Source organism: Aminobacter sp. P4_D5 (assembly GCF_056401815.1).
On the sequence record NZ_JBFUIP010000018.1, the window covers coordinates 1 to 53488 of the forward strand.

Below are 53488 nucleotides of genomic sequence, written 5' to 3' on the forward strand. Positions count from 1 at the left end.
GCTCTACGGTATCAGCCTTGTTTACGGCTACACCGGCCACACCTCGTTCGAGGCGATTGCCGCAGTTCTTGGCGATGGCGAACGTCAGCTCGGTCTCGTCTTCGGCCTTGTTTTCGTGCTTGCCGGCCTGTGCTTCAAGATCTCGGCGGTTCCGTTCCATATGTGGACGCCCGACGTCTACGAAGGCGCACCGACGCCGGTGACGGCGTTCTTCGCTGCTGCCCCCAAGATGGCGGCGATGGCATTGATCGTGCGCGTCACCATGGGGGCGTTCGAGCCGATCGGCAGCGACTGGCAGCAGATCATCGTCTTCATCTCCATCGCCTCGATGCTGCTCGGCTCGTTTGCCGCAATCGGCCAGAGAAACATCAAGCGCCTGATGGCCTATTCGTCGATCGGCCACATGGGTTACGCACTGGTTGGCCTCGCTGCCAACAGCGAAGCTGGCGTGCGCGGCGTTGTCATCTACATGCTGATCTACTTGGTGATGACGCTCGGCACCTTCGCTTTCATCCTCGCCATGCGCCGCAAGGACGGCAATGTCGAACAGATCAGCGATCTCGCCGGCCTGTCCTCGACCAATCCAATGATGGCGACGATCCTGACCATCCTGATGTTCTCGCTGGCCGGCATCCCGCCGCTCGCGGGCTTCTGGGGGAAGTGGTACGTGTTCCTCGCAGCGATGGACGCAAAGCTCTACGCGCTGGCGGTGATCGGCATGCTGGCCTCGGTTGTGGGCGCCTATTATTACCTGCGCATCATCAAGATCATGTGGTTCGATGAGCCGGTCGGCGGCTTCCAGCCGATGGCGGGCGAGCTTCGCCTCGTGCTCGGCTTGTCCGGTGCGTTCGTGCTTTTCTACGTGCTGATTGGCGGTCCGGTCGGGCAGATGGCGGAAGCTGCTGCCAAGACATTCTTCTGACGGTATGGGGTTCCAACTCGCACCGACCGCAAGTGGCAACGGCTTTCGCCTGGAAGCCCACGACGCGGTAGGGTCGACCAATGCACTGGCGCTGGAGCGGGCTCTGGCAGGCGACCCGGGCAAGCTCTGGGTCGTTTCCAAGAAGCAGGAAAGCGGGCGAGGTCGGCGTGGCCGCGTCTGGGCGACGCCGGAAGGCAATCTGGCTGCGACCTTGCTCAAGGTTCTCGACCACGATCTGCAGTATGCCGCGACGCTTGGTTTCGTTGCCGGCCTCGCACTTGCCGATGCGCTCGATGCGGTGGCGCCCAACGCCCGATTTTCGGTCGGCGTGGACGGCGGCAGCGGGCAGGGCGTCAAGCGCTTCGAGCTGAAATGGCCAAACGATGTTCTGGCATCCGGCGCCAAGCTTGCCGGTATCCTGCTTGAATCGACCTTGCTCGGGCAAGGGAGGTTGGCGATTGCGATTGGCATCGGCGTCAATGTCGTGGCCCATCCGACGGACGTGCCATATCCGGCGACCTCGCTTACCAGCCTTGGTGCCGGCGTCGATGCCGAGACGTTGTTCCTGGCGCTCTCCGATGCCTGGAGCGAAAACGAACGCATCTGGGCCGAAGGCCGGGGATTGGCTGGAATCCGCAAGCGCTGGCTGGCGCGTGCGGCAGGCCTGGGCAGCGAAGTCGCCGTGCGGATTGAGGGAAATGTGGTGCGCGGCGTCTTCGAGACCATCGACGAGGATTGCCGCTTCGTGATCCGTGACGCTAAAGGTGAAACGGTAAAGATCGCCGCTGGCGATGTACATTTCGGCGCGGTCGCTTCGGCCGGCGCGGCCTGACAGGCCTGAAAGGATTTCTAGGATGGCGAAAGCGGAAAACGCTGAGCTCGTATTCGTGCCGCTAGGCGGCGTCGGCGAGATCGGCATGAACTTCGCTCTCTACGGCTTCGGGCCGGCGAATGCGCGCGAGTGGATCATCATCGACGTTGGCGTGACTTTCCCCGATGCGACGCTGCCGGGCGTCGACCTTGTGCTGCCCGATACCCGCTTCATCGAGGAAGAGCTGAAGAACCTCCGCGGCATCATCATCACGCATGCGCACGAGGATCACTACGGTGCGCTGCACGACACATGGCCGAAGCTGAAGGCACCTGTCTGGATGACGCCTTTCGCGGCTGGGCTGCTTGAAGCCAAGCGGCAGTCGGAACAGGGCGCGCCGAAAATTCCGGTGACCATCTATCGTGCCGGCGAAAAATTCACCGTCGGGCCTTTCGAGATCGAGGCGATCGCGGTCAGCCACTCGATCCCCGAGCCGGTTTCGCTCGCGATCACCACCCCTGCCGGCACCGTGATCCACACCGGCGACTGGAAGATCGACCCTGCCCCGGAGATCGGGCCCATGATCGATGAGGCACGCTTCCGCGCCTATGGCGACAAGGGCGTGCTCGCACTGATCTGCGATTCCACCAACGCGCTGCGCGAGGGCGACTCGCCATCCGAGCAGCAGGTCGGCCAGGGCCTGCGCAAGGTCATCGAAGAAGCCAAGGGCCGCGTTGCCGTTACCACCTTCTCGTCCAATGTCGGCCGTATCCGTTCGATCGCGGAAGCCGCGCGCGACGCTGGCCGTCAGGTTCTGGTCATGGGCCGTTCGCTCAAGCGCGTCATCGATGTGTCGACCGAGCTTGGCTACATGGACGGGCTTCCGGAATTCGTCTCCGAAGATGACTATGGCTACATCCCGCGCGAAAACCTTGTCGTGATCTGCACCGGCAGCCAGGGCGAGCCGCGTGCGGCACTGGCCAAGCTGGCGCGCGACGAGATGAAGTCGGTGGCACTGTCGCCTGGCGACACTGTCGTGTTTTCCTCGCGAACGATTCCGGGCAATGAGAAGGCGATCCTCGAGATCAAGAACCAGCTCATCGACCAGGGCATCAAGATCATCGAGGACGGCGATGCGTTGGTCCACGTCTCTGGACACCCGCGCCGCAGCGAACTCAAGCGCATGTATGAATGGGTTCGTCCGCGCATCGGCGTGCCGGTGCATGGCGAAGCTGCCCATCTTGTCGGCCAGGGTTCCTTGATGTCGATGTCGGGCATTCCCGAAGTGGCGCAGATTCGCGACGGTGACATGCTCAGGCTCTGGCCGGGTGCCGCCGAGATCATCGACCAGGTGCCCTTCGGCCGCGTCTACAAGGACGGCAAGCTGATCGGCTCCGACGAGGCGATGGGCATCCGCCACCGGCGCAAGCTGTCTTTTGCCGGCCATGTTGCCGTCAATGTCGTGCTCGACGATAAGTACGAACTGTCAGGCGATCCGGATCTGGTGGCGATCGGTGTCGCCGAAGCAGATGCTGGCGGCGAGGCGCTCGAGGAATTGATGCTCGATGCGGCAATAGGCGCCGTGGACTCCATACCCCGTGCCCGCCGAAAAGACCTCGACTTGGTTCAGGAGGCCGTGCGTCGCGCAGTGCGCGGCGCGGCCAACGAAGCCTGGGGTAAGAAACCGCTGGTGACGGTGTTCGTCACCCGCTGAGGGCAGGACCTGATATGCTCGGACGTCTCAATCACGTCGCCATTGCCGTGCCGGACCTGGCGGCGGCGAGCGCTGTCTATCGCGACACGCTCGGCGCTGAGGTGACCGAGCCGCAGGCACTGCCCGAACACGGCGTGACTGTCGTCTTCATCGATGTCGGCAACACCAAGATCGAACTGCTCGAGCCACTCGGTGAGGGTTCGCCGATTGCGGCGTTCCTGGCAAAGAGCCCGTCGGGCGGCATGCATCATGTCTGCTACGAGGTCGACGACATCCTGGCGGCGCGTGACCACCTCAAGGCGTCGGGCGCGCGCGTGCTCGGCGACGGCAACCCGAAGATCGGGGCACATGGCAAGCCCGTGTTGTTTCTTCACCCCAAGGATTTCCAGGGAACACTGGTCGAATTGGAGCAGGCATGACCTGGATTTCACTCGCCGYGATGTATTTCGTCTTCTGGTGGCTAACTTTGTTCGCCATCCTGCCCTTCGGCGTCAAGACTCAGGACGAAGCTCATGATGTGGCGCCAGGGACCGAGGCGAGCGCGCCGCGTGGGCCGCATATGCTACGCGCCATGCTGTGGACGACCCTGGTAACAGCTCTCTTGATTGGCGCGTTTTATGCCGTCACCAAAGGGTTGGGCTACAGTTTCGACGATTTTCCGCAGTTCATCCCCGAGATCAAATGACGCATTCCAGAGCTTAGGGAACGCGGCTAAGGTCGTTTCTTAGGGGCGTGCGGCAAGCTGTTGTTCGGCCAAAAAAAATGCAAGGCACAAGGCCTTGCAATTAAACGCGTCCGACCTGCTTTCCGGTAACCGGCGGCAGCGAGTTATCGCGCCTAGATCGCATCCTCCCAAGACTTTGACCGCGTAGGAGAGCGGATTTATTCTCCGCCCTCTCGGTTATCAAGGCACATTAGACTAACCGGAAATGGAATGTCACGCGGAATTTTGCTTCCGAGCGGGCATTCCTGTGCTGCAATGCACAATTGACGTGCATATGCTGCCCATCAACCAGTCAGGGTATTGTGACGCTGCGTCGAAACGGACTGCGCGGGTTTCCATTCGGCCTTGAAATGGCTATGAAGCGCGTTCAAGCAAGCCTCTTTCTCGTGCCGATTCCGGCATCATCGTTTTCATGGAACATTCGATGCGTCTGTCGCGCTATTTCCTGCCCATTCTGAAAGAAAATCCCCGCGAGGCGGACATCATTTCCCACCGGCTGATGCTGCGTGCCGGCATGATCCGACAGCAGGGCGCCGGCAGTTTCTCGTGGCTGCCGCTGGGCAAGCGGGTGCTCGACAAGATCTGCCGGATCGTGCGCGAAGAGCAGGACCGGGCCGGTGCGCTCGAAATCCTGATGCCGACCATCCAATCGGCAGACCTGTGGCGCGAAAGCGGTCGCTACGACGACTACGGCAAGGAGATGCTGCGCATCAAGGATCGCCACGAGCGCGACATGCTGTTTGGCCCGACCAACGAAGAAATGGTCACGGAAATCTTCCGGTCCTACGTCAAGTCGTACAAGGATCTGCCGCTCAACCTCTACCACATCCAATGGAAATTCCGCGACGAGGTCCGTCCGCGCTTCGGCGTCATGCGCTCCCGCGAATTCCTGATGAAGGATGCCTATTCCTTCGACCTCGACTTCGACGGCGCCAAGGCCGCCTACAACAGGATGTTCGTCTCTTATCTCCGCACCTTCACGCGGATGGGCCTGCAGGCGATCCCGATGCGCGCSGACACCGGCCCGATCGGCGGCRAKCTSAGCCACGARTTCATCATCCTAGCCGAAACCGGCGAAAGCCAGGTGTTCTGCCACCGCGACTATCTTGGCCTGCCGGTGCCTGGCGCTGCGACTGACTTCGCCAATGACGGCGAGATCGACGGCATCGTCAAGCAATGGACGACGCCTTACGCAGCGACCGAAGAAATGCACGACGAAGCCGCTTGGGCCGCAGTGCCCGAAGCCGACAAGGTTTCGGCGCGTGGCATCGAGGTTGGCCATATCTTCCACTTCGGCGAGAAATATTCCAAGCCGATGGGCGCCAAGGTCATGGGTCCCGACGGCAAGGAGCATTTCGTTTCGATGGGCTCTTACGGCATCGGGCCGAGCCGCCTGATCGCTGCGATCATCGAGGCAAGCCATGACGAAAACGGCATCATCTGGCCTGAGGCGGTGGCACCCTTCGACATCGGCCTGATCAACATGAAGGTCGGCGACAGCGAATGCGACCGCATCTGCGACGAGCTCTACAAGGCGTTCGGAGCGGCGGGCAAGGACGTGCTCTATGACGACACCGACCAGCGCGCCGGCGGCAAATTTGCCACCGCCGATCTGATCGGCCTGCCATGGCAGGTGATCGTTGGCCCGCGTGGCGCGGCAGCCGGCGAGGTCGAGCTTAAGAATCGCAAGACCGGCGAACGCGAGACGATGCCGGTGGCGCAGGCACTGGCCAAACTGGGCGTCAAGGCATGAACCAAGTGGTGGCGGCGAAACCGGCGGGCGCAGGGCCTTTCTCGGTGTTCGAGCGCATGGTGGCGTGGCGCTACCTGCGTTCGAAGCGCAAGGAGACGGTGATTTCCGTCATCGCTTCGATTTCCTTCCTCGGCATCATGCTGGGTGTTGCCACGCTGATCGTGGTGATGGCGGTAATGAATGGGTTTCGCGCCGAGCTACTGACCCGCATTCTCGGCGTCAACGGCCATCTGATCGTGACGCCGATCGACACGCCGCTTGAGGATTACGCGGCGGTTGCCGACCGTATCAATGGTGTTTCCGGCGTCAAATACGCGATCCCCCTGGTCGAAGGCCAGGTACTTGCCCAAGGCAATGTCGGTGCGGGTGCCGGCGCGCTGGTGCGTGGTATCAGAGGCAGTGACCTCGGCAAGGTGACGCTGGTCGCCAACAACATTAAGCAAGGCTCGATCGTCGGTTTCGACAATGGCGAGGGCGTGGTCATCGGCAAGCGCATGGCCGAGAATATGGGCCTGGTGCTGGGCGATTCCATCCGGCTTGTCTCGCCCGACGGCGACGTGACGCCGATGGGCACGACACCGCGCGTCAAAGCCTATCCGATCGTTGGCATCTTCGAAGTTGGCATGTCCGAATACGATACGTCGATCCTGTTCATGCCGCTCAACGAGGCGCAGCTCTATTTCAATTCCGAAGGCAAGGTCGGGTCGATCGAGATCTATGTCGACAATCCCGACGATGTCGACGCGCTGAAGACCAAGGTCGAGGAGGCCGCACAACGGCCGATCTTCCTGACCGACTGGCGACAACGCAACCAGACTTTCTTCTCGGCTCTGCAGGTCGAGCGCAATGTCATGTTCATGATCCTGACGCTGATCGTGCTGGTCGCGGCCCTCAACATCATTTCGGGCCTGATCATGCTGGTGAAGGACAAGAGCCACGATATCGCCATCTTGCGTACGATGGGCGCGACGCGTGGCGCGGTGATGCGCATCTTCCTGATGACCGGGGCTGCCATCGGCATGACCGGCACCATCGCGGGTGTGCTGCTAGGTGTCGTGATCTGCCTTAATGTCGAGCGCATCAGGCAGTTCTTCTCCTGGCTGTCCGGCACCGTCCTGTTCAATCCGGAGCTCTATTTCTTGTCCCAGTTGCCGGCCAAGATGAATGTCAGCGAAACCGTCTCGGTGGTGCTGATGGCCCTTGTACTGTCGTTCCTCGCGACACTGTTTCCAGCATGGCGGGCGGCTACGCTCGATCCGGTCGACGCACTGAGGTACGAATAATGGGCATCGAGCATGTTATCGAGCTCAAGGGCGTCGAGCGCCATTATGAGCAGGGCTCGCGCAAGCTGACGATCCTCAACAACGCCAATTTTTCGCTGAAGCCTGGTGAGATGGTGGCGCTCGTGGCGCCATCCGGCGCTGGCAAGTCGACGCTGCTGCATACGGCTGGCCTGCTCGAGCGCCCTGACGCCGGCGATGTTTTCTTGAACGGCCGCGCCTGTGGGCGTCTGTCGGACGACGAGCGTACTGCGATCCGCCGCAACGACGTCGGGTTCGTTTATCAGTTCCATCACCTGCTGCCTGAATTCTCGGCGCTCGAGAATGTGATGATGCCGCAACTGGTGAAGGGCCTGAGCCCTGCCCAGGCGAGCGAGCGGGCAGAACAGCTGCTCGACTATATGAAGATCGGCAAGCGCGCCTTGCATCGCCCCTCGGAACTTTCCGGCGGCGAACAGCAGCGGGTGGCGATTGCGCGCGCGGTCGCCAATGCTCCGCTCGTCCTGCTGGCCGATGAGCCGACCGGCAACCTCGATCCGGTGACGGCGGGTTATGTCTTTGACGCGTTGTCAGCACTTGTCCGCCAGTCGGGCCTGGCGGCACTGATCGCTACGCATAACCACGAGCTTGCATCGCGCATGGACCGCCGCGTCACGCTCTCCGAAGGCAAGATTGTCGCGCTGCGCTAGCGGCGGCGCGACAGGGCTGAACCATGCCTGCCTGGCATGGTGGCCAGGCGAACCGTTGCTCCAAGCTCAATCGATAGCAACCACCGCTGAAGTGCGTTTGTTAACGCGCTGGGGCCGGCGGTCGCGCGCATAAACGCTTCATTTACTGTCGAATCGCTTGTGGCGGGCGCCTGCGCCCGAATGCAATGGCGTGCGTTGACATCTGAACAGAAATAGAACAAATTGAGAACATATCAAAAACAGGAGCAACAAATGACCGAGCTGGTACAGGATGTCATTTCGATGGTCTGCATGAGCACCTTCCTCGTCACCATGGCGATGTGGATCGGCGCACTCTGATTTGAGCGCTTGTTGGGGGCCATTCCTTTTTTGATGGAATTCTCAACCAATGAACAACGAGGCACCGGGTCTATCCCGATGCCGGACAAGATTAGGTGCCGTGGGCACCGCAGCCATTAGCCGTGACCTCAGGCTGTTTGCCGGATCGACTCAGGGACTGCGTCGGCGGGTCCGAAAATCTCTTCAAAGGCGGCTTTGAGCGCCACGTCGAGGTCGCTCATCGTTACCGGCAGGCCGAGATCGACCAGGCTGGTCACGCCGTGGTCGGTGACACCGCAAGGCACGATGCCGGAGAAATGGCCGAGCTCCGGTTCGACATTGATGGCGATGCCGTGGAAGCTCACCCAACGGCGCAAGCGGATGCCGATGGCGGCGATCTTGTCTTCCGCCGCCGAGCCGTCCGGCAGGGCTGGGCGGTCGGGACGGACCACCCAGACACCGACGCGGTCCTCGCGGCGCTCGCCCTTCACATTGAAGGCGGCAAGCGCCGAGATGATCCAGGCTTCGAGTGCGGCGACGAAGGCGCGGACGTCCTCGCGGCGCCGCTTGAGGTCGAGCATGACATAGGCCACGCGCTGGCCAGGGCCGTGATAGGTGTATTCGCCGCCGCGGCCGGTCTTGAACACCGGGAAGCGGTCGGGCTCGACCAGATCCTGTTCCTGGGCGCTGGTGCCGGCGGTGTAGATCGGCGGGTGTTCGACCAACCAGACCATCTCGCCTGCGGTCCCCTGACGAATCGCATCGGCGCGCGATTCCATGAAGGCGAGCGCCTGATCATAGGGCGTTAGGCCGGGTTCGATTCGCCATTCGACGGGTGCTGAGCCCGGAATGGCGAGAAACGACGTGGCTATCTGGCTGCGGTCGGTCATTTTGGGGGTCCGTTCGTCGACCTGATATGGCGGCTCGGCGCAGAAAGGTCCAGTCCCTGGGCTTTGAAAGCCGGCTATTGCTGCCCGAAGCCTATAGTTCCCCTGGGGCATGCAAGAATGATGGACGAATATCGCTTAGGGCGCTTGTTTCCCCGGAAACGATTTGCTACATGCCGCGAGCCGGTTCGGACCGGCCCTCTGTGACAGTGCGGTCGTGGCGGAATTGGTAGACGCGCAGCGTTGAGGTCGCTGTGGGGCAACCCGTGGAAGTTCGAGTCTTCTCGACCGCACCATCACTTTTCAGGTGACAACCAATCACCTGAACAAGCTGTTCCATACAGGACTAAACAGCTTGAACCTCGCCGGGCTGGTCGGCTTTTTCCAAGACGTTACAAGAGATTGTGCAGATTTGCTGCAGTTGATCGCTATGCTTGCGATACGGGGCAGTTACGGCGCCGCGTGTCCTGTCGGGTACGCAAAAGGGCGTTAGAGCCGCCGTGAAACTCCGCACAGTCTCTTTTTGAAGATTGGCTCTGGTTTTCGGTGCGAGGTTTTTGATTCCGGGTACTTACGCCGGCGGCCTTGGCGGCCTGCCATTGAATGCGCGATTGCCCGGAGCCGTCGAACGGCCCCGGGCAATCCTTGGGAGGACTTTTCTCAGCGGCCGCGCCACGCGAGCAGGCGCATGGCGTTGGCCGTGACCAGCACGGTGGCGCCGGTGTCGGCCAGGATTGCCGGCCACAGACCGGTCAGGCCGATGATAGTCGTCACCAGGAACACGGCCTTGAGGCCGAGTGCGATGGTGATGTTCAGGGTGATGTTGTTCATCACCGCTTTTGACAGCGCGATCATGTCAGGGATGTCGGTGACACGACCGTGCAGGATCGCAGCGTCGGCGGTTTCCAGCGCAACGTCGGTGCCGCCGCCCATGGCGATGCCGAAATCGGCCGCGGCAAGGGCAGGGGCGTCGTTGATGCCGTCGCCCACCTTGGCGACAACTTGGCCCTCCTTCTGCAACTCGCGCACGATCCGCTGCTTGTCGTCGGGCATCAGGCCGGCGCGAACTGCAATGCCCAGGCCCTTGCCTATGGCTTTGGCGGTGGCTTCGTTGTCGCCGGTCAGCATGACGGTGGCGATGCCGTCGGCCTTGAGGATCGCAAGGGCCTCGATGGCATCGGCGCGCGGCTCGTCGCGCATGGCGAGGATGCCCGCGACCTTGTTGTCGACAAGCAGCACCGAAACGGTCTTGCCGTCGGCGTTGAAGGCGGCGATCTGCTCCTTCAGGTTGGCCGACAGCCCGGCCATTTGTTCGGCAGCGCTAGGGGAGGCCAGGAACACGTCCTCGCCGCCGACATTGCCTGCGACACCCTTGCCGGCGACTGCCTTGGCTAGACTTGCCGAGGGGATTGCCACGCCGTCCGCCTTGGCACGACGGAGGATGGCGAGCGCCAGGGGATGGCTGGAGCCGGTTTCAAGTGCTGCTGCCAGCGACAGGACTCTAGCTTCAGGCCGGCCAACGCCAACAATGTCGGTGACCTTGGGCTTGCCCTCGGTCAGCGTGCCGGTTTTGTCGAGCGCAACCGTGGTCACCCGGCGCATGCCCTCGAGCACGGCACCGCCCTTGAGCAACAGGCCGCGGCGGGCACCGGCGGAAAGGCCAGCGGCAATAGCGGCAGGCGTGGAGATGACCAGCGCGCAGGGGCAGCCGATCAACAGGATGGCGAGGCCCTTGTAGATCCACTCCTCCCACGAACCGCCGGCAACGAGCGGCGGCATGATGGCGACGAGTGCGCCGACGACCAGCACCATCGGCGTATAATAACGTGAAAAGCTGTCGATGAAGCGTTCGGTGGGCGCCTTGCTCTCCTGCGCCTCCTCGACCAGCTTGATGACGCGTGCAATCGTATTGTCGGCGGCGGCCGCAGTGACGCGGACCTTGAGCACCGCATCGGTGTTGATCGTGCCGGCAAAGACGGAATCGCCTGTGGTTTTCAACTTCGGCACGCTCTCGCCGGTCACCGGCGCTTCGTCGAGCGTGCTTGAGCCCTCGACGATGGTGCCATCGGCGGCAACCCGGTCGCCCGGCCTGACCAGTATGATCGCACCGACCTGAACCGCATCGGCCGGCATTTCGCGGGTCGCCCCGCCTTCTACGACCAGGGCTGTCTTGGGCACCAGATCGGCCAAGCCGCGTATGCTGGCGCGCGCGCGGCGCGCGGCGACACCTTCCAGCAATTCGCCAATGAGGAACAGCAGCACCACCATTGCCGCTTCTTCGGTGGCGCCGATGAATACGGCGCCGATGGCAGCGATGGTCATCAGCGTTTCGATCGAGAACGGCGTGCCAGTTATGGCTGCGGCGTAGGCGCGCCGCGACACTGGTACGAGACCGACCCCGAGTGCAGCGAGAAATGCCCAATGGCCGAGCTGCGGCAGAAATTGGCCGATGGCATAGGCCGCAATGAGGGCCGATCCGCAGGCGATGGTCAGCTTGGCCTTACGCGAAGTCCACCATGGCCCGTCGTCGAGGTCGAAATGGGCGTGGCCGGCGTCTGCAGCGTTCGCGGCCGGGGCGCCATGGTTGTGTCCGGAGTGATCGCCGTGATCGTGCCCGGCGTGGTCACCATGGCTGTGATCGTGGCCGCTGTGGTCGTGATCATGGCTGCAGGAAGGGCCGTGCTTGTGGTCGTGGACCTCTGCCGTGCGCGCCGCACCGAGCATGGCGACGGAATAGCCGAGCGCCTTCATCTGCTTTGAAATTTCTGCGGAGGGGGCTTTTCCCTGATGAGAAACCGTCATGGTGCCGGCTGAGACCGAAATGCCAACCTCGGTGATGCCGGGCAGGCGGATGACTGCGTTTTCGATCTTGGTCGCGCAAGACGCGCAATCCATGCCGCCAACGCGGAATCGTGTTTTGCCGTGGCTGGCATCGTTCATTTCAGGTCCTTTCAATCTTATATGAAGCCATGCTAGAACCTCTAGCCACTAGAGGATCAAGAGGGTTTTTCGATGAATCTGCCGATTGGAGAACTGGCGCGGCGAACGGGCGTGAAAGTGCCGACGATCCGCTTTTATGAACAGATCGGGCTGATTGCCGCGCCGCCGCGCACCGAAGGCAACCAGCGTCGCTATGGCAAGACCGAGATCGACCGGCTCAACTTCATCCGCCACGCCCGGGAGCTTGGCTTCGAAGTCGATCATATCCGCGAGTTGCTGGTCATGTCGCAGGAGCCGCAGGCCTCGTGCCATCAGGCCGACAGCATCGCCAAGTCGCACTTGCGCGAAGTCGACCGGCGCATCGAGCGGCTTCAGGCCCTGCGAGGGGAGCTGTCGCGCATGATCGATGAATGCGGTCATGGCCGTATTTGCGACTGCCGTATCATCGAGGTGCTGGCGGACCACAAGCAATGCGTGAGCGAGCATGTGGCCTGATTGAAACAGGCCAAAACTGGCTGTGCCGCGCCGGCCTTTCGAGCCGTATTTCGTTTGATATTCCGGCCCTTTGCGGGCTAGGGATAGCCCACCTCGAATCCCGAAATCCGCAAGCGGGAGGCGCCGATGGAAGCCCGACACAACCATACGCACGGCGCCGACGCCGCTGACGCTGTCCGCGCCGAAATCTATGGCGAGGACGGGGTCATCCTTGCCTCGTTCCTGGCCCATATCGGCGCGGCGATCGCAGACCGCGATACGCTGACGCTGAAGCGCGACGTCTCCGTCCTGCACCAGTCCGAACTTGGCCATCTGCTGGAAGCCTTGCTACCCGAGCAGCGGCTGGCGCTGGTCGAACTGATGGGCTCGGATTTCGACTTTTCGGCGCTGACCGAGGTCGACGAGGCGATTCGCCTCGACATCGTCGACAACCTGCCCAATGCGCAGATCGCGCAAGCCGTCCAGGAACTCGATTCCGACGATGCGGTCTACATTCTGGAAGACCTCGACACCGAGGACCAGAACGAGATCCTGGCGCAGCTGCCGTTCACCGAGCGCATCAGGCTGCGGCGTTCGCTCGATTATCCCGAGGAATCGGCCGGTCGGCGCATGCAGACGGAGTTTGTGGCGGTGCCGCCGTTCTGGACCGTTGGCCAGACCATCGACTATCTGCGCGACGACAAGGATTTGCCCGACCGTTTCAGCCAGGTCTTTGTCATTGATCCGAGCTTCAAGCTGCTGGGTGCTGTCGACCTCGACCAGATCCTGCGCACCAAGCGCGCGGTCAAGATCGAAGAGGTGATGCACGAGACGCGCCACGCCATCCCGGCCACGATGGACCAGGAAGAGGCAGCGCGCGAATTCGAGCAATATGATCTGCTCTCCGCAGCCGTCGTCGACGAGAACGAGCGCCTCGTCGGCGTGCTGACCATCGATGATGTGGTCGACGTCATCCAGCAGGAAGCCGAGGAAGACCTTTTGCGCATGGGCGGCGTCGGTGACGAGGAGCTGTCCGATACCGTGCGCGCGACCTCGCGCTCGCGCGTGCCATGGCTTCTGGTCAATCTTGGTACGGCCTTCATCTCGGCATCGGTCATCAGCCAGTTTGGCGCCACCATCGAGGAGATGGTGGCTTTGGCGGCACTGATGCCGATCGTCGCTTCGCTCGGGGGCAATGCCGGCACACAGACGATGACGGTAACCGTGCGCGCGCTCGCCACCCGCGACCTCGACATCTACAATGCCGGTCGCGTCATTCGCCGCGAGGTGATGGTGGGCCTGCTCAATGGCGCAATCATCGCAACCATCCTCGGCCTGGTCGCAGGCCTATGGTTTCACAACCCGGATCTGGGCTTCGTCATCGCCGCCGCCATGGTGCTCAACATGCTGGCTGCGGCACTCGGTGGCATCCTGATCCCGCTGTTGCTCGACAAATTTGGCGCGGACCCGGCGATCTCGTCCTCGATCTTCACGACCATGATCACCGACGTCATCGGCTTCCTTGCCTTCCTCAGCCTTGCCACCTGGTGGCTGCATCTTGGCGCTGCTGCGAGGTAAGGTTGTTCAATTGACTTTTACGTAAGTCGCGTGCGAGACTCCTTGAGGACCAAAAAGGGTCCTTTTGGCTGCGCGGCGTATACTGTCGCATGGCATGATCGCCTCGGCTAGCGCGGCATGATTTGAAAGCGGCGCGGCGACGCTGGCTGGGTGGAGAGACGATGCGGGAATATTACTCGATCACCGAATTGACCCGCGAATTCGACATTTCGACGCGGACGCTGCGTTTTTATGAGGATGAGGGGCTGGTGCAGCCTGTCCGCCGTGGCCGCACTCGCCTGTTCCGCCCGTCTGACCGGCAGCTCATTCGCCAGATCATGCGCGGCAAGCGGCTTGGATTCTCGATCAACGAGATTCGCGAGATCATCCAGATGTATCGCGCCCCCCCCGGCGAGGTCGGTCAACTCAAGCTGATGATCAAGCGCATCGAAGAAAAGCGTGAGGATCTGCGCCAGAAGCGCCGCGACCTCGAGGAGACGCTGGCCGAACTCGATCAGGCCGAAGAATCCTGTGTCGAACGGCTGGTCGAACTCGGCGTCAACACCTGAGCGCTGATCAGATCCAGCGCCGGACCTTCTTTTTGTAATCGATGTATTTCTTGCCGAAGCGGGCTTGCAGGTGCTTTTCCTCTGGCACAATGGCGAGCTTCTGCGTGCCGAAGGCCGCGATCACCGCAAGGACGATGAACCAGACACTGGCCGTGATCAGGCCGATGGCGATCATCAAGAGCGTGTTGGCGAAGTAGATCGGGTTGCGGGTGAAGGAAAAAGCGCCCGAGGTGACCAGATGCTCCGACGGCCTGTCGGGACGGATCGTGGTCTTGGCGCGCTTCAGCGTCTGCATGGCTGAGTAATAGATCGCAACCACGCCGGCCACAGCCAACCAGCCGGCCGCGTAGAGCAGGTCCGACAGCGGCTCGGTGAGCCAAGGCAAGGGGTAGAGCAGTCCGAGGGCTACAGCCACCGCGATAGCCAGGAGGTAGACGATCGGCGGCCATGGAACCCTGCTGGGGGCGGCGGCTTTGAGATCGGTCATTGCGCTCCTCCTGGTATCGTCTGGTTGTCGGTGTTGGTCGAGCACATGGCCGCGGTTTGCCCGACACGGTCTTTAAGCTCCGGGCTCTGGTCGGCGGCATAGAGGCGGACGAACGAATCATCCCTTTGCAACTCGTCGAGCATGCACACACAGTAGCGCGAGCAGAAATCCGTGTCGCGGCTTTGCTCGCACGAGCGCTGGCAAGATTTGAGGAAGGTAATTTCGCGCGTTTCGACCGGGGCGGGGAATATCTGGGCAAAGGCCCAGACCAGCGAAATCATCACCGGTTGGTGGATGAGGTAGAAAGCCAGGCTGTGGCGGCCGAAGAAGCTGAGCGGCCGTGACCAGGCGCCGGGTTGAAGGCGCGCCAGCCTTTCGAAAAGACCGGCCTTGAGCGCGAGACCGGCAACACCAATGCCGGTCAATACGGCGCCAAACCATGGAAACAGCGGCACAAAATCGTTGGAACGCGGATTGAAGGTGGACAGGCCGATCCACAAAAGCGCCGGGTGGTTGAAGGCGTCAGAGCGCAGATAATTGGGCGCTGCGATGACCAGGGCGGCGATGACCAGCGTCAGCAGGGCCGGCAGGCGCAGGAAGGCGAGGCCGAGTACGCTGGCCAGTGCTATCTGGTGCAGGATGCCGAAGAAGATGAACTTGTCGGGCATGGCGAACCAGGTCGCGACCGTGATTGCCAATGCCGCCGCCGACACCATGGCCAACCGCCTGAAGTAGCCAGGCCAGCGAATGCCCTTGGCATGCGCCAGCACAAGGCTGACGCCAACGAGAAACAGGAAGCTTGAGGCGATGCAGCGGGCGAAGAGCTTCCAGTTGCCATAGGCGGTCATGCCCGGATCGGCGTAACCGAAGAATTCGAGGTCCCAGGCGAAGTGGTAGATCGCCATGGCGACGAGGGCTGTGCCACGGGCGATGTCGATGACCGACACGCGCCGCGAGGGGGCTTGAACTTGTTCAGTGCTCGGATGCATCGTCATGGCCATTCGCTTCGGCGTTTTCAGGTGTTGCAGCGCCCCTGCAGCACTATCATGGTTGAAGCGGGGCGGTAGAGAGCAGTGTGGCCAGTCATGCACAAGGTTAAGAATTGAAGTGGCGCAAATGACCGGACGCATGATGTCGCTGACCGAAGAGCTGGTGGCGCGATGCTATCGCGACGTGGCCGATGCCGGCCCGGACCCCGATGCAGTGCACCTCGACGACGCCGACTATGAGGCGATGATCGATGAAACGCTCGCCGAGCATCCCGGCAATGGCCCGCTATGGCTGTTTGCCTATGGTTCGCTGATCTGGAAGCCCGAGGTCGAACACACCGAAGAGAAGGTGGCGCTGGCGCGCGGCTGGCATCGTTCGTTTTGCGTCAGCATGAACCGCTGGCGGGCAACGAAAGAGCAGCCCGGACTGATGATGGGCATGGATCGCGGCGGCCAGTGCAAGGGCGTGGCGCTCAGGCTCATGGACGGCGACAGGCGCGAACAGCTCGACAAGCTCTACCGCCGCGAGATGACGCTGAAGCCCTCGACCTACAAGCCGCGCTGGCTGAACCTTGTCACCGACGACGGCCCGCTGACCGCCCTTGCTTTCGTCGTCAATCGCGGCGGCCGGGCCTATGCCGGCGCACTTGGCGAGGACGAGGTTGTCGAACGGCTGGCCACAACCTGCGGCCATTGGGGCTCGGCGGCGGACTATCTCTACAATGTGGTGAAGAACCTCGAGCAGCGCGCCATCCACGACCGGCATCTGTGGCGGCTGCAGCATCTGGTGGCCGAACGAATCGCGGCCCGGAGCTGATCGCCAAAACGCCGCATTCGCACCGCCCGGCGTCGGAATTTGGTTTGCCGCCCAAGGCATTTGTTTCTATAGTCGTGGCGTCGTCGGTTCCGTTACGGAATCAAGAGGGAATGCGGTAAGGGCCTTTTGAAGGTCCGAAGCCGTGGCTGCCCCCGCAACTGTATGCGGTTAGCTCTCCCCAAATGCCACTGAAGCTTGCTTCGGGAAGGCGGGGAAGGGTGTCGATCCGCAAGCCAGGAGACCTGCCGGCGACAGGGACACTTCTCGAGGCCCTCGGGTGGAGGGCGAAAGGACTTTAAGATGACTACTGTTTCTGCAATCGGCGCCGACGTTTCCTCGCAGTCGCGCACAATGCAGCTCGCGCTTGCGGCGCTGCTTGGCCTTTTCGTTGTTGGCTTCCTCGGGTTCTCGCATATGGACGTGGTGCACAACGCTGCCCACGACTATCGCCACTCGATGGCTTTCCCCTGCCACTAACGAAGGCACCCCAACCATGTCTGTATTTCGCAACGTCGTGTTCATCGCGGCGATCAGCGGCCTATTGGCCGGCGTGATCCTTGCCGCGCTCCAAACCTATGCAACCGTTCCGCTGATCCTCAAGGCCGAAACTTACGAAAATGCCGGCGGCGGCCATGAGCATGCCGCGGCCCCAGCCGCTGGCACTGAAGCGACCACGTCAGCACCTGCGGCGCAAGCCATGGCTCCCACTGAAGAGGAAGCTGAAGCCTGGGCACCCGCCGACGGCTTTGAGCGTTTCGCCTATTCGGCACTGGCCAATATCGTCAGCGGCGTCGCATTCGCGCTGATCCTGGTCGCGGTTTCCGAATTTGCCGGCGGCATCGCCAACTGGCGCCAGGGCGTGTTCTGGGGCTTTGCCGGCTTTGCTGTCTTCACACTCGCGCCGGGCCTAGGGCTGCCACCTGAGTTGCCCGCCATGCCGGCGGCCGACCTTGGCGCGCGCCAGATCTGGTGGACTATGACGGTGGTGGCAACCGCTGCCGGCTTGGCACTGATCGCTTTCAAGCAGTCGCTGCCGCTCGCCATCCTCGGCGTCGCGCTGATCGTTGCTCCGCACATCATCGGTGCGCCGCAGCCAGAAAGCCATGATTCGCCGATACCGGCCGACCTGCACCACAGCTTCGTCGTCGCCGTGACCATCACCAACCTGGTTTTCTGGGTGGTGCTCGGAGCTGTCGCGGGGGCTGTGCGGCAGCGTTTCATGGGTACGCAGGGCGCATTGCGCGGCAGCTTTGCCTAAGAAGCTGACATTTTTGCTAGGCGGTGCGCGCTCTGGAAAGAGTGCGCACGCCGAGCGGCTGATCACCGCATTCCCTGCGCCATGGAGTTACATCGCCACCGCGCAGGCCTATGACGACGAGATGCGCGAGCGCATCGATATCCACCGCTCCAGGCGCGGCGAAGGCTGGCGAACAATGGATGCGCCGCTTGATTTGATAGCAACGCTCGACAGTGTCGCCGATGGCGAACCGGTACTCATCGATTGCCTGACGCTGTGGCTGACCAATCACATGCTGGCCGATCATGACGTGGAAGCGGAAAGTGCCCGGCTCGCCGAGGTGCTGTCGCGGCCGCGCGGCCCATGGTTCGTCGTTGCCAACGAGGTCGGGCTCGGCATCGTGCCCGACAACGCGCTTGCCCGCCGCTTCCGCGATGCAGCCGGCAGGCTCAATCAAATGGTGGCAGCCGGTGCCGACGAGGTGCTGTTCATGGTCGCTGGCCTGCCGATAAAGGTGAAATGAGATGAAGGAAATCAACGAGACCGAAGCCGAGCGCCATCGCGCCAAGATGGCCAAGCGCAAGGCGGTTCAGGACGCCGAGGTGGCGGAAAAGACCATTGTGGAAAAGGGTCTGCTGATCGTCAATACCGGTCCCGGCAAGGGCAAGTCGACCGCGGCCTTTGGGCTTGCGCTGCGCATGCTCGGCTACGGCCATCGTGTTGGCGTCGTGCAATTCATCAAGGGCGCGTGGCATTCGGGCGAGCAGGATGCATTTGCCACATTTGGCGACCGCGTCGTCTGGCACACCATGGGCGAAGGCTTTACCTGGGAAACACAGGACATCAAGCGCGATATCGCCGCCGCTGAAGCCGCCTGGGCCAAGGCTCAGGAGTTGATGGCCGATCCCAGCATCGCGCTTGTGGTCCTCGATGAGCTTAACATCGCGTTGCGCTACGACTATCTCGATCTCGACGCCGTCGTGGCTGCGCTCAAGGGCCGGCGCGAAGGCCTGCATGTCGTCGTCACCGGCCGCAATGCCAAGCCTGCACTGGTCGAAGCCGCCGATCTCGTCACCGAGATGGGCGCGACCAAGCACCATTTTGCGGCTGGGGTTAAGGCACAGAAAGGCATCGAGTTCTAAGGGATCTGCGGCCTAAAGCCAGAAGATGACGGCGATCAATCCCATTGCGCCGACCATCAGCGCGTCGGCCGTCCAGTAAAGTCGGAGTGCGGCACGGATATCCTGGGCATTGGCTTCGCGCCGGCCGCCGTCGCCCATGAAGGCGTCGTCGACCATGACCCCTCCGTAAGTGCGCGGGCCTGCGAGGGCGAGACCCAGCGCACCGGCCATTGCCGCCTCAGGCCAGCCGGCATTGGGCGAGCGGTGTTTTCTGGCGTCGCGGAACACCGCTTTCCATGCGCGGCAAGGGTCGGTGCCTGGAACGAGGAAGGCGGCAAGAACGATAAGCAGCGCGGTCAGCCGCGATGCCGGCAGGTTGATCAGGTCGTCGAAACGCGCGGCCGCCCAGCCGAATGCTTCGTGGCGCTTGGTGCGGTGGCCGATCATCGAATCGGCGGTGTTGGCGGCCTTGTAGGCGGCACCGCCGGCAAAGCCGAAGACAGCGAGCCAGAAGGCGGGGGCGGTGATGCCGTCGGAGAAATTCTCGGCCAGGCTTTCGATGGCCGCGCGGCTGACGCCAGCTTCGTCGAGGCTGTCAGGGTCGCGGCCGACGATCTGCGATACCGCCTTGCGGCCGGCAACGATTCCGCCGCTGTCGAGCGCATCGGCTACCGCCTTCACATGGCTGCCGAGGCTGCGCTGGGCAACCAGGCTCGAAGCTGCGACTGCGGTGAGAAGAATGCCGAAGGGGACAAGCCCACACAGGTGCTCGACGGCAAATGCAAGCGCGGCCGGCAGGGCAACGATGACGACGAGGGCAACGACGCCCAAAATACGGCGCCTGGCGTCGGTATCGGTGGCGCGGTTGAGGCTGGTGTCGAGAAAGGATATCAGCTTGCCGATCCAGATCACCGGATGGCCGATGGCACGCACCAGCCGGTCCGGGTAACCGAGACCGAGTTCGAACAGAAGCGACAGGAAGGCAAGCGGAACGAACATGACGCTTCTTGATGGACGAAGGACTGGGACGATTGACCACGGCGGCAGCCTGGAGCGGGCGAGGGCGCTGTTTCCTGGAGCGCCCGAGCCGTTCGTCGACTTGTCGACCGGGATCAACCCGCACTCCTATCCGCTTTTTGAGCTGCCTGCCACAGCCTTGTCGCGTCTGCCCGAGCCAGGCCGTGCGCGCGACCTAGCAGCCATCGCCGCAACCGCCTACGGCGCGCCGACGGCGGCCAATGTGGTGCCTGCACCGGGCACCCAGATCCTTTTGCCGCGCATCGCCTCGCTGGTGCGGCCCGGCCGGGCTCTCGTGCTCGGGCCGACCTATCAGGAGCATGCACGCGCTGCTGCAATCGCCGGGCACGAGGTGGCCGAGGTGCGCGAGTTCGAGCGTCTGGCCGAGGCCGACCTTGCTGTGGTGGTCAATCCGAACAATCCCGATGGGCGCGTTGTTTCCCGCGCGGACCTGCTGGCGCTTGCCGAAAAGCTGCGCGCCAAGGGCGGACTTCTGGTCGTCGACGAGGCCTTCATGGACGTTGGTCCGCAAGCACAAAGCATGGCCGGCGATGTCGATCTGGGCGGTATCGTCGTGCTGCGCTCGTTCGGCAAGTTTTTCGGGCTTGCGGGCATCAGGCTGGGTTTTGCCATCTCAAATCCGTTCATCGCAGGGCGGCTCGAAGAAGAACTCGGCCCTTGGTCGGTGGCCGTGCCGGCGCTGGAATATGGGGCCAAGGCGCTGGCTGATTCCGACTGGCACCGCGAGATGCGGACGATATTGACCAAGGCCGCGCACCGTCTCGATCAGGCTTTCGCTCGCGCCGGCGTGATCGTGACCGGCGGCACCTCGCTGTTTCGCCATGTCGATATCGAAGACGCTTCGAGCCTGTTCCATGCGCTTGGCCGTGAAGGTATCTTGGTGCGCAGCTTTTTCGACCGCCCGACACAATTGCGCTGTGGCTTGCCGGGCACGGAACTGGAATGGCGGCGGCTCGATGTGGCGCTTGGCGATTGGGCGCAGGACCGGCATGAAATGAAGAGTGCGGTTGGATGATCTATGTCTGCCCGCTATCGAAGGTCGACGAGACGGTTGCGCGCATTGGTGCTGAACGGCTGATCTCGCTGCTGTCGGCAGGCACGGAGATGACGCGCCCGGAGGCGATCCGCGCCGAAAACCACCTTTTGATGAACATGCACGACATCTCGGCCGAGCAGGACGGCATGACGCTGCCTGGCGAGGCGCATGTGCGCCGTATCCTGGATTTTGCGGGCCGCTGGGACAGGTCGCGGCCGCTGGCGATCAACTGCTACGCCGGGGTCAGCCGCTCGACGGCTTCGGCCTACATCATCGCTGCTGCATTTTCGCCGGCGCGCGATGAGGCCGAGTTGGCAATGTCGCTGCGCCGGCTGTCGCCATCGGCGACTCCCAATCCCCGGTTGATCGCCGTTGCCGACCAGATTTTGAGCCGCAACGGCCGCATGATTGCAGCCATCGCCGCAATCGGACGCGGTGCCGATTGTTTCGAAGGTGTGCCCTTCGGGCTGGAGCTTTAGACAATACCGCCGCTGCCACCGACGGCTGCTGGCCGCTCCGCAGCCGCCTTGGCGCGATAGCCAGCCGCACGGTAGGCGGCGATGGGGTCTATGGCGCCACCTGACTTGAGCCGCGCCATGGCAAGGATCGGTTCGACGTCGGTGCGGTAGGCAACTTTGAGCGTCTGGGTCGCCATCAGGGCGTCATTAGCATCCTGGAAGCCTTCCAGCGCCTTGCGGTCGACTAGAAGGGCTGTCGCGTAGGCGCGCTGCACTTCCACCGCCGACAGCATCAGGCTCTCGATCGGATCGGTGACGTTGTGGCTCTGGTCGAGCATGTGGGCCGGGTTGAAGCCGTCTGCGTGGTTGAGCTCGGCATCGACCAACTCGTTGAAGACGAGGAACAGCCGGTAGGGGTCGATCGAGCCGGCGTCGAGGTCGTCGTCGCCATATTTCGAATCGTTGAAATGGAAGCCGCCGAGTTTCTTGAACTGGATCAGCCGCGACACGATCATCTCGATGTTGACGTTGGGCGCGTGGTGGCCAAGGTCGACGAGGCAATACGCCTTCGGCCCCAATTCCTTTGATATGATGTAGTTGGTGCCCCAGTCTTGCACGACGGTCGAATAGAAGGCCGGCTCATACATCTTGTGCTCGGAAAACAGGCGCCAATCCTGAGGCAAGGCGGCGTAAATCTCGCGCATCGAATCAAGATAACGCTCGAAGGCCTTGGCGAAATTGACCTGGCCAGGGAAATTCGAGCCATCGCCGACCCACACCGTCAGCGCCCTGGAGCCAATCGTCTTGCCGATCTCGATGCATTCGAGATTGTGCTCGATGGCCTGTTGGCGGGTGCCGGCGTCGGCGTGCGATAGCGAGCCGTATTTGTAGGAACGCGCCTGRTCCTTGGCGTCGGAGAAGGTGTTGGAGTTCATGGCATCGAAGCCGAGGCCGAAGCGGCTCGCCGCCTGCTTCAGCCTGTTGGCGTCGGCCTTGTCCCAGGGGATATGAAGCGAAACAGTCGGTGTCGCCTTGGTGAGTTCGTTGATGACGGCGCAATCTTCGATCTTGTCGAAGATGTCGCGCGGCTCGCCAGCACCGGGGAAGCGCGCAAAGCGGGTGCCGCCGGTGCCGACGCCCCAGGACGGGATCGCAACGCCGAAATTCTGGACCTTGTCTCGGATGGCGTCGATCTTGATGCCGCGCCGCTCAAGCTGCTCGCCAAGCGTGTCGTAGTCGCGGGCAAGGTTCTTTTCACGCGCCGCATTGTCTCTTTCGACGATCTCGGCCGCTATCATCTGTTCGGTCACTGCAAATTCCTCCCAAATTCTTTCGGCTTGCGCCGCCCCTCATCCCCCTGCCGGGACCTTCTCCCCGTATGGTGACGGGGAGAAGGGGGCTGGCTGGCCGCAACGTTGCCGCTTATCTCCTTTTCCCCGCTTGCGGGGAGAAGGTCCCGGCAGGGGGATGAGGGGCGGCGCCTCGTCCTACCGCGTGAAACTCTGTGCGTTGCCGGCGTCGACATTGATGATGTTGCCGGTCGATTTGGCCGACATGTCGGAGGCGAAGAAGTAGATCGCCTCGGCAATGTCTTCCGGGAATACCGAACGCTTCAGCATTGAGCGTGAACGATAGTGTTCCTCCAGCTCGTCCGTCGACATGTTATAGGCCGCCGCGCGCTGTTCCTTCCATTCGCCCGTCCATATCTTCGAACCGCGCAGCACGGCGTCCGGGTTGACGACGTTGACGCGGATCTGTTCGCCCGCGCCTTCCAATGCGAGGCAGCGCGCGAGATGGATCTCGGCCGCCTTTGCGGTGCAGTAGGCAGCCGCATTGGGCGAGGCGGCAAGKCCATTCTTGGAGGCGACGAAGACGACGTTGCCGCCGATCTTTTGAGTGCGGAACAGCTTGAACGCTTCGCGCGACACAAGGAAATAGCCTRTCGCCAGGATATCCATGTTCTTGTTCCACAAAGCGAGCGTCGTCTCCTCGATCGGCGCGGACGAGGCAAGGCCAGCGTTGGACACCAAAATGTCGACACCACCGAACTCGATCGCCGTATCCGTGAAGCCTGATATGACCTGTTCCTCGCTGGTCACGTCGATCCGGACGGGGCGGACGAAGTCCTTGCCGAACGCCTTTGAAAGCTCCTGCTCGGCGGTTTCGAGGGCAGTCTGGTCGATATCGGCCAGCACCACGCAGGCGCCTTCGCGCAACAGCCGCGCCGCTGTCGCCTTGCCGATGCCGCCGGCGCCGCCGGTGACGACCGCGATGCGGCCCGCCAGCGACTTCGGCTTGGGCATGCGCTGCAGCTTTGCCTCTTCGAGCAGCCAGTATTCGATGTCGAAGGCCTCCTGTTCGGGCAGGCCGACATATGTCGACACCGTCGAGGCGCCGCGCATGACATTGATGGCGTTGACGTAGAACTCGCCCGAAATGCGCGCCGTCGCCTTGTCCTTGGCAAAGGTGATCATGCCGACGCCTGGCACGAGATAAACGACAGCGTTAGGGTCGCGAATGGCGGGCGAGTCGGCGCGCTTGCAGCGCTCGTAATAGGTGGCGTAGCCTTTGCGGTATTCCTCGACAGCACCTGCCAGGCCGGCGAGGGTCCTGTCGGTATCCGGCTTGGCCGGGTCGAAATCGACCACCAGCGGGCGGATCTTGGTGCGCAGGAAATGGTCGGGGCAGCTGGTGCCAAGTGCCGCGAGGCTTTCGAGTTCCTGCGAGCCGACGAACTCCAGCACCGCGTTCTGATCGTCGAAATGGCCGACCTTCGGCTCCGAAGCCGAGATCAGGCCGCGGATAGCCGGCATCAGCTTCGCAGCGACGGCGCGCCGTTCGGCTGCCGACAGCGTGGGGCGAGCCACGCCGCCGAAGATCGTCTTGCCGGCGGTGTTTTGCTCGAACCATTCGATAGCGCGGTTGATGATACGGATGGTGGTTTCGTAGCTGTCCCTGGCCGTATCGCCCCAGGTGAACAGGCCGTGGCTTTCGAGCACGACACCGACCGCGTCTGGGGTTTCCTGACAGAACTTTTCCAGCCACAGGCCCAATTCGTAGCCAGGCTTCTTCCAGGGAAGCCAGCCGATCTCCCCGCCAAAGATGTCCTTGGTCAGCTCCCGGCTGTTCTTGGAAGCGGCAATGGCGATGATCGCGTCGGGATGCATGTGGTCGACATGCTTTTTGGGCACATAGGCGTGCAGCGGCGTGTCGATCGAGGCGGCGCGCGGATTGAGATTGAAGGTGCAGTGAGGCAGGTAGCCCACCATCTCGTCTTCGAAATCGACCCCGCGATAGAGCTGCTTCAGGCCGTCCAGCTTGTCCTGGTAGAGCGTCGAAAAACCGTCGAGCTTGATGGTGCCGACATCGCCGCCCGATCCCTTGACCCACAGAACTTCGACCATGCCGCCGGTCAGCGGGTCCTTTTCCATGACCTTGGCGGAGGTGTTGCCTCCGCCAAAATTGGTGATGCGCTTGTCTGAGCCGAGCAGATTGGAGCGGTAGAGCAGACGCTGCGGTTCGCTCATGGCGGCGGCTTTTGCGTCGTCCCAAAGATTGGCGAGGCGCGAGCTGGAGCGCGTTTCAAGCATGGTCTGTTCCTCCCGGTGCACACGAGACAGCGGTGCGTGACAGGTGTCAAAATCACACGGCCAACCGCGACGTGTCAATCATAAACGATCAATATCAATCATATTGCACTGCACAATGAAAATATTTGATTGGAAATGATTGACACTGCTCGGTTGGAATGAGTTAATGACCATGCAGGGAGGAACCATGCACGAAAAAGAACGCCACCGGATCATTCTGTCCGCCGTCCAGGAAAAGCCTGTGGTGACGGTGCAGGAACTGGTCGACCTGACCTCTTCGTCCGAGGCGACGATCCGGCGCGATATCGCGGCCCTGCACGTCCAAAAGCGCCTGCGCCGCGTGCGCGGTGGTGCCGAAGCGATCACCCCGCCGCAGTTCGTCGGACTTGCCGGCCGCCCTTTCAGCGTCAACGAAACACTCAATGCTTCCAAGAAGCGGGCGATCGCCCGCGAGGCGGTGGAGCTGTGCAAGGATGGCGAGCCGATCATCATCAATGGCGGCACGACCACCTTCCAGATGGTGCACTTCCTGACCAACCGGCGCATGCCGATCTTCACCAACTCGTTCCCGATTGCCGAGCACCTGCTCAAGCATTCGAAGAACACGGTGATGCTGTCGGGCGGCACGATCTACCGCGAGCAGAACATCATCCTGTCGCCCTTCGACAATGATGTGACGCGCAATTTCTATGCGCGGCGCATGTTCATGGGTGCGCAGGGACTGKGGCCGCTCGGGCTGATGGAAGGCGATCCCCTGCTGATCCAGGCCGAACAGAAGTTGATCGACCAGGCCGACGAGCTTGTCGTTTTGGTCGACTCCTCGAAGTTCAAGCAGCGTTCGAGCCTGATCCTGTGCGGACTGGCGCGGATAACCACAGTTATCACCGACGAGGACATCGAGGACCGCGAGGCCGCCATGCTGGAAAGTGCCGGCGTGTCGCTGGTCGTCGCCAAGAGCCAGGTGAGGAATATCGAGGAATCTTCGCTGCAGGCATGAGGGATGGCCTCGCCGCAGTGCTGATGGAATGCAACGCTCTAGGGAGGAAACGATGAGCATTCTGAGGAAACTGATGGTTGCCGCAGCATTGTCGGCCGCCATGTTCGCGACTGCCGCGCATGCCGAAAACGTCAAGATCGCCCTGGTGGTGAAGTCGCTCGGCAACGGCTTCTTCGATGCCGCCAACAAGGGCGCGCAAGAGGCGGCCAAGGAACTCGGCGATGTCGAGGTGATCTACACCGGCCCGACCAAGGCTACCGCCGAAGCGCAGATCGAGGTGATCAACGCGCTGATCGCCCAAAAGGTCAATGCGATCGCCATTTCCGCCAATGACGCCGACGCGTTGGTGCCGGCTCTCAAGAAGGCGATGGAACGCGGCATCACCGTCATCTCCTGGGATTCGGGCGTCGCGCCTGAAGGCCGTCAGGTCCACCTCAACCCGTCCGACACCAACCTGATCGGCGAGACCATCATCAAGCTCGCCGCCGATTATCTGCCTGAAGGCGGCGACGTTGCCATCTTGTCGGCGTCCTCGACCGCGACCAACCAGAATGCCTGGATCGAAGCGGCCAAGAAGGCGCTGCCGGAGAAGTTCCCCAAGATCAATCTCGTCGCGACCGTCTATGGCGATGACGACTCTGCCAAGAGCACCGACGAAGCCAAGGGCCTGCTGAAGTCGTATCCGAACCTCAAGGCGATCATCGCACCGACTACTGTAGGTGTCGTTGCAGCAGCCCAGGTCGTCACCGACGAGAACCTGATCGGCAAGGTCAATGTTACGGGCCTCGCGCTGCCGTCCGAATTCAAGAAGTTCATCGACAACGGTGCTTCGCAGGCGGTCGCTTTGTGGAACCCGATCGACCTTGGCTATTCCGCCGTCTACCTCGCTCATGATCTGGCGGTGAAGAAGATGGAAGCCAAGCCAGGCGCCAAGCTTTCGATCGGCCGCGTCGGTGAAGTCACGCTCGACGACACCAATTCGGCGCCGATGGCCGCACCCTTCACCTTCGACAAGAAAAACATCGAAGAGTTCTCGAAGATCTACTGATCTCGGAACGCCATGGCCGGCGGGGCTGTTGTCCCGCCGCGCCTTTCCCCCAGACCTGCCACAGGGCCTGAGACGGATATGGATACGAAAGCCCACACGACCCAGACGCCTATGCGGGATCATCCGGCAACGCCCCGGCTGACGCTTACTGGCGTGACCAAGACGTTCCCGGGCGTGCGCGCGCTGCACAATGTCGGGCTGTCGCTTTATCCTGGACAGGTGACAGCACTGATCGGTGAAAACGGCGCCGGCAAGTCGACGCTGGTCAAAATCTTGACCGGCATCTACCGGCCCGACGCCGGTACCATCACGGTCGATGGCTCGCAGGTTTCGCTCGCCAGCGCGCATGACGCGTTCGAGCAGGGCATCACCGCGATCCACCAGGAAACCGTGCTGTTCGACGACCTGTCCGTGGCCGAAAACATCTTCCTGGGCCATGCGCCACGGACCCGCTTCGGCACTATCGACTGGCGCGCCATGCGCAGTCGGGCAAGCGAGGTGCTGAAGGTCATGGGTGCTGCCCATATAGATCCCGACGCGCGCCTCAAGGATCTCGGCATCGCCAACAAGCATCTGGTGGCGGTCGCCCGCGCCATGTCGATCGACGCACAGATTGTCATCATGGACGAGCCGACGGCTGCTTTGTCAACCAAGGAGATCGAGGACCTGTTCGAGCTGATCGAGCTGCTCAAGCGCGAGGGCAAGGCGATACTGTTCATCAGCCACAAATTCGATGAGATCTATCGCATCGCCGAGCGCTACACCGTCTTCCGCGATGGCGAGATGATCGGCGAGGGGATGCTCGCCGATGCCAGCCAAAACGAAATCGTCAAGATGATGGTCGGCCGCTCCGTCGATCATATCTTCCCTGAACGAAAGCCGCAGATCGGTGCAGCGGTGCTGAGTGTTTCGGACCTTTCGCACCCGACCGAATTCGACGGAATCAGCTTCGAACTGCACAAGGGCGAGATTCTCGGCTTCTACGGTCTCGTCGGCGCTGGCCGCAGCGAACTCATGCATGCGATCTTCGGCATCACAAGGACTAGCCGTGGCAGCATGACGCTGGACGGAGCGCCTGTCGCGCCGCGCTCCGCCGCGGAAGCCATCGAGGCAGGCGTCGTCTATGTGCCGGAAGAACGCGGCAAGCAGGGCGTCGTCATCGGCATGCCGATCTTCAAGAACGTCTCGCTGCCATCGCTCAAGCGCACCTCGAAATCCGGCGTGCTGCGGCTGAAGGACGAATTCGCCCTGGCGCGCAAATACACCGAGCGGCTCGACCTGCGCGCATCCTCGCTCAGCCAGGATGTCGGCACGCTGTCGGGTGGCAACCAGCAGAAGGTGGTCATCGCCAAGTGGCTCGCCACCGATCCCAAGGTGATCATCCTCGACGAGCCGACCAAGGGCATCGACATCGGCTCCAAGGCCGCCGTCCATGCCTTCATGGCGGAATTGGTGGCGCAGGGGCTCTCCGTCATCATGGTGTCGTCCGAACTGCCCGAAATCCTCGGCATGTCCGACAGGGTGGTGGTCATGCGCGAAGGTCGCATTGCGGCTGTCTACGACAACAATGGGCTCGACGCGGTGACGCTGGTTCAGACCGCTGCGGGAATCGCCGCATGAAGACGCTGACGAAATATCGCGAAATCTGGCTGCTCGCCGCAATTGCCGCCCTCGTTGGGCTTATCTCCGTTCGCTTTCCCGGCTTTGCCCGCCCCGGCAATCTGGCGACGGTGTTCAATGACACCTCTATCCTGATGATCCTGGCACTCGGGCAGATGGTGGTCATCCTGACCCGCTCGATTGACCTGTCGATGGCTTCCAATCTCGCCTTCACCGGCATGGTGGTGGCGATGATCAACGCCGCGTTCCCGGCGTTTCCGATCCCACTGTTGATGCTGGTTGCCATTGGCGTCGGCCTGTTGCTCGGCGCGCTCAACGGCATGCTGGTCTGGAAGCTCGGCATCCCATCGATTGTCGTCACCCTCGGCACGCTGACCATCTATCGCGGCGCTACCTTCCTGATTTCGGGCGGTGCCTGGGTCAACGCCGACCAGATGAGCCCGGCCTTTGTTGGGCTGCAGCGCGTGCAACTGATCGGCGTGCCGGTTTTGTCGTGGATCGCCATCGTTGTCATTGCCCTGTTCTTCGTGCTGATGACCAGGACCTCGGTCGGCCGCTCGCTTTATGCCATTGGCGTCAACCCGACGGCCTCGATCTATGCCGGCATCGATGTCGGCCGCACTAAGTTCCTCGCCTTCTGTATCTCGGGCGCCGTGGCTGGCCTGTGCGGCTATCTTTGGATTTCGCGCTACGTCATCGCCTCGGTCGAGGTCGCCAATGGCTATGAGCTCAACATCATCGCGGCCTGCGTCATCGGCGGTATTTCGATCGCTGGCGGCATCGGTTCGGTCGCGGGTGCCGTGCTCGGCGCACTGTTTCTCGGCATCATCTCGACGGCACTTCCGGTGATTAACATATCGCCCTTCTGGCAGATGGCGATCTCGGGCAGCGCCATCCTGCTTGCCGTGGTGCTCAACGCGCGCGGCGAGCGCAAGCAGGGCCGTATCATCCTGAGGAAGGCGGAAACGGCATGAGCGCGACCGACACCACTCCCGTCCCGCGACACATTCCCGACCGGCTCGACAAACCGCTCCGCTCGGCGATCCTCTCGTGGGAGGCGCTGCTTGTCGCGGTCGCGGTTGCGATCTTCATCGTCAACAGCTTTGCCTCACCTTATTTCCTCGACGTCTGGTCGCTCTCCGATCTGACCTTCAACTTCACCGAAAAGGGCCTGATCGCGCTCGCGATGGCGCTGCTTATCATATCGGGCGAGATAGACCTGTCCGTGGCGGCGATCATCGCACTTGCCTCGACCATGATGGGCATGGCGGCGCAGGTCGGTGTCGACACGCCAGGCCTTGTGCTGATCGGCGTCGGCGTTGGCCTTGCTTGCGGCGCCTTCAACGGTCTGCTGGTGACTGGCCTTGGCCTGCCGTCGATTGTCGTCACCATCGGCACGATGAGCTTGTTTCGCGGCACGGCCTTCATCATCCTCGGCGACCAGGCCTACAAGGGTTACCCTGCGTCCTTCGCCTTCTTCGGCCAGGGCTATGTCTGGTGGGTATTCTCGTTCGAGGTTGCACTGTTTGCGCTTGCGGCCGTCATCTACTGGTTCGTGCTGCACCGTACGAGTTTCGGTCGGCGCATCTTTGCGATTGGCAACAACGCAGTCGCGGCGCAGTTTTCCGGCCTGCGCGTCGGGCGGATCAAGTTCGTGCTCTTTTGCCTCACCGGTCTGATGTCAGGCATGGCGGCGGTGTTGATCACCTCCCGGCTCGGGTCGACGCGGCCTTCCATCGCGCAAGGCTATGAGCTCGAAGTCATCACCATGGTGGTGCTTGGTGGAGTGAGCATTCTCGGCGGCGCGGGTTCCATCTTGGGCGTGGTGCTGGCAGCCCTCATCATGGGGCTGGTCACTTTCGGTCTGGGTTTGCTCAACGTGCCCGGCATCGTCATGTCGATCTTCATCGGTCTGCTTCTGATCCTGGTCATCGCGCTGCCGATCCTTTGGGGCCGCTTCAGCAGGGGACGTCTGGCATGAGTGCCGAGAAATATGCCTTCAAGATGAAGTTTAAGGCAGGCATGAAGGCCGAGTACATCAAGCGCCATGACGAGATCTGGCCGGAGCTGGTGACGCTGCTGAGGGATGCCGGCGTTTCCGACTATTCGATCCATCTCGACGAGGAGGCCAACACGCTATTCGGCGTGTTGTGGCGTCGCGCGGACCACACAATGGATGCACTGCCGGACCATCCCGTCATGAAACGCTGGTGGGCGCATATGGCCGACATCATGGCCACCAAACCGGACAACGAGCCGCTCTCCGTGCCGCTGCAAACCGTCTTCCATATGAAATGACCAGGCCCAGCACCGTCGCCGTCATCGACATCGGCAAGACCAATGCCAAGGTGGCGCTGGTCGATCTCGAAACGCTGTCGGAAATCGCGGTTCGCCGCACGCCCAATGTCGTGGTCCGCGATGGCATCTACCCACACTTCGATTGCGAGGCGCTGTGGACGTTCATCAAGCGGAGCCTGGCCGACCTTCAGGGCGAGCGTCCGATCGACGCGATCTCGGTGACGACGCATGGCGCTACGGCCGCACTGCTCGCCGCCGATGGGGCGCTTGCCATGCCGATACTCGATTACGAGCATGATGGTCCCGACAGCCTTTCGGAAGAGTATGACGCAGCGCGTCCGCCCTTTGGCGAGACTGGTACGCCGCGCCTGCCGCTCGGGCTCAACCTCGGTGCGCAGCTGTTCTGGCAAGCCACGGCATTTCCTGACGATTTCGCGCTGGTTTCGACCATCGTCACCTATCCCCAGTATTGGGCGTTCCGCTTGTGCGGCGTGCTTGCCAACGAAACGACATCGCTGGGCTGCCATACCGATCTTTGGCAGCCGGCGAAGGGAACATGGTCGAGCCTGATCGACCGGATGGGCTGGCACCAGCGCATGGCGCCGGTGCGCAAGGCCGCCGACCTGCTCGGCACCGTCTTGCCAGACCTTGCCGAGGAAATCGGCATACGTCAGGACGCGCCGGTATTCTGCGGCATCCATGATTCAAACGCCTCGCTCTATCCGCATCTGCTCCAGCAGACCTCACCATTTTCGGTGGTGTCGACCGGCACGTGGGTCGTCGTGCTCTCGGTTGGCGGTGCGCCCCAAAATCTTGATCCGGCGCGTGACTGTCTGGTCAACGTCGACGCGCTTGGTGAACCCGTCGCTTCCGCGCGCTTCATGGGCGGGCGAGAATTCTCGCTGTCTGTCGAGCCGGGCAGGGAGGATTGCGACGATACCGATCTGGCAGCGGTCCTCGCGGCCTCGGTGATGCTGCTACCTTCGGTCCAGCAGGGATCCGGCCCGTTTCCGAACCGACAGTCGTCCTGGCTGGGCGAGCCGCAATCGCCTGGCGAGCGCTTCGCAGCCGTGTCGCTCTATCTGGCGATGATGACGGCGATCTGTTTGGAGCTGACCGGTGCGGGCGGGCCGGTGATCGTCGAGGGGCCGTTTGCAAGAAACCGCGTCTATTGCACGATGCTTGCCGCAGCCACCGGCCGCAACGTGCTCTCCGGTTCCGGCAGTGCGACAGGCACAAGCCTGGGCGCGRCTTTGCTGGTAGCGCCCGATGCCGTCCGCCAGCCGGCGTTCCGGGCTGTGGACGCAACGGCCAACGAACCGCTGCGCGACTATTTCGAGGCCTGGCGGGCGCTGGTCGGCTAGATCAGCCACTCCGATAGCTTCGCCTTGCGGATATCCTGCAGCAGACGGACGAAGCCTTCGGCCTGATGGCTAGCCGTGAGGCGGCCTTTTTCGGCGGTGGCGATTGCAGCTTTGCCGACCACCCCATGCGGGTTGAGATCGCCGGCAATCCAGGAAAAGCCGTGCGGACCGTGCGGGCGCAACAGCTCGAATTCGCCCTCGGCGCGCTCGAAGCTCGAGTCGAAGTTCTCGGCTTTCGCCATGTCGACCAAATGGGGACGGAAATGCAGCATCAGCGACGTCTCGACGTCGCCGCCATGGATGCCGAGCTGGACCTCGCGCGGCGAATAGAGACCGTCGGGATGGCCGAAGCGACCCCAGCTCGAGCGCACCGACAGCGCGCCGAAACGGACGCGCAGCTCGCGTGAGACGATGCCCATCACCTCTTCATTGCCGCCGTGCGAGGTGACAAAGACGAATTTGCGTATTCCGGCGCGTGCGACGGATGCGCTGATCTCCGTCCAAGCGTCGACCAGGATGCTTGCCGGCAGGCTCAGCGTGCCCGGCGCGTAGATGTGCTCGTCGGATTTTCCGACGGCCTGGATGGGCAGGAAGCGGGCGTCCAGGTTTTCGGGAAGAAGGGCAAAAACCTCTGCCAGCATGCCCTCCATGATGGCGAGGTCGGTGGACACAGGCAGATGCGGGCCGTGCTGCTCGATGGCCGCGACGGGGACGACGGCGATTGTCCTTTCAGGGTCGATCGACGCGAAGTCGGCCGCCTTGAAGTCGCCCCACCAGACGCGTCGCTTCTGTTTCGTCACAATCAGACCTCGCCGATCAAACTCGCCTTGGACTGAATATGTCAGCGCAGCCTTTTTTGTAAGGGGTGCTACATCCGCACGCGCTCGGACTTGGGATCATACATCGGCTTGAGCGATGCTTCCGCCTTGAACCGTCCGCCGGCGATTTCGATCCCATAGGACGAGCCAAGCACATCGGCTTCGGTTTCGTTCTTGCTGGGGACATAACCGAGGCCGATGGCGCCGCCGAGATAGTGGCCATAGTTGCCCGATGTGATCGTGCCGACGATTTTGCCGTCGCGGACAATGGCCTCGTTGTGGAAAAGCAGGGGCTCAGGATCGGTGAGACGGAATTGCACGAGGCGGCGGTCGAGGCCGGCCTCCTTCTTGCGCAGGACGGCATCACGGCCGAGGAAATCGCCTTTTGCCGTCTTCACCGCAAAGCCGAGGCCGGCTTCCAGCACATGGTCCTCGTCGGTGATGTCGTGGCCGAAATGGCGGAAGGCTTTTTCGATGCGGCAGGAATCGAGCGTGTGCAGACCACAGAGTTTCAAGCCCATGTCCGCACCGGCTTCCTCGATGGCTTCGAAGACATGGGCGGTTTGGTCGGTCGAGATATAAAGCTCCCAGCCGAGTTCGCCGACATAGGTGACCCGATGGGCGCGGGCGAGGCCCATGCCGATTTCAATCTCCTGAAATGTTCCGAACGGGTTGTTCTCATTTGAGAAATCGTTGGGGCTGACCTTCTGGATCAGTTCCCGAGACTTTGGCCCCATCAAGCACAATACGCTTTCAGAAGCGGTGACATCGGTGATGACGACGAATTCGTCGGCCAGATGTTTCCTGAACCACGCGAGGTCGCGTTGCAGCGTGGCGCCGGGAACGACGGCGAGGAAGGCGGACGCCGACAGCCGCGAGACGGTGAGGTCGCTTTCGATGCCGCCGCGCTGGTTGAGCATCTGCGTGTAGACGATCTTGCCCGGCGCGACGTCCATGTCGTTGGCGCAGAGTTTTTGCAGGAAGGTGAGCGCGTCGCGGCCCTCGATGCGGATCTTGCCGAAGGACGTCATGTCGAACAGGCCGACGCCGTTCCGTACGGCGAGGTGCTCGGCGCGCTGGTTGTCGAACCAGTTCTGCCGCTTCCACGAATAGTGATACTCGCGCTCCTGGCCCTCTCTTGCGAACCAGTTGGCGCGCTCCCAGCCGGCGACCTCGCCGAACACCGCGCCCCGCGCTTTCAGGTGCTCGTGGAGGGGGGATCGCCTGACGTTCCGCGAGGTCGCCATCTGGCGGTAAGGGAAGTGATCGGCGTAAAGCAGACCGAGCGTCTCCGACACACGCTCCTTGAGGTAACGACGGTTCTTCTGGAATGGCTGGGCGCGGCGGATATCGACCTCCCACAGGTCGAACGGCGCTTCTCCGTCATGAATCCATTGCGCCAGCGCCATGCCGGCGCCGCCGGAGGAGACGATGCCGATCGAATTGTAGCCCGCGGCCACCCAGTAGCCGCGCACTTCCGGTGCTTCGCCGAGATAATAGCGGTCGTCAGGCGTGAAGCTTTCGGGGCCGTTGAAGAAGGTATGAATGCCGGCGGTTTCCAGCATCGGCATGCGGTTCACGCCCATTTCGAGGATCGGCGCGAAGTGATCCATGTCTTCCGGTAACTGGTCGAAGCAGAAATCCTCGCGGATGCCGTCCATGCCCCATGGCTTGGCGACCGGCTCGAAGGCGCCGAGCATCATCTTGCCCGCGTCTTCCTTGTAGTAGGCGCATTCGTCGGGCACGCGCAGCACCGGCAGGCGGCCAAGGCCCTTTATCGCCTCGGTGACGAGGTAAAAATGTTCGCAGGCGTGCAGCGGGATGGTGACGCCGTTCTGGGCGCCCAGTTCGCGCGCCCACATGCCGGCGCAGTTGATGACGATGTCGGTCTCGATGGTGCCTTGTTCGCCGCCTTGCGCCCAGGAAACACCCGAGACGCGACCATCCCTGGTGTGAACCTTTGATACCTTGACGTTTTCGACGATTTTGGCGCCGCGCTGGCGAGCGCCTTTGGCCAAGGCCATCGCAATATTCGCCGGGTCGCACTGGCCGTCGAGCGGCAAATGCACCGCGCCAACCACGTCAGACACGTTGAGATGCGGGTACATCTCCTTGACTTCGCTAGGCGAAATCTCGCGCACGTCGACATTGAACGCGCGCGCCAGGGAGGCTTGGCGATAGATCTCGTGCTTGCGCTCCTCGGTCAGCGCCACCGTGATCGAGCCGACCTGGCGCATGCCGGTGGCCACGCCGGTTTCGGCCTCGAGCTTGACGTAGAGGTCGGCCGAATATTTGGCGAGCCGTGTCATGTTCTGCGAGGCGCGCAACTGCCCGATCAATCCCGCCGCGTGCCATGTCGTGCCTGAGGTGAGCTGCTTGCGCTCCAAAAGCACGATATCGGTCCAGCCAAGCTTCGCCAGATGATAGGCGACTGAGCAGCCTGATACACCGCCGCCGATGATGACGGCGCGGGCACGGGCGGGAAGTCCGGTCATGCAGCAGATCTCTCGTAGCTGGTGGCGAAGCGCCTCAGGCGGCCGGCGGCTTCCTTGAGGACTTCGTCGGGCTGGCACAGACTGACGCGGATGTGGCCTGCGGCGGCATCGCCGAAGCTTATGCCCGGCATGACGGCGACCTTCTCTGCTTCAAGCAGGTCCCAGGCGAACTTCTCGCAATCCGGCTCAATGGCACTGATATCGAGCATGACATACATGCCGCCCTCTGAGCCGCGCACGGTGACATTGTTGAGCCCGCGCACCTCGTTGATGAACAGGTTGCGGCGGTCGGCATAGGTTTTGGCRATGTTCTGGACGCCGTAGTCCTTCTCCAGCGCCTCGATCGCAGCGCGGCTGACAAAATCGGTCAGGCCGTAGGTGGTCACAAGGTTGAGGTTGATGACCAGCGAAACGAGATCGGCCGGCGCGGTCAGCCAGCCGATGCGCCAGCCGGTCATGCCGTGGCTCTTCGACATCGAGTTGATGACCAGCGTGCGTTCGGCCATGCCGGGCAGGGCGCGCGGGGAAACGTGCTCACCGCCGCCGAGTGTCCAGTAGACCTCGTCGGAGAGCAGCCACAGGTCGTGGCGGACGCAAAGCTCGGCGATGTCTTCGAGGCACCTGCGGGAATAGACAGCACCTGTCGGATTGTTGGGCGTGTTGATCAGGATCGAGCGCGTGTTGGGCTTGAGCGTTTTTTCGATGTCGGCAGCACGCGGTTGGAAGCCATCTGATGCCTGCGCTTCTACGACGGTGTAGCTGGCGCCGGCCGCGCGGAAAGTCCCAGGATAAGTGGCGTAATAGGGCGCAACAACGATGGCATGGTCACCTGGATCATGCGTTGCCTGCACGGCCGCATAGAGCGCGGCCTGGCCGCCGGGGGTGGCGATGATCTCGGAAAGGGCGGTGTCGATGCCGGTACAGCGGGTCGAAGCCCTCGCCATCGCGGCACGCAGCCGCGGCAGGCCGGGAAGCTGGGTATAATGATGGAAGCCAGCACGAACGGCGGCGACACATGCCTCGACGGTTTCGCTCGGCGTGTCGAAGTCATGGTCGCCGACCGACAGCATAATGATGTCTTCGCCAGCCTGCTGACGCGTCATGGCGGCGAAATGCACCTCCCAGCCATCCTTGCCTGAGGGAACGATGCCGGAAATGCGCGATGAGGGTTTGGGCATGTCAGGCTCCCACGTCCATGAGGGTCGCAAGACGGGCGAGCGTCAGCCTGCTGGAACTGTCGAGTCGGGACGTCAGCGCGCCGTAGCCAGAAACAGAAGGATGAGGTGTGCCACCGGCATGATTGTGCGTGGCGGTGATGACAAGCACCTGCGTGCCTGCGGCCTCGGCCGCCTGGATGCCGGCCGGTGCGTCCTCGAACACCAGGCAGTCCTGCGGCTTGGCGCCGAGCCGCTCGGCGCCAAGCAGGAAGCAGTCGGGCGCAGGCTTGCCGTTGGCAACGTCTTCACCTGTCACCATCAGTCGCGGAATGGGCAGGCCGGCCGCTTCAAGCCTGCGGATCGCCAACCTGCGGGGCGCTGACGTCACAATTGCCCAGCGTTCGGCGGGCAGCGTGTTGAGAAAGGCGGATGCGCCGTCGATGGGTTCGATGCCGTCGACGTCGTCGAATTCGGCCTGCGTTAACTCCTCGATCTCGGTCATCAGGTCGATGCCCGGCAGGTTCAGCCGGCTGATGGTCTCGTATGCGCGAACACCGTGAATAGTCGGCAGGAAGGTTTCCACGTCGAGCCCATGTTTGATCGCCCAGGCGGTCCAGACGCGTTCTGTGGAGGCAATCGAGCTCAGGATCGTGCCGTCCATGTCGAACATGAAGGCGCCAAAGGCCCGATCGGGGAAGGGAAGTGTCATTAGGAGCGGAGCCTTTCGTTTTCGGGATCCCACAAGGGCTTGTCTTCCTGGACCGTCGCCTTGAAGCGCTCGCCGAAAATCTCGACTTCCACATCAGTGCCGGGCGCGGCCAGATCGGCCCGCAGCATGCCCAGCGCAATCGATTTGTCCACCCTGTGGCCCCAGCCTCCTGACGTGGTCTCACCGACAATCTGGCCATTGTGCCAGAGCGTCGACATGTAGGGCGCGTCGCAGTCGTCTGGATTGTCGATGACAAGCGTGACGAAACGCTTCTTCGCCCCCTGCTGCTTCTCGCTGAGCAGGGCCGCCTTGCCGCGAAATTCCGGCTTGTCCCATTTGACGAAGCGCTCGAGACCGCCTTGCAGAATGGTGTAGTCGGTCGACAGATCGCCCTTCCAGGCGCGGTAGCCTTTTTCGAGCCTGAGCGAATCGAGAGCGAACATGCCGAAGGGTTTCAGGCCGTGTTTCTGGCCAGAAGCCCAGACGGCATCGAAGATGGCTGCGGTATCGGCGACCTTGGTGTGGATTTCCCAACCAAGCTCGCCGGCGAAGGAAACGCGGACCAGCTTGGCCCAGCGGCCGGCGATGGTGGTTTCCTGATGTGTCAGCCATGGCTTGGAAAGATCAGCTTCGCAGACTTCGACCAGGATTTTCCGCGAGTTCGGGCCGGCGAGGATCTGCGCAGAGAATTCCTCGGTGCGGTCGATCAGCTTGAACGCGGCATCGGCCGGCATATGCGATTTCAGCCATTCGAAGTCGTGCCACTGGGCGATGGCCGCCGTGATCAGTGTCATCAGGTTTTCGGAATGGCGCACGACCGACATTTCGGTGACGATACGGCCGTGATCGTCGGCGAAATAAGCAAGGCCGATACGCCCGACCTTGGGCACGGCACCTGTGATCTGCTCGTCCAGCCACGCGGCGGCACCAGGGCCGTCGAGATTGAAGCGGCTGAAGCCGGGCAGGTCGAGAATGCCGGCGGCATCGCGCACGGCAAGGCATTCCTCGCGAATGCGCTTTTCCCATGGACCTGAGCGGGCGAAAGTCTGCGTCGACTGCTCGGACAGGTCATCGCCCGGCTTTGCGTACCACGTAGCGCGTTCCCAGCCATTGTAGGCGTTGAATTGCGCGCCGAGTGCTGCGATCCGGTCGTGGACGGGCGAAAGCTTGCGGCTGCGCCCCGCCGGCCAGGCATGGCGGGGGAAGTGGATGGCGTATTCGTGGCCGTAGACCTCCATGCCCTTGGCGACCGCGTAGTCGGGGGCCGAGGCGAAAGAAGTGAAACGGCGCGGGTCGCACGACCACATGTCCCACTCGGTCTCGCCCTTGGTCACCCATTCGGCAAGGACTTTGCCGGCGCCACCTGCCTGGGCTATGCCGAAGGTGAAGACGCAGGCCTCGAAGGCGTTGGGTACGCCTGGCATGGGGCCGATCAGCGGGTTGCCGTCAGGCGCGTAGGGGATCGGCCCGTTGATGACCTTGGACAGGCCGGCGGTGCCGAGGATCGGCACGCGCGCGATGGCGTCGTTGAGATAGTGTTCGAGCCGGTCGAGATCGTCGGGATAAAGCTGGAAGGAGAAATCCGCCGGCATGGGATCGCCCGGTGTGGCCCAGTGCGCTCGGCAGTTGCGCTCATAGGGGCCAAGGTTCATGCCGTTCTTTTCCTGGCGCAGATAGTAGGATGTGTCGACGTCGCGCAGCAGCGGCAGTTTGTTGCCCACTTCGCGCGACCACGCGGCGAGCTCCGGGATTTCGTCGAACAGGATATATTGATGGCTCATCACCATCATCGGCACGTCGCGGCCGAACATCTTTCCGACCTCGGCGGCGCGATAGCCTGCAGCGTTGACCACTTTTTCGCAGCGGATTTCGCCTTGCCCAGTGACCACCACCCATTCGTCGTTCTCGCGGCGCACCGATAGCACCGGACAGAAGCGGATGATCTTGGCACCCATATCTCGCGCGCCCTTGGCCAGCGCCTGGGTCAGCTGCGCGGGATCGATGTCGCCGTCGTTGGGGTCATAGAGCGCGCCCTTGAGGTCGTGCGTTTCGATGAATGGGTAGCGCGCCTTGATGTCGTCGACGCCGACCACCTCGATGTCCATGCCCTGGTAGCGGCCCATGCCCTTGGCGCGCTGGAATTCCTGCATGCGCTCCTTGCTGTGAGCAAGGCGCAGCGAGCCGGTGACATGGTAGTTCATCGGATAATCGACTTCGGCCGCCAGCCCGCGATAAAGCTCGGTCGAATAACGCTGCATATTCATCAGCGACCAGGACGACGAAAAGGTCGGTACGTTGCCGGCGGCGTGCCAGGTCGAACCCGAGGTCAGCTCGTTCTTTTCGAGCAGGACGCAATCGGTCCAGCCTGCCTTGGCGAGGTGATAGAGCGAGGAGACGCCGACCGCGCCTCCGCCGATGATCACCACGCGCGCCGTGCTCGGCAAATCAGCCATGTCTTCCTCCCTGCGTGCGATCAATAGACGGGTGGCGATACAACCCAGATGACCACCGCCGGCACAAATCCCGGGTTCCTCCACCGGAACGGCTTGTGGTCGAAGCGAAAGCTGTCGCCTGCGCCCAGCCTGTGCCACGTGCCGTCGATCTCGATGTCGAAGCTGCCTGAAACGACGTAACCGGCTTCCTCGGTCGGTCGCGATGCCGGTTCGCGCAACTCGGCGCCCGGGGCGAAGATCGAGCGGAGCATTTCGAAGCTTCCGCCGAGATCGGGCGACAATAGCTCTTCCACCAGGCCGGAATCGCTTGTGCCAAGCTTGCGGCGGCGCCCAGCCCGGACGATCACGCCGCGCTCGGCTTCGACGGGCGCTTCATGGGCGAAGAACAGGCTGACCGGCACGCCGAACAGTTCGGCGAAAGCCCTGAGGTCGCCGATCGAGGGTATCGACAGTCCGCGCTCGACCTGGCTGACCCAGCCGACTGAACGTCCGAGTTYCAAGGCGATCTCAGTCAGCGTCAGCCCACGCGATTTGCGCAATGCGCGCAAATCGTTGGCGAGCAGGTCGCTGGCAATCTCTCTTTCCTTACGCGCCAAGGTGGTTATGGGACTCAATCGCGTTCTCTCGTGAAATTTTGTCTACAGATTTCATGGGACGGCATCTCCATGAAAATTTCAAGCACATTTTCATGGAACAGCAAGTTTCTCTTGCGAGACTCTTGGCGAGAGTGCAAAGGCTCGGTTCGGACGGGCGGTGAGGGGCGTTCCGACAAGATCGATGCCATAGGGACAGCTGATGCTGGCACCGGACCAAAAACCGCAAAAGTTCGATGAGACCGATATCGTCGACGAAGCGATCATTTCGCGCCGCTCGGTGCGCGCTTTCTTGCCGACGCCTGTCGACGAGGCCGTCATTCGCGACATCCTCGACGTTGCCGCGCGTGCGCCCTCGGGCACCAACATGCAGCCGTGGAAGGTCTATGTGACCTCCGGCGAGACCCTGCAGCGTATCGGCGATGTGATCCTGAATTCAGGCGTGCGCGCCGAAAAGGCTGTCTGGGACGAGTACAAATATTATCCTGACCAGTTTTTCGAGCCTTATCTCGGCCGTCGCCGCGCCAATGGCTTCGGGCTCTACAGCGCGCTCGGTATCGGCCGGCGCGACGTCGACCGCATGCGCGCCCAGCACGACCGCAACTTCGTGTTCTTCGATGCGCCCGTCGGCATGATCTTCACCATCGATCGCCGGCTCAACCAGGGCTCGTGGATCGACTACGGCATGTTCTTGCAGAACATCATGATCGCTGCGCGGGCGCGGGGATTGCACACCTGCCCGCAGGCGGCGTTCGCGCCCTATCACCGCCAAATCAGGCCGGTGCTCGGCATCCCCGAAGAAGAGGTCGTGGTCTGCGGCATGGCGCTCGGCCATGAAGACACGTCGAAGCCCGAGAGCACCTTCCGCACCGATCGGGCGCCGCTGGAAGAGTGGGTTCAGTTTTTGAAGTGAGGCGAGGTCAGGTGCTCGTCCGTTTGCTGAAATAAGCGCAGCATTCCATTTCGACCTGTGCGCCGAGCGCCAGACCGTTCACGCCAAATGCCGAGCGCGCAGGCAAGCGGTCCGGGTCGAAATAGCCGATATAAACTTTGTTGAAGTCGGCCCACTTGGACATGTCGGCGAGCATGATCGTGCACTTGAACACGTCGGCGAAGCCGAGCCCGTTTTCCCTAAGCACGATGGCAATGTTCTCCATCGTCTGGCGCGCTTCCGCTTCCATGCCGTCGGACACGAGTTCGAGTGTTCCCGGGCAGTTGCCCAGCGCGCCCGAGAGATAAAGAATGTCGCCAACGCGCACAGCCTGGCCGAACGGCAGCTTGAGGGTCTTGGCGTCAGGCGAATTGATGAATTCCATCGTCGTTTCCTCCCTCAGGACATGTTGCTCAAACTGCTGGGTGATCAGCGCACCTCGTAGCCAACTTCGTCCGAGGCGTGGCACAGCATCTTCCAGAACGAGCGGGCGAACGAGCGGAAGACGTAGAGGTCAAAGTTGTCGGGTCCGCTGCGCTGGATCTGGGTGAAGATGTCGTGATGGGTTGTCGAGATGCCTGACCCTTGCGGGAAGGCGGCGAGCGCAAAATCGATAGCGAAGAGTTTTGCCAAGACCCATTCCGCCTTTGCTCCGGTGATGCGGAGTGCCGTACGGCCATGCGACAGGTCGGTGACGGTTCCGACCGTGGAGGCGACCTTGCCGGCTAAGGTCGTGTCCAATCCCTCCGACGTATCGGTGACCAGGAATTTGCCCGGCGCGAAACCGAAGGCAGCGTATCGTTCCGATGACGCACCAGCGCCAGCGCCGTCGGCCAGCTTGAGGCCGGTGATCGAGCTGATCGCTGCCATCAGCTTCTTTTCCTCGCCCGGCCAGGCCGCGAGCTGGACGATGGAGCCCGGTGCGATCTCCGAAAGGGTCACGCCGACACCATCGACGAAATTGCCGTGGGAGCCGGGCCGGAACACGGGTTCGAGCGGTGAAAGCTGCTCAACCATGCATGCGCTTCCCTTCGGGGTCGAAGAAATGGTGACTGACGATCTCGACCGGCCCGAAGCGGTTGCGCAGCGGATCGGAAACATGGGCGCGCTTGCCGTGACGCGACTTGCCGCCGGAAACCAGCGCCAGCGCGATATATTTACCAAGCGCGGGCGAGAAGCAGGCAGCGGTGATGTGCCCGAGCGAGCCATGCGGGTTTTCGGTGTCGATCTCCGCCACGATATGGGCGCCGCCATTGAGCGGACGATTGTCGAGCGAGATCAGGCCGACCAGTTCGAGACGGCCTGAGGCGACGAGGCCTTCGCGGTCCATCATCGCCGAGCCGATGAAGGGCTTTTTCTTCGACAGCATCCAGCCAAGATGCAGGTCGCGCGCCGAGGTGCGGCCATCGATCTCGGCACCGGTGACGTGGCCCTTTTCGATGCGCATCGTGCCCAGCGCCTCAAGCCCGTAGGGCACCATGCCGAACGGCTTGCCGGCCTCGATCAGCGCTTCCCAGACGTGGGTGCCGTGGCCGGCACCTGAATAGACCTCGAAGGCCATCTCTCCGGAGAAGGACAGGCGGCAGATCATGACGGGCGCGCCTGCGATCTCGCCATGGACAATGCCCATGAAGGGCAACGCCTCGTTGTCCACCGAGGTACCGGTGACGCAGGATGCGAGGATTTCACGCGCCTTGGGGCCGCCGATGGCCGCACCCGCCCACTGGTCGGTGACCGAGGTCAGGTGCACCTTGAGTTCGGGCCAGACGACGTCGAGGAAATATTCGAGATGCTGCATGACCTTGCCGGCATTGGCCGTGGTCGTGGTCATCAGGAAATCATGCTCGCCAAGCCGCCAGGTGGTGCCGTCGTCAAAGGCGAGGCCGTCCTCGCGCAGCATCAGGCCATAGCGCGCCTTGCCAACGGGCAGCGTCGAAAAGAGGTTGGAGTAGACGCGGTCGAGGAATTCGGCGGCGTCAGGGCCTTGCACGGCGATCTTGCCGAGTGTCGACACATCGACGATGCCAGCGGTTTGGCGGGTCGTCTGCGCTTCTCTGACATAGGCCTGTTCGATGGTCTCGCCCGGCTCGCCATAGATCATCGGACGATGCCACAGGCCGGCCGAATACATCGTCGCACCATTTTCGAGGTGCCAGTCGTGCATCGGCGTCAGCCGGTCGGGCTTGAGGTCGCCGAAGCGCTCGGCGGCAAGCGAGCCGACGGAGACCGGCGCGTAGGGGGGCCTAAAGCGCGTCGTGCCGACTTCGGGGATCGGCTTGCCCACAGCCTCGGCCATGATGGCGAGGCCCGGTACGTTGGAGCCCTTGCCCTGGTCGGTCGCCATGCCAAGCGTGGTGTAGCGCTTGAGGTGCTCGACTGAGACAAAGCCTTCGAGATGGGCAAGGCGAACGTCGTCAGCGGTCACGTCATGCTGGAAATCGACAAAGGCCTTGCCCCTGGCCCTGATCTCGAAGACCGGCGCGGGGCGCGGGTCGAGCGCTGCCGGCTCAACATCGGGCAATGTTCCGTTCTCAAGAGCAGGCTGCCCGGCGGCCTTGCGACCAGCTGCAGTACCTTCGGAAATGGCTTCGGCTGTCGAGAATGTGCCGTTAAATGCCCCCGCGCCGCACCAGCCTTTGCCAGCTTCCGGTGGCAGGAAGGCCTGCAGATCGTCGTCCCAGATTGGTCGCGCGCCGGCCTGGCTGGCGAGATGAATGGTTGGGGTCCAGCCGCCCGAGACGATCAAGCAATCGGCCGCGATGTTGCGCGTGCTGCCGGGTAATACGCCGGCGGCGATGGAAAAGGGCGCCAGCTTCACGCCTGTCAGCTTCTTGCCGCCTTCGGTGCCGATTACCGCATGGCCGGTGAGCAGTTCGGCGCCGCATGCCTGCGCGAGCTTGCGGCAGGCTTCAGAGATGTCCTGGCGCAGGTCGGCGATGGCGACGATGGTGACGCCTGCCTTGTTGAGAGCGGCGGCAGCGCGATAGGCGCTGTCATTGTTGGCGAAGACGGCGATCTTGTCGCCCGGCACAACGCCATACTGGTTGGCGTAGCGCATGGCGGCACTGGCCATCATCACGCTTGGCCGGTCATTGCCCGGAAACACCAGAGGCCGCTCAAAGGCGCCGGTGGCGAGCACGACATTCTTCGCCCGAATGGTCCAGTGGCGATGACGCGGCGCGCCCTTCGAGGAAGATGCCTTGTGATCTCCGACGCGTTCGATGGCGGCCAGCGTGTTGCCGTCGTAGTCGCCCCAGACGGTGGTGCGCTTGAGCAGGCGGACGTTGTCATGGTCCCTGAGCTCGCCGACGATGTCCGATGCCCATGCGGCGGCCGGCTCGCCATCGATGGTCTCGCCGGACCAATTGGCCGAGCCGCCGAAAGACGGGTCTAGTTCTGCGAGGATGACGCGCGCGCCCGATGTGGCGGCCTCGCGTGCCGCGGCAAGGCCGGCGGGGCCGGAGCCAACGACAAGCACGTCGCAGAATGCATTCATGCGCTCATAGCGGGATGGATCGGGGGTATGGCCAGCGCGACCGAGACCCGCCGCGCGGCGGATGATCTTTTCGCAGAGCATCCAGAACCGGGTGCCTTTGAGCGGACCGATCACCGGTCCCATGAAGGTCTTGTAATAGAAGCCGGCCGAGATGAACTTGCCACCGAGCTGGTTCACCGCGCTGACATCATAAGCGAGCGAGGGGAAACGGTTTTGGCTGACGGCGACGAGGCCGTCATGGATCTCGACCATTGTGGCCGCAGTGTTGGGTTCGCGCACGTCGCCGCGCAGCACCGTCACCAGCGCGTTGGGCTCGTCGATGCCTGCGGTCAGAACTCCGCGYGGGCGATGGTACTTGAACGAGCGGCCGAACAGCGAAACGCCGTTGGCAAGCAGCGCCGAGGCAAGGGTGTCGCCTTGATGCCCGGCATAGGCAGTGCCGTCGAAGGTGAAGCGGATGGTGCGCAGACGATCGATGCGGCCGGCCGATGGCGTGCGGCGCGGGCTCATGACTTGCCTCCCGTCTTGCGGCGCCCATGCGTAGGCGCGCCATGTTCGCGAGCAAAGCGCACGCTTGATATGTCATGGGTCAGCGTGTCGCGCACGACGGCAAGATGCGCGCGACAGCCGCCGGCATGCTGCCAGATCTCGTTGTGCGCCCCCGCCGGGTTCAGCCGGTCATAGACGTATGCGTTCCAGGCCTCGGGATCGGTCGAGGTCGGGTCGGGGCGTTTGCGGTTGCCGTCGCCTTGATAGGCGAATTCGGAGACATCGCGCGGACCGCAATAGGGACAGGTGATCAGCATGAGTACTTAACCTAATGCAACCGTGGCGTCGGGCCCTGGCCCTTGTCGTCGATGACGGTGCCACGGCTGAAACGGTCGAGCGTGAATGGCGCGTTCAACTCGTGCGGCGCGTCCCTGGCGATGGTGTGGGCGAAGCAGAAGCCGGAGGCGGGCGTTGCCTTGAAGCCGCCGTAGCACCAACCGCAATTCAGATATATGCCGGGCAGGGGGCCAGCGGTGATGATCGGCGAGCCATCCATCGACATGTCGCAGACCCCACCCCATGACCGCAGCACGCGCACCGGCGCAAGACTTGGGAACAGCGCGACCATCTCGCTCATCACCTCTTCGACGATGGGCAGGTTGCCGCGCTGGGCATAGGAATTGTAGCCGTCGAGGTCGCCGCCATAGATGAGACCGCCCTTGTCGGACTGGCCGACGTAGAAATGGCCCATGCCGAAGGTGAGCACCGTGTCGAGGAAGGGTTTTAGCGATTCCGACACGAAGGCCTGCAGCACCTGGCTCTCGATTGGCATCTTGTCGATGCCTGCGAGTTGCATCACGCGGCCCGTGCTGCCGGCAACGGCGACCGCCACCTTCCTGGCCCGGATCTCGCCTCGGTTTGTCGCAACGCCAACCACGCGGTCGCCATCGCGGAGAAACCCGGTGACTTCGCAATTTTCGATGATGTCGACGCCGCGCCGGTCGGCACCTCGGGCATAACCCCAGGCGACAGCATCATGACGGGCGGTGCCGGCACGTTCCTGCATCAGCCCGCCTATGATCGGGAAACGCGCCGACTGCGACATGTCGAGGCCTGGAACTCGGCGGCCGATCTKGGTCGGGGTCATCAGTTCAGCATCGACGCCGAGATGGCGCATGGCGTTGCCCTTGCGCGCGAGATCGTCGAGCTGGCCGGGTGTGTGGGCCAGGTTGAGCACGCCGCGCTGGGAAAACATCACATTGTAGTTGAGGTCGTGGGACAGGTTCTCCCACATCTTCATCGAGTGTTCGTAGAAACGCGTGTTCTGCGGCAGCAGGTAGTTGGAGCGGATGGCAGTGGTGTTGCGGCCGACATTGCCGGAGCCGAGATAGCCCTTTTCAAGCACCGCCACATTGGTGATGCCGTGCTCCTTGGCGAGATAGTAGGCGGTCGACAGCCCATGTCCGCCCCCACCAATGATCACCACGTCATAAGTTGCCTTGGGGCTTGGCTTGCGCCAAGCCGGCTTCCAGTCGCGGTTTCCGCTGAGCGCGTTCTTGAGAAGCGAAAAGGCCGAATATTCCGCCATCCTGCAAATCATCCTTTGGGCTGTGTGCGGACACTATAGGCAGCTTCTCCAGATCAAAGCCAATATTCCGCCATTGCCTTTCGTTAGGCCGACTTTTGAATCGCCCGGTCTAGCCCCCGACTTGCCCGGGTGGATCAGCATCTTTATCAATGGCGCGCCTTGCCAATTGGCAAACAGACCGAGAGTCGCTGACAAATCATGTTTTTCTCCGCAGTCCGGCGCATCGGCGTCACCCTGTTCATCCTTGCCGCGGCGCTTTTCTCGCAGGYGGTCGCGCAGGATCTCGGCAAGTCGCCAACCGGCGTGATCGCCGACCAGCAGGAGGTCATCGCCGGCCTCTCCAGCAAGGTCGACGCGCTGCAAAAGAAGGTGGAAGAGAATTCGGAAGATGATGCCGGACTGGTCGATATCCGCCTTCAGCTCGAGGAATTGTCACGCAGTTTGCTGCAAAGCGCCGTCGCCTTTCGTCCGCGCATTGCCGAGATCAACGCGCGCCTGGAGCAGCTGGGCAAACCGCCGGCTGAAGGCAAGCCGCCTGAAGCTGCTGTCGTCATCAGCGAGCGCGAAAGCCTGACCGCTGAAAAAGCCGAGATCAATGCGGTGCTCGGTGTTGCCGAGAACCTCTCGATCCGGATCAACAAGCTCAACGGCCAGATCACCGAAATACGCCGCGATTTGTTCCAGAATCTTTTGACCAAACGCTACGAAATCAACTTTGCCTTGGCCTTCGAGGTGATGCAGGCCTTCAAGGCCGAGATGACCGATCTCTACAGCACCGTCTCGTCCTGGGTCCGCTTCGTCGTCAGTTTCAAGCTCAAGTCGATGCTGGCCGCGACCTTTTTTGCCCTGGCCGCCGCCGCCGTCATCATCATAGGCGGACGGCGCATGTTCGGCCGGCTTTTCGAGGCTGACGCCAGGGTCGAGGAGCCGTCCTATCTCAGCAGGCTTTCGGTGGCCTTCTGGTCGACTCTGATGCAGACGTCGGCGCTCGTCGTCTTCCTCGGTGTTACCTACTTTTTGTTCGACTATTTTGCGGTGCTGCGCGGCGACATCGGCTCGATGCTGTCGTCACTGTTCTACGTCATCGCCGTTGTCTTCTTCGTCTCGCGGCTGGGTATGGCGGTGCTGTCGCCCAAGCTGCCCAACTGGCGGCTGATCCCGGTCGAGAGCCGTGCCGCGCGCTGGCTCATGCTGCTGATCATCGCCACCGCCTTGTTCACCGGCCTCGATTACTTCTTGAGTTCGGTCTACCAGGTGCTCGGATCGCCGGTCGCACTTACTGTCGGCGAAGCACTCGCATCGACCGTCATCATCGGCGTGCTTGTCGTTCTGATTGGCCTGGTCAAGCCGTTCGTCGGCGAAGATGGCCATCCGAAGCCTTGGCCCCGTCTGATCCGGTACGTGCTGCTTACGTTAGGCGGGGTCACCATAGTGGCGGCCTTGCTGGGCTATATCGGTCTGGCGCGCTTTGTCTCGCAGCAGATCGTCGTTACCGGGGCAATCCTTGCCACCATGTATATCGGCTTCCTGTCGTCGCAGGCGATCAACGAGGAAGACGCCTTCATCAAGACGACGGTCGGCCGGCGTATCAAGAGGATGTTCACGCTTGATGACACGACGCTCGACCAGCTTGGGCTTGTATTCAGTATCATCATCAACCTTCTGGTGCTGGTCGTCGGGGTGCCGCTGATCCTGTTCCAGTGGGGCTTCCAGCCGGGCGACATGGTCACCTGGCTCTACCGGATCGGCGCCGGTTTCCAGATCGGCAGCTTCACTTTCTCGCCGGTCGGCATCCTCTCGGGCATCCTCGTATTCGCGATCGGCTATTTCCTGACGCGCTGGTTCCAGGGCTGGCTCGACGGTTCGGTGATGGCGCGCGGCAAGGTCGACGCCGGCGTGCGCAACTCGATCCGCACGGCCGTGGGCTATGCGGGCTTGGCGCTGGCGGGTCTGATAGCGATCTCGGCCGCAGGCCTCGATCTATCGAACCTGGCCCTGGTCGCCGGTGCTCTCTCCCTCGGTATCGGTTTCGGCCTGCAGAACGTCGTCTCCAACTTCGTCTCGGGCCTGATCCTGCTGGCCGAGCGGCCGTTCAAGGTCGGCGACTGGATCGTGGCGGGTGCCGTATCGGGCACCGTCAAGAAGATCAGCGTGCGCGCAACAGAGATCGAGACCTTCCAGCGCCAGTCGGTCATCCTGCCAAACTCGGAACTGATCAACAGTGCGGTCGGCAACTGGACCCATCGCAACAAGCTCGGACGCGTCGACATCAAGGTCGGCGTCGCCTACGACAGCGACGCCAAGCGGGCGCATGAAATCATGCTCGACGTCGTGCGTTCGCATCCGATGATTCTGAAGAACCCGGAACCCTTCGTGCTGTTCGCCAATTTTGGCCCAACCGCGCTGGAGTTTGAGATCAGGTTCTTCCTTGCCGACCTTCTGGGCAGCAACACTGTCCAGAACGACGTCCGTTTTGCTGTCATCGAGGCGTTTGGGCGTGCGCATATCGATATCCCATCGACGCCGCGCGCTCATGATGCCAAGCCTGCCGAGAAATGGCCGGCCGACGACGAGCAGGTTGAAGCCCAAGTGGCGGAAGTGGAAGAAGYACGCAGCAAGCGTGCTGCCGAAGCCACCGCTGGACGCAAGCCTGGAAGATCCAAAAAGCCCGATCCGGAATAAGTACGACGCGCGTAAAGCAATTGTGGCATGAACAAGGCATTCAGTTGCCGTTCAGCTTCGGACTCATATAAGCTCCCTTGCAAACGGCGAGAATGCCTTGCGAAAATGAACAGGGGCGGTGGAAACACCGAGTGCAGAATGAACAGGTTTCTTGTCGCCTCAGGAGCGCTCTTCCTGGCCATGTCGGGCGCGGCGTATGCCGCGAGCGCGGTTAACCTCGACTCCGAGCCGCGTACACTGATCGTCACGGAAGGCGGTTCCAAGACGGAACTCGCACTTGCCGCTGGCGAAACCGTTGAGTTCTGCTCGGACGGCTGCTTCGTGACGATGCCCAATGGCGACCGCGAAGCGTTGACCGGTGCGGAAACAGTAGAGATTTCGGGCGGCGTTGCTCGCATCAAGTAAGTTCGCGCGACAACTCTTGCGAATTGATCGAAGAGGCCGAGAGAACGCCCGGCCTTTTCTGTTGTCTGCTAACACTTGCTTAAGCATGACTGATAATATGCACGGCGCGCGCGTCGCATTCGGCGGCCATTTTAACCATCCCGAATCCTGCAGTCCACTATAGCCGAGAGGCTCGGGTGGTTCACGCCATCTGGCTAGGGCAGGGGCAGGCATTCGATGGACGCGCGTTCAGAAAACAGGGCAATACCGCTCGCTGTCGATCTCGACGGCACACTGATCGCGACCGATCTGCTTTGGGAGGGCCTGTTCGCGCTTCTCAAGAAGAACCCGCTCAACATCTTCCTGGTGCCGTTTTGGCTGTTGAAGGGCCCGGCACGGCTCAAGCAGGCGATTGCTGCGGCAGTCGATATCGATCCGGCGACGCTGCCTTACCGGCCGGAGATACTGGAGCGGCTCCGCGAAGAGCAGGCGCATGGCCGCAAAATCGTTCTTGCGACCGGCACGCCGCGTAAATTCGCCGAGGCCATCGCCCGGCACCTGGGGTTGTTTGACGCTGTGCTTGCCAGCGATGGCGCCGAAAACTTGACGGCGGAACGCAAGCGCAAGGCGCTCGTGGACGCTTATGGCGACGGCGGCTTCGACTATGCCGRCAACAGTCGCCACGATCTCAAGGTGTTTGACGCCGCGCGTGACGCGATTGTCGTTGCACCCGACCGTGCAGCCGCGCGCTGGCAGGTCAGCCACAGCTGCGAGCTGATTGCTGCGCAAAAGCCAAGTTGGCGCACCATCCTCAAAATGCTGCGCGTGCACCAGTGGCTCAAGAATGTGCTGATCGCCGTGCCGCTTGTGCTGGCGCACAAATATTTCAATTTGGATATGCTGGTGCCGGCGGTGCTAGCTTTTGTGTCCTTCAGCGCAGCTGCTTCGGCAATCTATATCGTCAACGACTTCTTTGATCTGACGCTGGACCGGGCGCACCCGACCAAACGCGAAAGGCCATTCGCCAGTGGAAAGCTGTCGATCCCGTTCGGGCTCGCATCGGTGGCGATCCTGCTTGTCATCAGTTTGGTGGCGGCAGCCTTTACGACGATCGAGTTTATCGCCGTGCTGCTTGTCTATCTTGTCGCTACCACCGCCTATTCGGTGGCGGTGAAGCGCATGCTGCTGATCGACGTGCTGGCGCTAGCAGGGCTCTACACCTTGCGTATCCTTGCTGGTGCTGCGGCGACTGGCGTCGACGTGTCGTTCTGGCTGCTCGCTTTCTCGATCTTCTTCTTCCTCTCGCTGGCGCTGGTGAAGCGCTATGTCGAATTGCGCACATCGAGCCTCAGCGTAGGCGAGCGTATTGCTGGGCGCGGCTACCGCATCGAGGACCAGGAGATCGTCGCCCAGGCCGGCATGGCCTCGGCCTTTTCGTCAGCACTGGTGTTGGCGCTCTACATCGATAGCAGTGCGGTGCGCGAGCTTTACGAGCACCCATGGCTGGTGTGGCCGCTAGCGCCGATCGTGCTTTACCTCACCATGCGCATCTGGATTCTCGCCCGCCGCGACGAACTGCATGACGACCCGGTGGTCTTCATCATCCGCGACTGGCGCAGCCAGATCGTGGTTCTCCTCGGGGCGATGCTGCTTGTGGTGGCGGGATTGTGAGGATGGGCGCGCCCAATTACCAGAGTTTCGGCCGCGCCAATCCAGGCGCGCGCCAGGTGGTCGACATCGCCGAGGCGATGAAGCTCCTGGCCAGCGGATCGGCACAGGCATCCTCATTGCTCGCCTATGGCAATGGCCGCAGCTATGGCGACAGCTGTCAGAACAGCGCTGGAGCTATCGTCGACATGCGGCCGCGCAAGCGAGTGCTTTCCTTCAACGCGGAGACCGGGCTGATCGAGGCTGAAGCGGGCATGCTGCTCGCGGACATCATCGCTTACGGTGCGCCGCACGGTTTTTTCCCCGCCGTGGTGCCCGGTACGCAGTTCGTCACGCTCGGCGGCGCCATCGCCAATGACGTGCATGGCAAGAACCATCATCGTCGCGGCAGTTTTGGCTGCCATGTCGAGCGGCTGACGCTGTTGCGGTCTGATGGCCGAACCTATGTCTGTTCGCCGAGCGAGAATGCCCGGCTGTTTTGGGCAACGATTGGCGGCATGGGGCTGACGGGCATCATCCTGTCCGCTGCCATCCGGCTGATGCGGGTACCGTCGCTCGACATCGCCGAGACGGTAAAGCCGTTCCGCAATCTCGCAGAATACTTCGATCTGGCCGAGGCGGCCGACCGCGACAACGAATATGCGGTCGCCTGGATCGACCAACTTGCCGGCGGTAGACATGCCGGGCGCGGCCTGCTGCTCGCCGGTAATCATGCGACTTATGGTGCGCGCACGGCAGAGCGCGGCGTGGCCAAATTGTCAGTGCCGTTCCAGCCACCGCTGACCTTGCTCAACCGCCCGTTCCTGAAGCTCTTCAACGCCGCATATGGCTGGCGGCGCGGTCGCCGTACCGAAAGCCAGGCCAGCTACCAGAAATTCTTCTTTCCCCTTGACGGCGTTGCCGACTGGAACCGGCTTTACGGCCCAAATGGGCTTTTCCAGCACCAGAGCGTGGTCCCTGAAGAGGCGGCCCGCGATACCATTCCGGCATTGCTGGCAGCAGCGCGAAGGGCCGGGCAGGGTTCGTTCCTGACAGTGCTCAAGCGCTTTGGCACCCGGGGCTCGCCGGCGCTGACGTCGTTTGCCCGGCCGGGCTATACGCTGACGCTCGATTTTCCCAACCACGGCCAACGCACCCTGAAGCTGCTCGCCGAGCTTGACGCGATCACGGTGGGAGCTGGCGGCGCGGTCAATCCCTACAAGGACGCGCGCATGTCTGCCGAGACCTTTGCTGCCTCCTTTCCGGATTGGCGGCGGCTGGAGGCTGCGCGTGACCCTGCCTTCATGT

Annotated in this window: 48 protein-coding genes, 1 tRNA gene and 1 riboswitch; of the genes, 31 read left to right on the plus strand and 18 right to left on the minus strand. The window is 62.3% G+C overall.

Annotated elements, in window-relative coordinates; translation table 11 throughout:
- The 8 genes from AC1DWF_RS06440 to AC1DWF_RS06475 all read left to right on the plus strand — a co-directional run.
- A partial coding sequence (locus AC1DWF_RS06440) for an NADH-quinone oxidoreductase subunit N (protein WP_476841532.1) occupies positions 1 to 922 on the plus strand: 922 nt, incomplete at its 5' end.
- 4 nt (positions 923 to 926) lie between these two features.
- On the plus strand, positions 927 to 1754 hold the full coding sequence (locus AC1DWF_RS06445; protein WP_476784890.1) for a biotin--[acetyl-CoA-carboxylase] ligase: 828 nt from the start codon (positions 927 to 929) through the stop codon (positions 1752 to 1754).
- A 22-nt stretch (positions 1755 to 1776) separates the two neighbouring features.
- Positions 1777 to 3447 carry a ribonuclease J gene (locus AC1DWF_RS06450; RefSeq protein ID WP_476788327.1) on the plus strand — a complete coding sequence of 557 codons (1671 nt, stop codon included), beginning with the start codon at positions 1777 to 1779 and terminating at the stop codon, positions 3445 to 3447.
- A 14-nt stretch (positions 3448 to 3461) separates the two neighbouring features.
- Entirely contained in the window at positions 3462 to 3866 is a 405-nt protein-coding gene (gene mce / locus AC1DWF_RS06455; RefSeq protein ID WP_476784892.1) for a methylmalonyl-CoA epimerase, read from the plus strand.
- On the plus strand, positions 3863 to 4132 hold the full coding sequence (locus AC1DWF_RS06460) for a DUF1467 family protein (protein ID WP_476841533.1): 270 nt from the start codon (positions 3863 to 3865) through the stop codon (positions 4130 to 4132). The genes mce and AC1DWF_RS06460 overlap by 4 nt, the downstream gene beginning before the upstream one ends.
- Before the next feature lie 463 nt (positions 4133 to 4595).
- Positions 4596 to 5924 (plus strand): proline--tRNA ligase, encoded by a 1329-nt coding sequence (gene proS, locus AC1DWF_RS06465; RefSeq protein ID WP_476841534.1) that lies wholly within the window; start codon positions 4596 to 4598, stop codon positions 5922 to 5924.
- On the plus strand, positions 5921 to 7207 hold the full coding sequence (locus AC1DWF_RS06470) for a lipoprotein-releasing ABC transporter permease subunit (protein ID WP_476784895.1): 1287 nt from the start codon (positions 5921 to 5923) through the stop codon (positions 7205 to 7207). The genes proS and AC1DWF_RS06470 overlap by 4 nt, the downstream gene beginning before the upstream one ends.
- Positions 7207 to 7893 (plus strand): ABC transporter ATP-binding protein, encoded by a 687-nt coding sequence (locus AC1DWF_RS06475; protein ID WP_476788325.1) that lies wholly within the window; start codon positions 7207 to 7209, stop codon positions 7891 to 7893. The genes AC1DWF_RS06470 and AC1DWF_RS06475 overlap by 1 nt, the downstream gene beginning before the upstream one ends.
- A gap of 467 nt (positions 7894 to 8360) precedes the next feature.
- Here AC1DWF_RS06475 and lipB read toward each other — a convergent pair whose 3' ends face one another.
- Positions 8361 to 9101: a lipoyl(octanoyl) transferase LipB gene (gene lipB, locus AC1DWF_RS06480; protein ID WP_476783868.1), complete on the minus strand. Its 741-nt coding sequence runs from the start codon at positions 9099 to 9101 to the stop codon at positions 8361 to 8363.
- Positions 9102 to 9309: 208 nt separating this feature from the next.
- Between lipB and AC1DWF_RS06485 the strand changes: the two genes are divergently transcribed.
- Positions 9310 to 9394 (plus strand) — tRNA-Leu (locus tag AC1DWF_RS06485).
- A gap of 364 nt (positions 9395 to 9758) precedes the next feature.
- Here the strand turns inward: AC1DWF_RS06485 and AC1DWF_RS06490 are convergent.
- Positions 9759 to 12038 carry a heavy metal translocating P-type ATPase gene (locus tag AC1DWF_RS06490; RefSeq protein WP_476783867.1) on the minus strand — a complete coding sequence of 760 codons (2280 nt, stop codon included), beginning with the start codon at positions 12036 to 12038 and terminating at the stop codon, positions 9759 to 9761.
- Between the two features lie 72 nt (positions 12039 to 12110).
- Between AC1DWF_RS06490 and AC1DWF_RS06495 the strand changes: the two genes are divergently transcribed.
- The 3 genes from AC1DWF_RS06495 to AC1DWF_RS06505 all read left to right on the plus strand — a co-directional run bounded on the left by AC1DWF_RS06495 (position 12111) and on the right by AC1DWF_RS06505 (position 14638).
- The gene (locus AC1DWF_RS06495; protein WP_476783866.1) at positions 12111 to 12533 is read left to right on the plus strand and encodes a MerR family transcriptional regulator; all 423 of its coding nucleotides are present in this window, start codon (positions 12111 to 12113) and stop codon (positions 12531 to 12533) included.
- Positions 12534 to 12659: 126 nt separating this feature from the next.
- Positions 12660 to 14090 (plus strand): magnesium transporter, encoded by a 1431-nt coding sequence (gene mgtE / locus AC1DWF_RS06500; protein WP_476783865.1) that lies wholly within the window; start codon positions 12660 to 12662, stop codon positions 14088 to 14090.
- A gap of 161 nt (positions 14091 to 14251) precedes the next feature.
- On the plus strand, positions 14252 to 14638 hold the full coding sequence (locus AC1DWF_RS06505; RefSeq protein ID WP_476783864.1) for a MerR family transcriptional regulator: 387 nt from the start codon (positions 14252 to 14254) through the stop codon (positions 14636 to 14638).
- A 7-nt stretch (positions 14639 to 14645) separates the two neighbouring features.
- Here AC1DWF_RS06505 and AC1DWF_RS06510 read toward each other — a convergent pair whose 3' ends face one another.
- Both AC1DWF_RS06510 and AC1DWF_RS06515 read right to left on the minus strand, forming a co-directional pair.
- A complete protein-coding gene (locus tag AC1DWF_RS06510; protein WP_476783863.1) occupies positions 14646 to 15125 on the minus strand; it encodes a methyltransferase family protein in 480 nt (159 codons plus the stop codon).
- Positions 15122 to 16120, minus strand: a complete 999-nt coding sequence (locus tag AC1DWF_RS06515) for an acetyltransferase domain-containing protein (RefSeq protein WP_476783862.1) — start codon at positions 16118 to 16120, stop codon at positions 15122 to 15124. The genes AC1DWF_RS06510 and AC1DWF_RS06515 overlap by 4 nt, the downstream gene beginning before the upstream one ends.
- A gap of 121 nt (positions 16121 to 16241) precedes the next feature.
- Here AC1DWF_RS06515 and AC1DWF_RS06520 point away from each other — a divergent pair, with 121 nt between their 5' ends.
- The 5 genes from AC1DWF_RS06520 to cobO all read left to right on the plus strand — a co-directional run bounded on the left by AC1DWF_RS06520 (position 16242) and on the right by cobO (position 19310).
- Complete coding sequence (locus tag AC1DWF_RS06520; protein WP_476783861.1) at positions 16242 to 16931, plus strand: gamma-glutamylcyclotransferase; 690 nt, start codon at positions 16242 to 16244, stop codon at positions 16929 to 16931.
- Between the two features lie 67 nt (positions 16932 to 16998).
- Positions 16999 to 17195: riboswitch (cobalamin riboswitch) on the plus strand.
- A gap of 36 nt (positions 17196 to 17231) precedes the next feature.
- The gene (locus AC1DWF_RS06525) at positions 17232 to 17408 is read left to right on the plus strand and encodes a CbtB domain-containing protein (protein ID WP_476788323.1); all 177 of its coding nucleotides are present in this window, start codon (positions 17232 to 17234) and stop codon (positions 17406 to 17408) included.
- 16 nt (positions 17409 to 17424) lie between these two features.
- Complete coding sequence (locus tag AC1DWF_RS06530) at positions 17425 to 18189, plus strand: CbtA family protein (RefSeq protein WP_476784555.1); 765 nt, start codon at positions 17425 to 17427, stop codon at positions 18187 to 18189.
- Positions 18182 to 18691 carry a bifunctional adenosylcobinamide kinase/adenosylcobinamide-phosphate guanylyltransferase gene (cobU, locus tag AC1DWF_RS06535; RefSeq protein ID WP_476784554.1) on the plus strand — a complete coding sequence of 170 codons (510 nt, stop codon included), beginning with the start codon at positions 18182 to 18184 and terminating at the stop codon, positions 18689 to 18691. The genes AC1DWF_RS06530 and cobU overlap by 8 nt, the downstream gene beginning before the upstream one ends.
- Position 18692: 1 nt before the next feature.
- Complete coding sequence (cobO, locus tag AC1DWF_RS06540; protein ID WP_476788322.1) at positions 18693 to 19310, plus strand: cob(I)yrinic acid a,c-diamide adenosyltransferase; 618 nt, start codon at positions 18693 to 18695, stop codon at positions 19308 to 19310.
- Between the two features lie 12 nt (positions 19311 to 19322).
- Here cobO and cbiB read toward each other — a convergent pair whose 3' ends face one another.
- Positions 19323 to 20288 carry an adenosylcobinamide-phosphate synthase CbiB gene (gene cbiB, locus AC1DWF_RS06545; RefSeq protein ID WP_476784552.1) on the minus strand — a complete coding sequence of 322 codons (966 nt, stop codon included), beginning with the start codon at positions 20286 to 20288 and terminating at the stop codon, positions 19323 to 19325.
- Between cbiB and cobD the strand changes: the two genes are divergently transcribed.
- Both cobD and AC1DWF_RS06555 read left to right on the plus strand, forming a co-directional pair.
- On the plus strand, positions 20287 to 21342 hold the full coding sequence (cobD, locus tag AC1DWF_RS06550; protein WP_476784551.1) for a threonine-phosphate decarboxylase CobD: 1056 nt from the start codon (positions 20287 to 20289) through the stop codon (positions 21340 to 21342). The two genes, cbiB and cobD, sit on opposite strands and share 2 nt — an antisense overlap.
- Positions 21339 to 21842, plus strand: coding sequence for a tyrosine phosphatase family protein (locus AC1DWF_RS06555; protein WP_476784550.1), 504 nt, complete (start codon positions 21339 to 21341; stop codon positions 21840 to 21842). The genes cobD and AC1DWF_RS06555 overlap by 4 nt, the downstream gene beginning before the upstream one ends.
- Here the strand turns inward: AC1DWF_RS06555 and rhaI are convergent.
- The gene (gene rhaI, locus AC1DWF_RS06560) at positions 21839 to 23119 is read right to left on the minus strand and encodes an L-rhamnose catabolism isomerase (protein WP_476784556.1); all 1281 of its coding nucleotides are present in this window, start codon (positions 23117 to 23119) and stop codon (positions 21839 to 21841) included. The genes AC1DWF_RS06555 and rhaI overlap by 4 nt on opposite strands.
- 189 nt (positions 23120 to 23308) lie before the next feature.
- Complete coding sequence (locus tag AC1DWF_RS06565; protein WP_476841535.1) at positions 23309 to 25411, minus strand: bifunctional rhamnulose-1-phosphate aldolase/short-chain dehydrogenase; 2103 nt, start codon at positions 25409 to 25411, stop codon at positions 23309 to 23311.
- A 187-nt stretch (positions 25412 to 25598) separates the two neighbouring features.
- Here AC1DWF_RS06565 and AC1DWF_RS06570 point away from each other — a divergent pair, with 187 nt between their 5' ends.
- The 7 genes from AC1DWF_RS06570 to AC1DWF_RS06600 all read left to right on the plus strand — a co-directional run bounded on the left by AC1DWF_RS06570 (position 25599) and on the right by AC1DWF_RS06600 (position 32738).
- Positions 25599 to 26408, plus strand: coding sequence for a DeoR/GlpR family DNA-binding transcription regulator (locus AC1DWF_RS06570; RefSeq protein WP_476841536.1), 810 nt, complete (start codon positions 25599 to 25601; stop codon positions 26406 to 26408).
- Positions 26409 to 26460: 52 nt separating this feature from the next.
- Positions 26461 to 27456: a rhamnose ABC transporter substrate-binding protein gene (gene rhaS / locus AC1DWF_RS06575; protein WP_109576376.1), complete on the plus strand. Its 996-nt coding sequence runs from the start codon at positions 26461 to 26463 to the stop codon at positions 27454 to 27456.
- 78 nt (positions 27457 to 27534) lie between these two features.
- Positions 27535 to 29076, plus strand: coding sequence for a sugar ABC transporter ATP-binding protein (locus AC1DWF_RS06580; protein WP_476788320.1), 1542 nt, complete (start codon positions 27535 to 27537; stop codon positions 29074 to 29076).
- A complete protein-coding gene (locus AC1DWF_RS06585) occupies positions 29073 to 30050 on the plus strand; it encodes an ABC transporter permease (protein ID WP_476783223.1) in 978 nt (325 codons plus the stop codon). The genes AC1DWF_RS06580 and AC1DWF_RS06585 overlap by 4 nt, the downstream gene beginning before the upstream one ends.
- Positions 30047 to 31057, plus strand: a complete 1011-nt coding sequence (locus AC1DWF_RS06590; RefSeq protein ID WP_476788319.1) for an ABC transporter permease — start codon at positions 30047 to 30049, stop codon at positions 31055 to 31057. Before AC1DWF_RS06585 ends, AC1DWF_RS06590 begins: the two co-directional genes overlap by 4 nt.
- The gene (gene rhaM / locus AC1DWF_RS06595) at positions 31054 to 31374 is read left to right on the plus strand and encodes an L-rhamnose mutarotase (RefSeq protein ID WP_476783225.1); all 321 of its coding nucleotides are present in this window, start codon (positions 31054 to 31056) and stop codon (positions 31372 to 31374) included. The genes AC1DWF_RS06590 and rhaM overlap by 4 nt, the downstream gene beginning before the upstream one ends.
- The gene (locus AC1DWF_RS06600) at positions 31371 to 32738 is read left to right on the plus strand and encodes an FGGY-family carbohydrate kinase (RefSeq protein WP_476841537.1); all 1368 of its coding nucleotides are present in this window, start codon (positions 31371 to 31373) and stop codon (positions 32736 to 32738) included. Before rhaM ends, AC1DWF_RS06600 begins: the two co-directional genes overlap by 4 nt.
- On the opposite strand, the gene AC1DWF_RS06605 is transcribed toward AC1DWF_RS06600, so the two are convergent.
- From AC1DWF_RS06605 to AC1DWF_RS06630, 6 genes are all read right to left on the minus strand, one after another.
- Complete coding sequence (locus AC1DWF_RS06605; protein ID WP_476788317.1) at positions 32735 to 33538, minus strand: creatininase family protein; 804 nt, start codon at positions 33536 to 33538, stop codon at positions 32735 to 32737. The genes AC1DWF_RS06600 and AC1DWF_RS06605 overlap by 4 nt on opposite strands.
- Before the next feature lie 68 nt (positions 33539 to 33606).
- The gene (locus AC1DWF_RS06610) at positions 33607 to 36051 is read right to left on the minus strand and encodes a GcvT family protein (RefSeq protein WP_476788316.1); all 2445 of its coding nucleotides are present in this window, start codon (positions 36049 to 36051) and stop codon (positions 33607 to 33609) included.
- A complete protein-coding gene (locus AC1DWF_RS06615) occupies positions 36048 to 37229 on the minus strand; it encodes a pyridoxal phosphate-dependent aminotransferase (RefSeq protein ID WP_476783229.1) in 1182 nt (393 codons plus the stop codon). The genes AC1DWF_RS06610 and AC1DWF_RS06615 overlap by 4 nt, the downstream gene beginning before the upstream one ends.
- 1 nt (position 37230) lies before the next feature.
- Positions 37231 to 37917: an HAD-IA family hydrolase gene (locus AC1DWF_RS06620; protein ID WP_476804233.1), complete on the minus strand. Its 687-nt coding sequence runs from the start codon at positions 37915 to 37917 to the stop codon at positions 37231 to 37233.
- A complete protein-coding gene (locus tag AC1DWF_RS06625) occupies positions 37917 to 40370 on the minus strand; it encodes a GcvT family protein (protein WP_476783231.1) in 2454 nt (817 codons plus the stop codon). The genes AC1DWF_RS06620 and AC1DWF_RS06625 overlap by 1 nt, the downstream gene beginning before the upstream one ends.
- Before the next feature lie 20 nt (positions 40371 to 40390).
- Positions 40391 to 40984: a helix-turn-helix domain-containing protein gene (locus AC1DWF_RS06630; protein ID WP_476841538.1), complete on the minus strand. Its 594-nt coding sequence runs from the start codon at positions 40982 to 40984 to the stop codon at positions 40391 to 40393.
- A gap of 181 nt (positions 40985 to 41165) precedes the next feature.
- Between AC1DWF_RS06630 and AC1DWF_RS06635 the strand changes: the two genes are divergently transcribed.
- Positions 41166 to 41876 (plus strand): nitroreductase, encoded by a 711-nt coding sequence (locus AC1DWF_RS06635; RefSeq protein ID WP_476788313.1) that lies wholly within the window; start codon positions 41166 to 41168, stop codon positions 41874 to 41876.
- A 7-nt stretch (positions 41877 to 41883) separates the two neighbouring features.
- On the opposite strand, the gene AC1DWF_RS06640 is transcribed toward AC1DWF_RS06635, so the two are convergent.
- Genes AC1DWF_RS06640 through AC1DWF_RS06660 form a run of 5 tightly spaced genes read right to left on the minus strand, consistent with a single transcriptional unit; the run spans position 41884 to position 47467 of the window.
- On the minus strand, positions 41884 to 42279 hold the full coding sequence (locus tag AC1DWF_RS06640; protein WP_476784041.1) for a Rid family hydrolase: 396 nt from the start codon (positions 42277 to 42279) through the stop codon (positions 41884 to 41886).
- Between the two features lie 44 nt (positions 42280 to 42323).
- Positions 42324 to 42911, minus strand: a complete 588-nt coding sequence (gene soxG / locus AC1DWF_RS06645) for a sarcosine oxidase subunit gamma family protein (protein WP_476788312.1) — start codon at positions 42909 to 42911, stop codon at positions 42324 to 42326.
- A complete protein-coding gene (locus AC1DWF_RS06650; RefSeq protein WP_476788311.1) occupies positions 42904 to 45900 on the minus strand; it encodes a sarcosine oxidase subunit alpha in 2997 nt (998 codons plus the stop codon). The genes soxG and AC1DWF_RS06650 overlap by 8 nt, the downstream gene beginning before the upstream one ends.
- The gene (locus tag AC1DWF_RS06655) at positions 45897 to 46196 is read right to left on the minus strand and encodes a sarcosine oxidase subunit delta (RefSeq protein WP_476784038.1); all 300 of its coding nucleotides are present in this window, start codon (positions 46194 to 46196) and stop codon (positions 45897 to 45899) included. Before AC1DWF_RS06655 ends, AC1DWF_RS06650 begins: the two co-directional genes overlap by 4 nt.
- An 11-nt stretch (positions 46197 to 46207) precedes the next feature.
- Positions 46208 to 47467 (minus strand): sarcosine oxidase subunit beta family protein, encoded by a 1260-nt coding sequence (locus AC1DWF_RS06660; protein WP_476841539.1) that lies wholly within the window; start codon positions 47465 to 47467, stop codon positions 46208 to 46210.
- Positions 47468 to 47665: 198 nt separating this feature from the next.
- On the opposite strand from AC1DWF_RS06660, the gene AC1DWF_RS06665 reads away from it, so the two are divergent.
- From AC1DWF_RS06665 to AC1DWF_RS06680, 4 genes are all read left to right on the plus strand, one after another.
- Positions 47666 to 50149: a mechanosensitive ion channel family protein gene (locus tag AC1DWF_RS06665; RefSeq protein ID WP_476841540.1), complete on the plus strand. Its 2484-nt coding sequence runs from the start codon at positions 47666 to 47668 to the stop codon at positions 50147 to 50149.
- 138 nt (positions 50150 to 50287) lie between these two features.
- A complete protein-coding gene (locus AC1DWF_RS06670) occupies positions 50288 to 50554 on the plus strand; it encodes a hypothetical protein (protein ID WP_476784035.1) in 267 nt (88 codons plus the stop codon).
- Positions 50555 to 50770: 216 nt separating this feature from the next.
- Positions 50771 to 52204 (plus strand): UbiA family prenyltransferase, encoded by a 1434-nt coding sequence (locus AC1DWF_RS06675; RefSeq protein WP_476841541.1) that lies wholly within the window; start codon positions 50771 to 50773, stop codon positions 52202 to 52204.
- 2 nt (positions 52205 to 52206) lie between these two features.
- Positions 52207 to 53488, plus strand: a 1282-nt coding sequence (locus AC1DWF_RS06680; RefSeq protein ID WP_476841542.1) for an FAD-binding oxidoreductase, incomplete at its 3' end; no start/stop codon positions are given.

Coding starts and splice junctions, on each gene's coding strand:
- AC1DWF_RS06445 (WP_476784890.1), top strand. CDS start 927: ATGGGGTTCCAACTCGCACCGACCGCAAGTGGCAACGGCTTTCGCCTG.
- AC1DWF_RS06450 (WP_476788327.1), top strand. CDS start 1,777: ATGGCGAAAGCGGAAAACGCTGAGCTCGTATTCGTGCCGCTAGGCGGC.
- mce (WP_476784892.1), top strand. CDS start 3,462: ATGCTCGGACGTCTCAATCACGTCGCCATTGCCGTGCCGGACCTGGCG.
- AC1DWF_RS06470 (WP_476784895.1), top strand. CDS start 5,921: ATGAACCAAGTGGTGGCGGCGAAACCGGCGGGCGCAGGGCCTTTCTCG.
- AC1DWF_RS06475 (WP_476788325.1), top strand. CDS start 7,207: ATGGGCATCGAGCATGTTATCGAGCTCAAGGGCGTCGAGCGCCATTAT.
- lipB (WP_476783868.1), bottom strand. CDS start 9,101: ATGACCGACCGCAGCCAGATAGCCACGTCGTTTCTCGCCATTCCGGGC.
- AC1DWF_RS06490 (WP_476783867.1), bottom strand. CDS start 12,038: ATGAACGATGCCAGCCACGGCAAAACACGATTCCGCGTTGGCGGCATG.
- AC1DWF_RS06495 (WP_476783866.1), top strand. CDS start 12,111: ATGAATCTGCCGATTGGAGAACTGGCGCGGCGAACGGGCGTGAAAGTG.
- mgtE (WP_476783865.1), top strand. CDS start 12,660: ATGGAAGCCCGACACAACCATACGCACGGCGCCGACGCCGCTGACGCT.
- AC1DWF_RS06505 (WP_476783864.1), top strand. CDS start 14,252: ATGCGGGAATATTACTCGATCACCGAATTGACCCGCGAATTCGACATT.
- AC1DWF_RS06510 (WP_476783863.1), bottom strand. CDS start 15,125: ATGACCGATCTCAAAGCCGCCGCCCCCAGCAGGGTTCCATGGCCGCCG.
- AC1DWF_RS06515 (WP_476783862.1), bottom strand. CDS start 16,120: ATGACGATGCATCCGAGCACTGAACAAGTTCAAGCCCCCTCGCGGCGC.
- AC1DWF_RS06520 (WP_476783861.1), top strand. CDS start 16,242: ATGACCGGACGCATGATGTCGCTGACCGAAGAGCTGGTGGCGCGATGC.
- AC1DWF_RS06525 (WP_476788323.1), top strand. CDS start 17,232: ATGACTACTGTTTCTGCAATCGGCGCCGACGTTTCCTCGCAGTCGCGC.
- AC1DWF_RS06530 (WP_476784555.1), top strand. CDS start 17,425: ATGTCTGTATTTCGCAACGTCGTGTTCATCGCGGCGATCAGCGGCCTA.
- cobO (WP_476788322.1), top strand. CDS start 18,693: ATGAAGGAAATCAACGAGACCGAAGCCGAGCGCCATCGCGCCAAGATG.
- cobD (WP_476784551.1), top strand. CDS start 20,287: ATGACGCTTCTTGATGGACGAAGGACTGGGACGATTGACCACGGCGGC.
- cbiB (WP_476784552.1), bottom strand. CDS start 20,288: ATGTTCGTTCCGCTTGCCTTCCTGTCGCTTCTGTTCGAACTCGGTCTC.
- AC1DWF_RS06555 (WP_476784550.1), top strand. CDS start 21,339: ATGATCTATGTCTGCCCGCTATCGAAGGTCGACGAGACGGTTGCGCGC.
- rhaS (WP_109576376.1), top strand. CDS start 26,461: ATGAGCATTCTGAGGAAACTGATGGTTGCCGCAGCATTGTCGGCCGCC.
- AC1DWF_RS06580 (WP_476788320.1), top strand. CDS start 27,535: ATGGATACGAAAGCCCACACGACCCAGACGCCTATGCGGGATCATCCG.
- AC1DWF_RS06585 (WP_476783223.1), top strand. CDS start 29,073: ATGAAGACGCTGACGAAATATCGCGAAATCTGGCTGCTCGCCGCAATT.
- AC1DWF_RS06590 (WP_476788319.1), top strand. CDS start 30,047: ATGAGCGCGACCGACACCACTCCCGTCCCGCGACACATTCCCGACCGG.
- rhaM (WP_476783225.1), top strand. CDS start 31,054: ATGAGTGCCGAGAAATATGCCTTCAAGATGAAGTTTAAGGCAGGCATG.
- AC1DWF_RS06610 (WP_476788316.1), bottom strand. CDS start 36,051: ATGACCGGACTTCCCGCCCGTGCCCGCGCCGTCATCATCGGCGGCGGT.
- AC1DWF_RS06620 (WP_476804233.1), bottom strand. CDS start 37,917: ATGACACTTCCCTTCCCCGATCGGGCCTTTGGCGCCTTCATGTTCGAC.
- AC1DWF_RS06625 (WP_476783231.1), bottom strand. CDS start 40,370: ATGGCTGATTTGCCGAGCACGGCGCGCGTGGTGATCATCGGCGGAGGC.
- AC1DWF_RS06635 (WP_476788313.1), top strand. CDS start 41,166: ATGCTGGCACCGGACCAAAAACCGCAAAAGTTCGATGAGACCGATATC.
- AC1DWF_RS06640 (WP_476784041.1), bottom strand. CDS start 42,279: ATGGAATTCATCAATTCGCCTGACGCCAAGACCCTCAAGCTGCCGTTC.
- soxG (WP_476788312.1), bottom strand. CDS start 42,911: ATGGTTGAGCAGCTTTCACCGCTCGAACCCGTGTTCCGGCCCGGCTCC.
- AC1DWF_RS06655 (WP_476784038.1), bottom strand. CDS start 46,196: ATGCTGATCACCTGTCCCTATTGCGGTCCGCGCGATGTCTCCGAATTC.
- AC1DWF_RS06670 (WP_476784035.1), top strand. CDS start 50,288: ATGAACAGGTTTCTTGTCGCCTCAGGAGCGCTCTTCCTGGCCATGTCG.